The sequence below is a fragment of the Sporosarcina sp. Y1009 genome, from assembly GCF_057669865.1.
The window spans coordinates 1-56,994 of record NZ_JBYHFO010000018.1; the positions used below are offsets into that span (position 1 = coordinate 1).

A 56,994-nucleotide genomic window follows, 5' to 3' on the forward strand; every position below is an offset into this window, starting at 1 on the left:
TCGCCCGGCGGTATTATTTTATGCTCGTTGTGCAGTCGTTTATGCTCGCTGCGAACCTAGTTGTGCTCGTTGCCACCCGTTTGTTCCCATAACGAGTGCTTCAATAATTTTATCCTCGCAACGCCACCACGCTCTATTTCAGTTTCACCCCATATTTCAAAGAACATTTTCTAAAAGCCTATAGTCGCTCGCCCGTCTATCCTCCTTTTAAAAACATGTACTAGAGAGAGGAGGTGATCGTATGATGCATCATGGAAATTGCCATGGCAATCAGGTGGAGCCGATTGTATGTCCGCCGGAATATAGATTTCACGATGAATTTATGCCGCGGGAGGTTCCTGTTATTCACCCAATTGTCAACGTGAATAGACAGCATTACGTTGATATACCAAGACATTATTGCGTAGAAACGACAGAAAATGTTATGGGCGCACCAGTCGTCCCACGTGGTGGTTTTGGACCGGAGTTCGGAGGTGGCTATGGTCCTGAGTTCGGCGGAAGAGGCCGTTCACGCTGGTTCTAAAACCGAGTTATGGTAAACTAAAGTTATTAAAACTTATTGAGGGTGAACAAGTTGAAAGCTTTAGTATATGTGATTCCGATAATGATTATCGTTGCTTGGGGTAGCTGGATTATGTTGAATCGGAGTCATACAGATGTGCCCGAAACATCACGTGTTCTCATCACGGTTGGCGCTGTAATTGTGAGCGGGATCATTTCATACTTTCTGTTTCCGAAAGATGAAGTTAAAAAGAAATAATAAATACCGATGGCCACGTGCTGTCGGTATTTTTTATAGCTAATATTTGAGTTAACCATAAATAAATATAGGTTGACTCATTTCGGTTCATCTTTTATTATAGTAATCAGAACACACTAATTTGAGGTGACTTATGACAACAGCGACGACGAAAACAAGAAGTGGCATGAATGCATTAAGCTTGGTTTATAGTGGAATGTTTGCTGCGCTTATGATGATTGGTGCAAACATTACTGCATTTGCACCGTTTTTAACGGTTGGGGGGGTACCCATCACGCTCCAGACATTTTTCGCGATCCTTGCAGGTTTAATTCTAGGCAGTCGATTAGGTGCAATTTCGATGACCGTTTACATGTTTGTCGGCCTTGCAGGTGCACCAGTGTTCGCAAAATTTGGCGGCGGCGTTGGCTGGGTGATTAGCCCGACTTTTGGATTTATTGTTTCATTTATATTCGTAGCATATGTAGTTGGGAAAATTGTTGAAAGAAATGGCAAGTTGAGCAGTTATATTTTCGCGGCACTTGTTGGGTTTGTGATTAATTATGGGATTGGAACAAACTGGATGTATTTCGCCTATAAACTTTGGGCAGCTGCCCCTGATGCATTTACATACAAGCTTGCGTGGCTGTGGATGGTGCCACCTTTACCAAAAGATATCCTTCTATCTGTGTTGGCAGGAATTTTTGGCCATCGCATGTACAAAGTATTAAAAGTTCGCCGTAATTGAAAGATGAGAAAAGAGACATCTCACCCTGATGAGCATGTCTCTTTTCTTTTTGGAATTAATCACCAACATTTTTTTGCATTAATAATGAAACGCTTTAGCCTCTGAAACGTAACAGTAGATGTAGCAAAAATCTTTTACAAGAAATGAGTGTTTCATATGGTGAATCTATTATTATTTTCAGTCATCGCCGGAATTATCGCGAGTTTACTTATCGTTCCATTTGCAACAACTGTAAAAAAGAATAAGAAAAATAATGATGAACAAGATTTAGTATTTAATAGATGGGCAGCGTTAGGGAGTACTGCTCTCCTAGTAGCAATCGTCGTATTTGCAGTTTATTATTTGTCCAATTTGGATAGAAACTGGACGTCCTTATGGGTGATGCTGATCATTGCAACATTCCTAGGTGTTACCTTTGCTGGCCCTAAAGACCGGAAACCGAAAATTATTCTCTTTATCGGTGCTGCGATTTTTGGCGTCTATCTACTGAGTGCACCACTTTTTAATGCAGACAAGAAATATAAAGCGGTCGAAATGGATGAGAAAGTGGAAATCACCGCATTTGATGAAACGAAAACACCTGCTAGTGTGCCACCGAAATTTGCGCGAAATAAAATGAAGAAAGCCTTCGGTCAAGTACCAAATACGAGTTATTATGAACTTGGTAACTTGCAAATACAGAAGGTCGGTGATGACTTTGTCTATATTGCACCCGTTGAGTTTTCAGGGTTTTTCAAATGGTGGAGTGCGAAATCGACACCAGGATACTTTACAATGAGCGCGACTGATTCATCAGACAATCCGAAATTCATTGATGCCGAAATGGTTTATACACCGTCTTCATTTTTCGGAAAAAATGTGGAACGACATATGAGAATGGCCATGCCAAATCTCATTTATTACGGAGATGTTCAGCTGGAAATAGATGATGAGGGGAAACCGTATTATATTCGTTCATACGGAGAATTTATTTCCGCGCGTAACGGCTTTGACGTGAAAGGGATCGTCATGATGGATCCCGAGTCGGGGGATGTTGAGCAATATCCGACTTCTGAAGTTCCAGAATTCATTAACGGAGCGGTTTCACCTGAGGCTGTAAGCTTGCAAAATAGCTATTTTGGAAACTATATTCACGGTTTTTGGAATTCGGTCGTTGGAAAGAAAGACGTGAAATTACCATCAGATGAAGGAACAGAAGCAAATGTGAGTCCGATATTCGACGAAAATGGACATATGTATTACTTTACAGACTTTACAAGCCCGAAAGAAGGCGTCGATTCAATGCTCGGTTATGCGTTGACGGATGGTCGTACAGGAGAAGCAACATATTACACGGGTAATCTGGAAGAGTCTTATATGGATTCACAGGGTGCGCTGCAAATTATTGAGAAGAAGTTTATCGAAAAGAAATGGTCTGGCGAAATGCCGGTGCTCTATAACTTTTACGGTGAAGCGAGTTGGCTGACACCAGTTTTGGATTCTAATGGATTTTTGCAAAACTACTTTATCGTATCTGCTGCAAATCCAGAGATTTCAGTCCACGGGACAACACCAAATGAAGCGTTGAAATTGTATAAAACCGCAATTCAACGTGGCGGAAGTACGGTTGATGGCACTTCAAATGCTGAAGAAGCAAAAGCTGCGATCACGGTAGCCCGGGTATTTAAAGAGCGGGTGGGTGACTTTACATTAGTGTCGATTTTGGCAGATGACGGTCGAAATTTCCTCGTTTCTTCTGAGGTTGAACCACTTTCGATTTATATTCAAGAAGGTGACAAGCTCGCCATGACCTATTTAGATACAGGTGAACAATTTTTACCGGTAAGAGAATTGACCAATACTAGCGTAAATTAAGAAAAAATGGGGCTTCCTAATCATATTAGGAAGCTCTTTAATTTTTTGCACAATCTCTCCCTCATTCCGACGAACTTGCACGCTGCCCGAATTCCGATATATTTACTACGCCAACAGCCAATTTCCACACAATGTCTAAACTAGCAACCCATTCGCCGATACTGATTGAGATTCTTCCATTCAGGTGCGAATCAATTGCGAATCAGTAAATTCGGCTGTACAATCAAGTCAAAGATAGTCAAAGTCAATGCCTTATCAGACTTCATGAAAGAGGTGAGGACATGCGAAACATTTCTGATATTATTGAAGGATATTTAAAGAGGATTATCGAACAAGAACACAGTGGCATTATTGAGATTAAACGGGGAGAAGTTGCCGAAAAGTTTCAATGCGTGCCATCGCAAATAAATTATGTGATCAATACGCGATTTACAGCTGAACGTGGGTATGCCGTTGAGTCGAAACGAGGCGGTGGTGGGTATATTCGTATTTTTAGAGTTCGTCCGAATAACCGCAAGGACTTAATCGAACATATCCTTGCAGGTCTTGATGGCGGCGCTTCGCATACGATGGCATTAGATATTGTTTATCGGCTTATCGATGAAGAAGTCATCACTGAGCGCGAGTCTAGGCTGATTCTTGCGGCGGTAGATCGAACGACAATCCGCATTCCGCTTCCAGAACGAGACATCATTCGGGCACGTATTTTACGTGCGATGCTCATTACGCTTATTTATGAACAACTTTAGGTTAAACGATAAACCAAACTTTACCTATCGGAGGTGGACATTTTGATTTGTGAAAATTGTAAAGAACGGCCTGCATCCGTCATTATAAAAAAAGGGAATACAGGTGAATCTGTCGAACAACATTTATGTGAGAAGTGTGCTTTCCAATCACAAACATTTCACTTTGATCCTAACCAGGAACCATTATCTATTCAGCAATTTTTGTCACAATGGTTTGGAACAGCGGAGCCATTTAAAACAGAGCAACAAGCCCGTGTCAATCAATTTGATGGAATCGAATGTCCAGGATGTCAGTTAACGTTTTCAAAATTCCTTGACATTGGGAAATTTGGTTGTGCAACATGCTATGACACGTTTCGGCAACATCTTCCAAATGTCTTTGGTAAACTACATAGCGGTCATGCAACCCATACTGGGAAAATACCCGTTTCATTTAATCGAGTATATGCCATTAAGCGGAAAGTGGAAGAAGTCCGTGCGAAAATGCAAGATGCTGTAAAAGAAGAGCGATTTGAAGAAGCCGCTGCTTTACGCGATGAAGCCAATGAACTTCAAAAGCAACTTGCATATGGAGGTGAAGAACCCGATGTCGATTGAAAAATTCATACGGAATGCGGCAACTGGCTGGATGACTGCGCACGGTGAAAATTCGGATATTGTGCTTTCCACACGTATTCGATTGGCTCGAAATTTAAGGGGCTATCGTTTTCCTATCGCTGCAACTGACGAAGAAGCATTAGTGGTAGATAAGATTGTTTCGGGGACACTATTAGATATGAATGAGGAAGACTATACGTACTCGAGAATGTCTGACTTGCCTTCATTAGACCAAGAAGTACTCGTAGAGAAACACTTGGTCAGCCCGAATTTGACGGACCCTAATCGCCACGGTGCGGTCTTGTTGTCTTCTGATGAGTCAGTCAGTGTCATGGTCAATGAAGAAGACCATATTCGAATCCAGTGCATTTATCCAGGGCTACAACTAGAAGAAGCTTTCCGTCATGCCAATGAGGTGGACGATTTGCTTGAGAAAGACTTGCCGTATGCATTTGATGAGGAATTTGGGTACTTAACTAGTTGTCCCTCCAATACAGGAACAGGGATGCGTGCCTCTGTTATGATGCATTTGCCTGCATTGACGATTACAAAGCAAATCGACCGTATTATTCCAGCTATCGGACGTTTAGGTTTAGTTGTTCGGGGAAGTTACGGTGAAGGAAGCAAGGCGCTCGGCAATGTGTATCAAGTGTCCAATCAGGTTACACTTGGAAAAACCGAGCATGATATTTTAGAAGACCTTGGCAATATCACATCGCATCTACTAGCACATGAGCGAAAAGCAAGGCGTTTATTGCTAGAAAAATCTCAAATTGCGCTTGAAAATCGTTTGTTCCGCTCTTTGGGAACGCTTGTCTATTCGCGATTATTGCAAACGGGTGAAGCGGCTCGTTGTCTATCCGATGTACGACTTGGGATCGATTTGGGAATTATCAAAGATGTTGACATGTCAATTCTCAATGAATTAATGATCTTTATGCAACCGGGTTTTCTTCAGCAATTTGCGAATACAGAGTTAAACCAAGAAGAACGTGATATTTTCAGAGCTAAACTGTTTCGTGAACGGCTTGAAATTGTTGGGTCTAGGCACGACAGAGAAGAATAAACTATTATAAAGCTGGAAAATCATTACTGTCTTCAATAAAGAATTAGTGAATTACATTCAACTACCTATAAGGTAGTCGAATAGATTATATATAGTAGAAGGAGAGGACTGAATGATGATGTTTAATCGATTTACACAACGAGCACAAAAAGTGTTACAACTTGCCCAAGAAGAAGCGATTCGCATGAAACACGAGTCTATTGGCACTGAGCATATTTTGCTTGGACTTATTCGTGAGGGTGGGGGGATTGCGGCGAAAGCACTTGAAGCAATCGATGTCAGTTTTGTAACGATTGAAGAAGGTGTCGATAAGCTTGTCGGATCCGGCACAAAAGACGTTGGTCCTATCGTTCACTATACACCTCGTGCAAAAAAAGTTATCGAACTATCAGTCGACGAATCTCGTAAGTTAAACCATTCATATATCGGAACTGAACATATCTTACTTGCACTTATTCGAGAAGGCGAAGGTGTCGCTGCTCGCGTCTTAAGCAATGCCGGCGTGAGTCTCAACAAAGCTCGCCAGCAAGTTTTACAATTGCTTGGAACAACAGAAAGTTCTAGTGGTTCAAATGCCAACGCATCTGCCTCTGCAGCTACGCCAACATTAGACGGCTTGGCGCGTGATTTAACTGAAGTCGCACGTGAAGGGCAACTCGACCCAGTTATTGGTCGAAGCAAAGAAATTACGCGTGTCATCGAGGTACTCGCGCGTCGCACAAAAAACAACCCAGTTCTAATTGGAGAACCAGGTGTTGGTAAAACTGCAATTGCTGAAGGTCTCGCGCAACAAGTTGTGAATAATGAGGTGCCGGAAATCCTTCGTGATAAACGTGTTATGACACTTGATATGGGAACGGTCGTTGCGGGAACAAAATACCGTGGTGAATTTGAAGATCGCATGAAAAAAGTGATGGAAGAAATCCGCCAAGCGGGTAATGTCATTTTATTTATCGACGAACTGCATACGCTTATCGGTGCGGGTGGCGCTGAAGGTGCGATCGACGCATCTAATATTTTAAAACCATCACTTGCAAGAGGAGAACTCCAATGTATTGGTGCAACAACGCTTGATGAATATCGAAAGTACATTGAAAAAGATGCAGCACTTGAAAGACGTTTTCAACCGATACAAGTTGACGAACCGTCTGTTGACGAATCTATTCTAATACTAAAAGGTTTGCGTGATCGCTATGAAGCGCATCACCGTGTCAAAATTACGGATGAGGCAATTGATGCCGCAGCGAAAATGTCTGATCGTTATATCTCCGACAGATTTTTGCCTGATAAGGCCATTGACTTAATCGATGAAGCAGGTTCGAAAGTGCGTTTACGTTCATATACGACACCACCGAACTTAAAAGAACTTGAAACACAATTGGAAGCCATTCGTTCAGAGAAAAATGAGGCTGTTCAAAGCCAAGAGTTTGAAAAAGCTGCTTCGTTCCGAGATAAGGAACAGAAGATGAAAGAAGAACTTGATGTAACAAAGAAAGCTTGGAAAGAAGAACAAGGGAAAACAGAGTCAAAAGTTACTGTGAATGACATCGCCGAAGTTGTCGCGATGTGGACGGGTATCCCCGTTTCAAAAATAGCAGAAACTGAATCACTTAAATTACTGAATATGGAGGAAACCCTTCATGAACGGGTAATTGGTCAAGCAGAAGCAGTTACTGCAATCTCGAAAGCGATTCGACGCGCACGCGCTGGACTTAAAGATCCAAAACGCCCAATAGGTTCCTTTATATTCCTTGGACCAACAGGTGTTGGTAAAACAGAACTTGCACGGGCACTAGCGGAAGCGATGTTTGGTGATGAAGACGCAATGATTCGTGTGGATATGTCCGAATACATGGAGAAACATTCAACTTCACGTCTGGTCGGATCACCTCCAGGTTATGTTGGACATGATGACGGAGGTCAGTTGACCGAGCTCGTACGTCGCAAGCCTTATTCGGTTATTCTATTAGATGAAATTGAGAAAGCGCATCCTGACGTCTTTAACATCCTTCTGCAAGTATTGGAAGATGGTAGACTGACGGATTCTAAAGGGCGCACAGTCGATTTCCGCAATACAGTCGTTATTATGACGTCCAACGTAGGTGCGCAGGCACTTAAGTCGAATCGATATGTAGGATTCAACTTAAATGACTCGGATCATGATTACGAGGGTATGAAATCAACAATGCTCGAGGAGTTGAAGAAAACATTCCGTCCGGAGTTTTTAAACCGTGTTGACGAAATGATCGTCTTCCATTCACTTGAAAAAGAACATCTACGTAAAATCGTTACGCTAATGGCAGATGAATTATCCAAGCGTCTTAAAGAACAAGATATTCTACTTGAATTAACAGATGCTGCAAAATTGAAGATTTCTGAAGTTGGTTACGACCCTGAGTATGGTGCAAGACCATTACGTCGGGCGATTCAGAAACATATTGAGGACCGGTTATCTGAAGAACTATTAAAAGGTACTGTTTTAACAGGTGGAAGCGTCATTGTTGATGTGGAAAATGATGAATTTGTCGTTCGAACTGAAGGTGTCGAGTCAAAAGAAGTCGTCACTGAAAAATAACAAATGGTAGAAACAGGATAGTCCGCCGTCGAAAATTTCGACGGAATAGGACTGTCCTTTCCGTATTTGGAGGTAAATATGTCAAAAAGAAAATCAAAATTCATGTGTAAAGATTGTGGCTATGAATCTGCAAAATGGATGGGGCGTTGTCCGGGATGTGGTGAATGGAACACCATGAACGAAGAAGTTGAAGTTGTTAGTAAAGGCCCGCGTGGCGCTTTTCAACATACAGAAAATGTGCGCCAAAAAGCCATGCCGATTAGTCAGGTTGAAGTGAATGCAGAACCACGTATTAAGACAGATTTAGAGGAATTGAACCGCGTTCTCGGTGGTGGAATTGTCCCCGGTTCCTTACTGTTAACTGCAGGAGATCCAGGGATAGGTAAATCTACACTTCTGCTTCAAGTATCCTCTCTGCTGGCGAATGCAGGTCATCGTGTTTTATACATTTCTGGTGAAGAGTCAATTCGCCAAACGAAACTTCGTGCAGAACGCCTCGGTGTTTTATCAGATGAACTTTATATTTATGCGGAAACGGATTTAGAACAAATCCATCTCACCATTGAAGAGGTAAAACCACGATTTGTGATTGTTGACTCAATCCAAACGATTCATCATCCTGAAGTGAAGTCAGCACCGGGAAGTATTACGCAAGTGCGCGAGTGTACTGCTGAACTAATGAGAATTGCAAAAACACAAAACATCGCAATATTTCTCGTTGGCCATGTGACCAAAGATGGTCAGATTGCAGGTCCGCGTATACTTGAACATATGGTTGACACTGTTTTGTATTTTGAAGGAGAGCGTCATCATACGTATCGTATTTTAAGAAGTGTTAAAAATCGATTTGGATCGACGAATGAAATCGCGATTTTTGAAATGTTGCAATCGGGATTAAAAGAAGTGTTGAACCCTTCTGAATTATTCCTTCGAGAAAGGTCACAAGGCGGTGCTGGTTCCACAGTCGTAGCATCGATGGAAGGAACGAGGCCGATTCTTGTTGAAATCCAAGCGCTCGTCACACCATCTAGTTTTAATTATCCTAAACGAATGGCGACGGGGTTAGACCAAAACCGTGTGTCACTATTAATGGCAGTGTTGGAAAAACGAATGGGTATGCTGTTACAAGCACAAGATGCTTATATTAAGGTTGCCGGTGGGGTAAAACTAGATGAGCCTGCCATTGATCTGGCAGTATTGGTGAGCATCGTCTCGAGTTATCGTGATACCGCCGCAGGACTTTCCGATTGCTATATCGGTGAAGTGGGATTGACGGGAGAAGTTCGACGTGTGTCACGAATTGAACAACGAGTCTCTGAAGCTGCAAAACTAGGATTCGAGCGTGCCATCGTTCCATCATCGAATTTAGGGGGATGGGATTATCCGAAAGGAATTCAGGTGATCGGTGTCGAAACAGTAAGTGATGCACTGAAAATAGGTTTTTCAAAATAACGGGACTACGAGTTAGTCCTCTTCTATTATTTCTGTGGTCAGTTATGATCGTGAATTCGACCCAAGAATGACAGCGAATGTCAATTTGCTACGGTAAATTCGTCACATTTTTCGAGTTTTATTAGGTTATGAAAGGCGAGTAGTAGGGAATAGATGTATAATAACGACAAGTCCTTTGACAAAAGCGCTTTTTGTTTAAGGTGAACTGCAATATGCGAGTTCGAAAGAATCATTTGTACGTATGTAAAAAAAGAGGAGGTGTTTCATATGTTAAGAAGAGTTGTTCAACTGACATTTTTACTTTTGGGTGGTACGTTGGGTGTTATATTTTTGCCGCAATTATTCTCTGTCTTTTCTTTTACTTCAACACCGATCCTGAATAATCCTTATGTAACCGCAATTATCGGTGCAATTATATTCTTCTTATTAAATCTATTTTTAACATCGCCGGTTGTGAATTCCATCAAATGGATGGAAGATCGGTTATTAAAAGCACCCATTTTTGATTTATTATTCGGGACGCTTGGGTTAATTCTCGGGTTAAGTTTGGCATTTCTTCTCAGTTTTTGGCTTGGAAGCATTGAAATTCCGCTTATTAAGTCTGTACTACCGACAGTGCTATTTGTTATTCTTGGTTACTTGGGATTTCAGGTTGGATTTAAGCAGGGTGATGAAATCATTCAAGCATTTCAATCAGCTAAAAGTAATGGTCTGAAGAAGAAAGAAAGTGAAGATGCAAATGCAGCAGTTACGCGTGGAAAAACCTACAAAATTCTTGATACGAGTGTGATTATTGACGGTCGAATCGCGGATATCTCAGCTACAGGATTTTTAGAAGGAATTCTGGTTGTTCCACAATTTGTGTTGACGGAATTGCAACATATTGCTGATTCCTCGGACACTTTGAAGCGGACGAAAGGAAGACGTGGACTAGACGTCTTAAAACGTTTGCAAACAGATGAAGAATCAGGCATTTTAATAACAGACGCAGATTTTGCGGATGTCGGAGAAGTGGATTTGAAGCTTGTTCATCTTGCGAAGGATATGGGCGGACTTGTCGTCACAAACGATTTTAATTTGAATAAAGTGGCGGATTTACATGGTGTGTCTGTCTTAAATATTAATGATTTGGCGAATGCGGTGAAACCAGTCGTTATTCCTGGAGAAGATATGCATGTCGTCGTGATTAAAGACGGGAAAGAACATCAACAGGGAATTGCTTATTTGGATGACGGAACGATGATCGTTGTGGAAGATGGTAAGTTCCATATAGGCAATGCAATTGACGTGACAGTGACAAGTGTTCTGCAAACGTCAGCAGGGCGAATGATTTTTGCGAAACCGAAAAACGGCCGCACTGCCAAAGCCAATTAATCATTAGAGACAAGGAAGATATAAGTGGATTATACAGTCATGTTGCCAGCAGCCGGAAGCGGAAAGCGGATGGGTGCTGGTCAAAATAAACTCTTTTTAGAACTCAATCAAACGCCGATTTTAATCCACACTCTTTTGGTGTTTGAAAAAGATCCTGCCTGCAAAGGGATTATTTTAGCGGTAAAACAAGAGGAACGAAAAGATATAAAAGCGATGCTAGACAAATTTGGCATCTCTAAAACGAAACATATTGTGGATGGTGGATCTGAACGTCAATATAGTGTAGCTGCATGTATTAGCGCGCATGCTGAAAGTGGTATTGTGCTTGTACACGACGCGGCACGTCCATTTTTACGAAGGTCTGTTATTGCGGATCTAGTTCAAAGAGCGAATGACTTCGGGGCTGCGATTGCGGCCGTTCAGCCGAAGGATACCATGAAGTTAGCGAAAGATGGCGTCGTTGAAGAAACGGTTGATCGCGAAAATCTTTGGATTGTACAAACGCCACAAGCATTCCGATATCCTGTGCTAAAAGAGGCGTCAGAGCTCGCAATTCGTGATGGTTTTTTAGGGACGGATGAATCCATGCTCGTGGAAAGGCTTGGACATCCCGTACAAATTGTAGAAAGTACGTATGAAAATGTTAAAATGACAACGCAGGAAGATCTTGCGTTTGGTGAAATAATACTGAAAAGGCAATTGGAGGATATTGTATGATACGGATTGGACAAGGTTTTGATGTGCATAAATTTGAAGAGGGACGCCCGCTCATTCTTGGTGGGATATTAATCCCGCATGATAAGGGGCTTACGGGTCATTCTGATGCGGATGTGCTGCTTCACACGATTACGGATGCGGCACTCGGTGCGATTGGTGAAGGGGATATCGGACGTCATTTTCCGGATACAGATAGTGCATTTAAAGATGCAGACTCAGCGGTGTTATTGGAGAAAATTTGGGCGCTTGTCAATGAACGTGGCTATAAGCTGGGAAACATAGATTGTACGATTATTGCGGAACAACCAAAAATGGCCCCGCATATCGAAGTCATTCAACAGCGTGTAGCCGAACTGTTGAAGGCGGATGCGTCACAAGTCAATATTAAAGCGACGACGACAGAGAAATTAGGCTTTACGGGTCGCGGAGAAGGTATTGCCGCGATGGCAACCATACTTTTGCAAAAAAACTAACATCTTTTTCATTGAAATAAAACCTGTGATAAAGTAAAAAGGGTCTATGCACAAAAACTTAGGAGGATTTACTATGACAAAGGAAGTTCGAGTTCGATACGCACCGAGTCCAACAGGACACTTACATATCGGAAATGCACGTACAGCGTTATTTAACTATTTATATGCACGCAGTAAAGGTGGAAAGTTCATTATTCGAATTGAAGATACTGATGGTGCTCGTAATATTGAGGGCGGCGAAGATTCTCAACTTAAGTATTTGAAGTGGTTGGGGCTTAATTGGGATGAAGGCGTTGATGTTGGCGGAGATTTTGGTCCTTATCGCCAATCTGAACGAAATGATTTATATAAAAAACATTATGATGAACTTTTAGAGAAAGATTTAGCATATAAATGTTATTGTACACCTGAAGAATTAGAAGCTGAACGTGAAGCACAAACTGCCAAACATGAAATGCCGCGTTATGGTGGGAAATGTCGTCATTTATCTGCAGAGGAACGTGCTGCACGTGAGGCAGAAGGCAGAGAGCCAAGCATTCGTTTTGCTGTACCGCGTGGGAAAACTTATACATTCAACGATATTGTCAAAGACAATGTATCGTTTGAATCGGATGGAATTGGCGACTTTGTCATCGTGAAAAAAGATGGTATTCCAACGTATAACTTTGCTGTCGCTGTAGATGATCATTATATGGAAATTACGCATGTATTACGTGGAGATGACCACATTTCAAACACGCCGAGACAACAAATGATTTACGAATCATTTGGATGGGAAATACCAAGTTTTGGCCATATGACATTAATCGTGAATGAAAGTGGTAAGAAGCTAAGTAAACGTGATGAAGCGATTATTCAATTCATCGAACAATATGAAGAACTCGGGTATTTACCAGAAGCTTTATTCAACTTTATCGTTCTACTCGGCTGGTCGCCAGAAGGTGAAGATGAGTTATTTTCAAAAGAAGAACTTGTATCGATATTTGATGAAGCACGCTTGTCGAAATCACCAGCAGCATTCGACAAAAACAAATTGACGTGGATGAACAACCAATACATTAAGCAATTATCACTGGACGCTGTTATTGAATTGGCGTTGCCGCATTTGCAAAAGTCAGGTTCATTACCGGCACAACTGTCTACAGAACAACAAGCTTGGGCGCATGATTTAATCGCTTTATATCAAGGACAACTAAGTTATGGGGCTGAAATTGTTGAACTCACCGCCCAGTTCTTTAAGGATGACATTGAATATAATGAACAATCCCAAGAGGTACTTGCAGGTGAACAAGTTCCAGAAGTGATGGCCTCACTAGCAGGTAAGTTTGGGGAACTTGAAACATTTGACGCAGCGTCCATAAAAGCGGCAATTAAAGCTGTTCAAAAAGAAACAGGTCATAAAGGGCGTAACTTATTCATGCCGATTCGTGTTGTCACTACAGGTGAAACGAGCGGTCCTGAATTACCAGCGGCAATCGCACTGGTCGGAAAAGAAATTGCTACCCGACGCATTGCTAAATACGCAGAACAATAATTTTGACAAACGGTACTTTGCGTGTAAAATTGTAGATAATCGTTTTCGTTTAAATATCGTTAACAAGTTAAATCATTGATAAGGATAAGTACATATTCGTAAACCCTTCAGAGAGGATCGCCACAGGCTGGAAGCGATCTGGGTGATTCGTGTATGGAATGCCCCTTTGAGTGCCGCGCTGAAGTCGTAGTAAGCCGGACGTTTCGCCAACGTTAACAGGCCTTAAGCGGAGAGGTGTATTACCTTTCAAGCGGAGTGGAACCACGCATTCAATGCGTCTCTGTCATTATTGACAGGGGCGTATTTTTTATTTACAAAAAAGTAATTAGGGGGAGAGCCGGTGTTTGGAAAGATGAAAGAGGATATTCAATGCATATTTGATCAAGACCCTGCTGCGCGGAGTGTTTTCGAAGTTATACTGACATATTCCGGCTTACATGCAGTGTGGTCGCACCGTATAGCGCATGCACTATTTAATGCGAGATTGCTCTTTTTAGCCCGCACCGTTTCGCAAATTAGTCGTTTCTTTACGGGCATTGAAATCCATCCAGGAGCAACAATTGGACGTCGATTGTTTATTGATCATGGAATGGGCATAGTGATCGGAGAGACTTGTGAAATCGGCAATGATGTAACCATTTACCAAGGTGTCACCTTAGGTGGAACGGGGAAGGAAAAAGGCAAGAGACATCCAACCCTTGAAAATAATGTACTTGTCGCAACAGGCGCAAAAGTACTGGGATCTATTACAATTGGCGAAAATAGTAAAGTAGGCGCTGGATCTGTTGTGTTGAAAAACGTACCTGCCAACTCGACTGTCGTAGGAATTCCAGGGCGGGTCGTCGTAGCGAACGGCGTTAAAGTCAATCGAAAACTCGATCATCAAGACATGCCTGATCCAATCGCCGATAAATGTGATTCACTAGAGAATGAAATTGCAAAACTTCAGGCCCGTATTAAAGAACTCGAACAATCCTCAAGTAAGGAAGGAGATTTGAAATAATGATTAAAATATATAATACATTAACTCGAAAAAAGGAAGATTTTGTCCCGCAAGTAGAAGGTGAGGTTTCGATGTATGTATGTGGTCCAACGGTTTATAACTACATTCATATCGGAAATGCTCGTCCAGTAATCGTTTTTGATACGGTACGTAAATATTTGGAGTTCCGTGGCTACAATGTGAAATTTGTTTCTAACTTTACAGATGTCGACGATAAAATTATTGCCGCGGCAAACGAACTAGGTGAAGAAGTAAGTGAAGTCACTGAGCGTTTTATAAACGCATATTTTGAAGATGTTTCTGCGCTAGGGTGCAGTGAAGCAGATGTCCACCCACGTGTGACGAATCATATCGAAGACATTGTTGATTTTATTCAAGTGTTAATCGCCAAAGGCTTTGCCTATGAATCCCACGGTGATGTTTACTACCGAACGACAAAATTCGACGGATACGGAAAGTTATCAAAACAATCGACAGATGAATTAGTCATTGGCGCACGTGTTGAACAAGGTGAAAAGAAGGATGACCCATTGGACTTCGTTTTATGGAAAGCTGCAAAAGAAAACGAGATTTCTTGGAACAGTCCTTGGGGAGAAGGACGACCGGGTTGGCATATTGAATGTTCCGTCATGGCGCGTGAGCACCTTGGCGATACGATTGATATTCATGGGGGTGGGCAAGATTTAACCTTCCCGCATCATGAAAACGAAATCGCCCAATCTGAAGCAATGACAGGCAAGCCTTTCGCAAATTATTGGATGCATAATGGCTATATTAATATTGATAATGAAAAAATGTCGAAGTCGTTAAACAACTTTGTGCTCGTTAATGAAATTCTAAAACAAGTGGATCCGAAAGTACTGCGCTTTTTCATGTTATCAGTTCACTACAGACATCCGATTAACTTCTCTGAGGATCTTGTTGCAAACGCATCAAATGGGCTTGATCGAGTTATCACAGCGTATAATAATTTGGAACATAGACTTGAGCATTCAGCTGGTCTTGGAGATCAGCAAGATATATGGCTGCATAAAATTGATGGTGTTAAAAATGAATTTGTGGTCGCAATGGATGATGACTTTAATACCGCAAATGGCATTGCTGCGATATTTGAACTCGTTAAACTTGCGAATGTATATTTATTGGAAAAAAATACAGAAACAGCTGTTTTAACGCATTTTATTGAGACCTTTGATGCGCTATTGACTGTGCTCGGTTTGCCTTTTGATGGTGAAGAAGACCTTTTAGATGAGGCGATTGAAAGTCTAATCGAAGAACGACTTGAGGCTCGTCGAAATCGTGATTTTGGACGTTCAGATGAAATCCGTGACGAATTAGTCGCAAAAGGAATTCTCCTGGAAGATACAGCGCAAGGAACTCGCTGGAGAAGAGGTTGACTCATATGTATGTATTAAGAGATATGGATGTCAAACAGCTGAATGCCTTGGCACTGGCGTATATGGGAGATGCAGTTTATGAGCAGGCGGTTCGCGAACATTTGCTGCGTTCGGGTCGTGTGAAACCGAATGTATTGCATCGTGAGGCGACGAAATATGTTTCTGCCAAATCGCAAGCTACAATATTACAGGAAATGATGGCTGAAGATTATTTAACAGAAGAAGAGGCGGCCATTATGAGGCGCGGTCGCAATGCAAAATCTGGTTCTATTCCAAAGAATACGGATGTTGGAACGTATAAAAATAGTTCTGGGTTTGAAGCTATCCTCGGCTATCTATATTTGCTTGGCAGAACCGAACGAACAGAGGAGATTATTGTCGAATCGATACGAATTATTGAAAATGTTAAGGAGGGTGAAGCTTTATGACTGAAATCGAATCTGAAATGCTCGGAGGTAAAAACCCAATTGTTGAGGCACTTCGTTCAGGTCGTGAACTCAATAAAATTTGGATTGCTGAAGGATTAAACAAAAAGAGCATAGGTGAAATTTTGTCGCTCGCAAGGGAAGCGAAAGTAATTGTTCAATCTGTGCCTAAACAAAAATTGGATAATATGTTAGATATCAATCATCAAGGAATTGTTGCATCTGTTGCAGCTTATCGTTATGCAGAACTCGATGACCTTTTTGCAGTTGCAGCAAAACGCGAGGAAGATCCATTGATTTTCATCTTAGATGAACTAGAAGATCCACACAATCTGGGCTCTATTTTGCGGACAGCTGATGCAGCGGGGGTACACGGGGTCATCATTCCGAGAAGACGCTCCGTCGGTTTAACGGCAGTAGTAGCAAAAGCGTCAACGGGTGCAATTGAACATGTCCCTGTCGTAAGAGTAAACAATCTTTCGCAAACTGTTGATGAACTAAAAAAACGCGGCGTTTGGATTGCTGGGACAGACGCAAAAGGCTCGGTCGATTATCGTAAAATGGATGCGACCCTTCCACTTGCTGTTGTGATTGGTAGCGAAGGGAAAGGGATGTCGCGCATTCTAAAAGAAAAATGTGATTTCCTATACCATATGCCTATGCTTGGACATGTTACATCGCTAAATGCTTCAGTTGCAGCTTCTCTCCTCATGTATGAAGTTTTGCGAAAAAGACAGCCTACCCAGTAGTTTAGATGGAAAAGGAAAATATTCTGCTCGTTGATGGCTACAATATAATTGGTGCATGGGGGGAACTGCAAAAACTGAAAAAATACCAGTTAGCAGATGCACGGGATCTACTTATTGAGCGAATGGCTGAATATAAAGCTTATACGGGATGGCGGGTAATTATCGTTTTTGATGCATACTTGATGCCTGGAATTGAAACAAAGAAACGAAGGCATGCAGTTGAAGTTTTGTTTACGAGAGAAAATGAAACTGCGGACGAACGAATTGAAAAACTAGTATCTGAGCTTAACGGACGACGAGTCCAAGTTCATGTGGCAACATCTGATTTAACAGAGCAGTGGATTATTTTTGCACAAGGGGCACTACGAAAATCAGCGAGAGAACTAGAAATTGAAACAAAAGAAATTATGAGACTAATCACAAAAAGTGTAAAAGATTTTGAAGAGCAGCGACCCGTGTCGAATATTGATTTAACTGACGAAATTAAAGAAATATTTGAAAAGTGGAGACGTGGAATTAAATAAAGAGTTGACGTAAAAATTTTCCATAAGGTATACTAGGTTTATAGCTATGATGAACCGGAGTGATTCTTATAGTGGAAAAAACTTATACTGATGGTAACGTTTTAGACTTTACTGCGTTGACTGATGAGGAAATCATTTCGATTATTCATACAGGAAACTCAGATGCACTAGATTATCTAATTACCAAGTATCGCTCGTTTGTTAGTTTGAAGGGTCGTTCTTATTTTCTAACTGGTGGAGACCGGGAAGATATTATTCAAGAAGGTATGATCGGATTGTATAAAGCAATACGGGATTTTAGACCTGATCGATTAAGTTCATTTAAAGGGTTTGCTGAGCTATGTATTACGAGACAAATTATCACTGCAATTAAAACGGCAACAAGGCAAAAACATATTCCGTTGAATTCATCAATCTCCTTGGACAAGCCTGTTTTCTCGGAAGAGTCAGATCGTACGTTACTCGACATGTTATCTGGTTCAGTCCATGAAAATCCAGAAGATTTAATGATTAATCAAGAAAATTTTAGCCATATGGAAAGTGAAATGAATAAAGTTCTTAGTACACTTGAAAAAGAAGTACTTGCTCTTTACTTAGACGGACAATCGTATCAAGAAATTTCATACGAGTTAAACCGTCAAGTAAAATCTGTAGATAACGCTTTACAGCGCATAAAGAGGAAACTGGAACGCTATATGCAAGTTGGCGCAGTTAGATAGAGACTAATCATATGAGCTGTTGACAGAGTAGAGGCAAGGTGATACTCTTTATCATGACTAAAGGTCCGAGGGTGATTAAATGGCTAAAAAAATAATACTGAGCTGCGATGCATGCGGATCCCGAAATTACTCGGTTCCAGCACGCAATAATAATCCATCGGAGCGTTTGACATTAAAGAAGTTTTGCAAGCACTGTAATTCACATACGGTGCATAGACAGACAGCATAAGCCTTCTAAAGTGGGGCGCAATATTACTGTATTCGGAGGGGCACAATACAAATGGGGAAGATTACTAATTTTCTTAAAGATGTAGTCTCAGAGATGAGAAAAGTAAGTTGGCCAAAGAGAAAACAGCTAACGAAGTACACGATTGTAGTCTTAGCAACGGTCGCATTTATGGCAGTCTATTTTGCTCTAACGGATTTGGGAATTTCAAGTTTAATGGAATGGTACATTAACTTTTAATCGTAACGAACTTTGCGTTATAATATAGTTGAATATATATTCCTGAAAAATAGCCCGTCAGTGAAAATTACGGGTTTTTTTATTTTGTACGGAAAAAGGAGGTAGAAATCATGGAAATAATGGAAATGGAAAAGAATTGGTATGTCGTTCATACGTATTCTGGTTATGAGAACAAAGTAAAAGCCAATCTAGAAGCTCGTGTTGAAACAATGGGTATGCAAGATAAGATTTTCCGGGTTATCGTTCCAGAAGAAGAAGAAACAGATTTTAAAGATGGCAAGAAACGCACTGTGATGAAAAAAACATTCCCAGGTTATGTTTTAGTCGAAATTATCATGACGGATGACTCGTGGTATGTCGTTCGAAATACACCAGGTGTTACAGGCTTTATCGGTTCTTCAGGCGGAGGAGCAAAACCAACGCCGTTACTAGAAGAAGAAGTTGAGTTTATCTTGAAACAAATGGGTGTGAAAGACAACATCGCAGATATGGATATTGAACTTGGCGAAGTTGTACAAGTATTAGAAGGTCCATTCGCGGATTTCCAAGGGAAAGTCGAAGAAATTGATCAGGATAAGCGCAAGGTTAAAGTTGCTGTAGATATGTTCGGTCGCGAAACGAAGATGGAACTCGATTTCGTCCAAGTCAAGAAAATATAATTTTCATTGATACTTGCACAAAAACCGAAAAAATGATATCATTTCAAAGGTCAGGCGGTCATTTGACTGTTTGATTACATTAACTGATTCTACTAACGAAAGTTAGCAGACACATATTGAGTGGGAGGGGCAACCCGATTACCACATCACGGACTTAAGGAGGTATATCACGTGGCTAAAAAAGTTTCTACGATTGTTAAATTACAAATTCCTGCAGCGAAAGCGAACCCGGCTCCACCAGTTGGACCAGCGCTAGGTCAAGCAGGTGTGAATATTATGGGATTCTGTAAAGAGTTCAACGCTCGTACAGCAGATCAAGCAGGTCTTATTATTCCTGTTGAAATCACTGTATTTGAAGACCGTTCATTTACATTCATTACAAAAACTCCACCTGCAGCAGTATTGCTAAAGGTTGCAGCTAATCTTCAAAAAGGTTCAGGTGAACCGAATAAAACGAAGGTAGCAACTGTAAAACGCGACAAAGTACGCGAAATTGCAGAACAAAAGATGCCAGACTTGAATGCTGCATCTGTTGAAGCGGCGATGGCTATGGTTGAAGGTACTGCACGCAGTATGGGAATCACTATCGAAGACTGATATAGAGTTGCATGTAGTAGGAGGTTGCGGAAGTTCCTCGGGACACGCAACCTTTATTCGTGGGAGGTTCAATCCGTTAATACCACAACAAGGAGGAAATTTCAAATGGCTAAAAGAGGTAAGAAATTCACTGAAGCAGTGAAACTTGTGGACAGCACTAAGTTTTATGACGTGCAAGAAGCAATTGACCTTGCGAAAAAGACTAGCACGGCAAACTTCGACGCAACAGTTGAAGTTGCATTCCGTCTAGGAATCAACACAAAGAAAAATGATGAACAAGTTCGTGGCGCAGTAGTACTGCCAAACGGTACTGGTAAAACTCAAAAAGTACTTGTTTTCGCTAAAGGTGAAAAACTTAAAGAAGCAGAAGCTGCTGGTGCAGACTACGCAGGCGATACTGAATATATCAACAAAATTCAACAAGGATGGTTCGATTTCGATGTTATCGTTGCGACACCTGACATGATGGGTGAAGTTGGTAAGATTGGTCGCGTACTTGGACCTAAAGGCCTTATGCCGAATCCAAGAACAGGAACTGTTACGTTTGACGTTGCAAAAGCGATTGAAGAAATTAAAGCTGGTAAAGTTGAATTCCGTGCGGAAAAAGGTGGAATTATCCACGCGCCAATCGGTAAAGTATCATTCGACAACGAAAAACTAGTTGAAAACTTCTTAACAGTTTTTGAAACGATCGAAAAAGCAAAACCTTCTTCATCAAAAGGAACATACATGAAGTCTGTTAATGTAACGACTACAATGGGTCCTGCTGTGAAGATCGATACATCAAACGTTAAAATACAAAACTAAGTATTGACGTGTCGGAAATTTTATGATAAGATTACCGACGTTGTTAATATTAATAAAATATTTGTACCGTAGACAGTAGGAGCGGCTTGCCGCTTAATAATCCTGCCGAGGAACAGACGCTCTTTCTTAAATAAAGAAGACGACTTTTTCTGCCCTCGTGTCTACAATGTAGACTGAGGGCTTTTTATATCGGTATAAGTAAGAAATTTATTTAGGAGGTGTCCAGATGAGCAAGGTATTAGAAGCTAAACAAGCAGTTGTTACTGAAATTGAAGACAAACTAAAGTCTGCAGCTACAGTTGTTGTAGTTGACTACCGTGGTCTTAATGTAAGTCAAGTTACGGAACTTCGTAAAACACTTCGTGATCAAGGTATCGAATTCAAAGTTTACAAAAACTCAATGACTCGCCGTGCTGCTGAAGCAGCTGGACTTGAAGGGTTGAACGAACACCTGACAGGACCAAACGCAATTGCATTCTCAAATGAAGATGTTGTTGCACCTGCAAAAATCTTGAATGATTTTGCAAAACTTAATAAAGAGCTTGAAATTAAAGCTGGTGTGATCGAAGGTGCGCTTGCATCTGCTGAAGAAGTGAAAGCATTAGCTGAACTTCCATCACGCGAAGGTTTACTTTCAATGTTGCTTAGCGTTCTACAAGCACCAATGCGTAACTTTGCTGCAATTACGAAAGCTGTTGCAGACGACAAAGAAGAGCAAGCAGGCGCTTAATAAAGTAGCCTGAACAAACAAAAAAATACGGGAATATCCCGCAAAAACTATTAGGAGGAACTATAAATGACTATTGAACAAATCTTAGATGCTGTTAAAGAAATGACAGTTCTTGAACTAAACGACCTTGTAAAAGCAATTGAAGAAGAATTTGGCGTAACTGCTGCTGCACCTGTTGCTGCTGCTGGAGCTGCTGCCGGAGCTGCTGAAGAAGAGCAATCAGAATTCGACGTAATTCTAACAGCTGCTGGAGACAAAAAAATCCAAGTTATCAAAGCAGTACGTGAAATCACTGGTCTTGGCTTGAAAGAAGCTAAAGCAGTTGTAGACGGAGCACCAGCACCAGTTAAAGAAGGAATTGCTAAAGACGAAGCAGAAGAACTAAAAGCTAAACTTGAAGAAGTAGGCGCATCTGTAGAGGTTAAGTAATTTTATGAATAGTGAAGAAAAGCTCGTCAGCGAAGACGGGCTTTTCTTCGTTATTTTATGTTAAATTATAAACAACTTAAATATTGGCAATCATAATAAATTAGAAGTATATTTTCGAGGTTTCCGATTTATCCTTATCCTAGGGTAAAGAAAGAGTTGTTGACGTGGATATTTCCTTACTTTCAAAAAAAGGAGGATCTTAATGTCTGAACATTATTATTCAAAAGATCCCAAAGTAAAAAGTCAGCCAAAAGAATTAGTTGCCATGCTACGGCAAAAGCAATTTTATTTTCATACGGATGCTGGTGTTTTTAGTAAAGGGGATGTGGATTTCGGTTCCGAAGTTCTTGCTGAAACCTTTGTCATGCCAAGTGTCGATGGGGATGTGTTGGATGTAGGTTGTGGATATGGACCAATTGGTTTATCCATCGCTTCGTCGTATCCAGAACGACAAATTCATATGGTTGATGTGAATGAAAGAGCTTTATCATTAAGCGCTAAGAACGCTGAGCGTAATGGTGTTACGAATGCTAGAATCTATTCGAGCGACGCATTTTCGGACGTTCAGGAGAGTGATTTTTCTGCCATACTGACGAATCCACCAATACGCGCTGGAAAGAAAACAGTATTTAGCTTTTACGATGGTGCATTTTCAAAATTGCGATCCGGTGGAGAATTATGGGTTGTTATTCAGAAGAAGCAAGGGGCACCTTCGACTTTACAACATCTAGAATCGCTTTTTGGCAATGCTGAAACGATTGTCAAGAAAAAAGGGTATTATATTATTAAAGCAATAAAAAATTGACGATGCTCGTTTTATATGGTAGCGTTAAAAGATGGTTAAATTAATATAATGCAATCGTGTGCCCTTTTGCATTAAAGTTAACATTAATTGGCATACTTAGATGGATAGAAATTTGTTAAATCGAAATGAGCTCGTAGTAGAACTCATTTTCTTTTAGTTTTTTACATCTTACACCGTTTTACTGATTTTGAAAAGAATTATTATTGCATATGAGGGGTGAATGAGTTGACAGGTCATCTAGTTCAATATGGTCAACACCGTCAGCGTAGAAGTTTCGCGCGGATTAGCGAAGTATTAGAATTGCCAAACCTAATCGAAATTCAGACGGCATCTTACGAGTGGTTCATGGAAGAAGGATTACGGGAAATGTTCCGTGATATCTCTCCAATCGAAGATTTCACTGGAAATCTTCAGTTAGAATTTGTCGATTATCATCTTGAGGATCCGAAATATCCTGTTGATGAATCGAAAGAGCGGGATGTAACTTACGCAGCACCGCTACGTGTTAAGGTTCGCCTACACAACAAGGAAACTGAAGAAGTGAAAGAACAAGACGTGTTTATGGGTGATTTTCCACTCATGACAGAAAACGGTACATTCATTATTAATGGTGCGGAACGCGTAATTGTTTCTCAGTTAGTCCGTTCACCAAGTGTTTATTATAACGACAAAATTGATAAAAACGGAAAACGTGGTTTTGGTGCAACAGTGATTCCAAATCGTGGTGCTTGGCTCGAGTATGAAATCGATGCAAGAGACGTTGTACACGTAAGAATTGACCGTACACGTAAACTTCCTATTACAGTTCTTGTTCGTGCGCTAGGTTTTTCAACAGATGAAGAAATTATCGAATTGATTGGCGATAACGAATATCTGCGCAATACGCTCGAAAGAGACAATACTGAAACAACAGAAAAAGCATTACTTGAAATATATGAAAGACTTCGCCCCGGCGAACCGCCAACACTCGATAGTGCGAGAAGCTTATTGTATTCAAGATTTTTTGATCCAAAAAGATATGACCTAGCAAATGTAGGTCGCTATAAAATGAACAAAAAACTTGATATACAAAACCGTCTATTCGGTCAAACAGTAGCAGAAACGCTTGTCGATCCTGAAACTGGCGAAATTCTTCTTGAAAAGGACGCGGTGATTGATCGCCGTACCCTAAATGCATTACTACCTCATTTAGAAAAAGGGATAGGATTCCGAGAAATCAATCATGTAGAAGGCGTTATTGATGAGCCGACTATTATCCAATCCATTAAAGTATACGCACCAAATCCAAATAGTGATGAACCTCAAGCAATTAATGTGATTTCGAACGCTTATGTGGACGATTCCATTAAAAATGTAACACCTGCAGATATTTTAGCTTCAGTCAGTTATTTCTTTAACTTATTGCATGGTGTTGGGAACACTGACGACATTGATCATCTTGGAAACCGACGCTTACGTTCAGTGGGTGAACTCCTACAAAACCAATTCCGTATCGGTTTATCCCGTATGGAACGTGTTGTTAAAGAAAGAATGTCAATCAACGATACGTCTTCTATTGTGCCACAACAATTGATAAACATTCGTCCAGTGATTGCATCTATAAAAGAGTTTTTCGGTAGTTCTCAACTTTCGCAGTTCATGGACCAAACGAATCCTTTGGCGGAATTGACACATAAACGTCGTCTGTCAGCACTAGGACCCGGTGGATTAACACGTGAACGCGCTGGAATGGAAGTCCGTGACGTACATTACTCTCACTACGGACGTATGTGTCCGATTGAAACACCAGAGGGACCGAATATCGGATTAATAAACTCCCTATCCACATATGCAAAAGTAAATGAATTTGGTTTCATTGAAACGCCATATAGAAAAGTAGATCCAGATACCGGACGTGTAACTGCTCAAATAGATTACTTAACTGCCGATGTCGAGGATAATTTCGTAGTAGCTCAAGCGAACGCATTGCTTAATGAAGATGGTTCATTCGTGAATGATATTGTTGTTGGACGTTTCCAAGGTGACAACACGGTATTCAAACGCGAACAAATTGACTACATGGATGTCTCGCCTAAGCAAGTAGTATCTGCTGCTACAGCCTGTATTCCATTTTTGGAAAACGATGACTCCAACCGTGCACTAATGGGAGCAAACATGCAACGTCAAGCTGTTCCGCTTCTTAATCCTCAATCACCAGTTGTCGGTACAGGTATGGAACATGTATCTGCACGTGATTCAGGTGCAGCGGTTCTAGCGACTCATACGGGAATTGTTGAACATGTCGAAGCGAAAGAAGTTCGCGTTCGTCGCATTGAGACAATTGACGGCAAAGAAGTTCAAGGTGACTTGACAACCTTCCGTTTGGACAACTTTATTCGTTCAAACCAAGGAACTTGTTATAACCAACGTCCAATTGTAAGTGTCGGAGATCGTGTTGGACCGAATTATATTCTAGCTGATGGTCCATCAATGGAAAGAGGAGAACTTGCGCTAGGTCGTAACGTTCTTACTGCATTCATGACGTGGGACGGATTCAACTACGAGGATGCTATTATTATGAGTGAGCGCCTTGTAAAAGATGATGACTATACTTCGGTTCATATCGAAGAATACGAATCAGAGGCAAGAGACACAAAACTCGGACCGGAAGAAATTACACGAGATATTCCGAACGTCGGTGAGGAAGCTCTTCGTCACCTAGACGACCGAGGAATCATTCGTATTGGTGCAGAAGTACGAGATGGCGACATTCTAGTCGGAAAAGTAACGCCAAAGGGTGTTACAGAATTAACGGCTGAAGAACGCTTACTTCATGCAATATTTGGTGAGAAAGCACGTGAAGTTCGTGATACTTCCCTGCGTGTGCCACACGGAGCTGGTGGAATTGTACTCGACGTGAAAGTGTTCAACCGTGAAGACGGCGATGAGCTTCCACCTGGAGTTAACCAACTTGTACGTGCGTACATTGTTCAAAAACGTAAAATCTCTGTCGGAGATAAAATGGCTGGAAGACACGGAAACAAAGGTGTTATTTCGCGTATTTTACCTGAATCAGATATGCCGTTCTTACCGGATGGTACGCCGATTGATGTCATGCTCAACCCATTAGGTGTTCCGTCTCGTATGAACATTGGGCAAGTGCTTGAAATGCATCTAGGGATGGCATCTAGAAAACTAGGCCTTCATATGGCTACGCCAGTATTTGACGGAGCGAATGAAGAAGATGTTTGGTTAACAATGGAAGAAGCGGGAATGGACCGAGATGGGAAAACAATCCTGTATGATGGTCGTTCAGGTGAACCGTTTGATAACCGTGTTTCTGTTGGGGTTATGTACTTAATCAAGCTTGACCATATGGTCGACGATAAACTACATGCTCGTTCAACAGGTCCATATTCTCTCGTTACACAGCAACCACTTGGCGGTAAAGCACAATTCGGTGGTCAGCGTTTCGGGGAGATGGAAGTTTGGGCACTTGAAGCTTATGGTGCAGCTTATACATTGCAAGAAATTCTAACAGTGAAATCAGATGATGTGGTCGGACGTGTTAAAACGTACGAAGCGATTGTTAAAGGTGAAAGTGTCCCACAACCGGGAATTCCTGAATCGTTTAAAGTACTCATCAAAGAACTTCAAAGTTTAGGACTAGATGTGAAGATGTTGTCAGCAGACTATGAAGAAATTGAACTTCGTAATCTAGATGAAGATGATGACACGCAACCAACAGATGCCCTGAATCTCATGAAGGCAGAACTAAAATAATAAAAAATAGAGGGGAGACAAGTTTTCCCCTTTACTTTCAATAAATTGTTCGACCAGTTACCAAATATTAAAGAAGACTGGAAAAGCAAATCACTTTTCCAACAAAGCCAATTGCCAGCGATAACACTAAAGGGAGGTAGGCTCCTTGGTAGATGTAAACAACTTTGAGTATATGAAAATAGGCCTCGCTTCATCGGATAAAATCCGTTCTTGGTCCTATGGTGAGGTCAAAAAGCCAGAAACAATTAACTACCGTACATTGAGACCAGAAAAAGAGGGTCTGTTCTGTGAACGTATTTTTGGTCCTACAAAAGATTGGGAATGTCATTGTGGTAAGTATAAACGCGTCAGATATAAAGGTGTCGTTTGTGATCGCTGTGGAGTAGAAGTAACGCGTCAAAAAGTACGTCGTGAACGCATGGGCCACATTGAGCTTGCGGCTCAAGTCACGCATATATGGTACTTTAAAGGAATCCCAAGCCGTATGGGTCTTATTCTTGATATGACACCACGCGCATTGGAAGAAATTATTTATTTCGCTTCATATGTTGTCGTTGAACCTGCAGATACACCACTTGAAAGAAAGCAATTGCTTTCTGAGAGAGAATATCGTGCATATAGACAAAAATATGGCAATAAATTCGAAGCACTAATGGGTGCGGAAGCAATTGAACGTCTCCTTAGAGCAATCGATTTAGATCAAGAAACAGAATCCTTAAAAGAAGAGCTTAAAACTGTTCAAGGACAACGCCGTACTCGTGCAATTAGACGTTTGGATGTTGTTGAATCATTCCGTAACTCAGGCAACAAACCAGAGTGGATGGTTCTTGAGGTATTACCAGTTATTCCGCCTGAATTACGACCGATGGTTCAACTTGACGGTGGTCGATTTGCGACTTCTGACTTGAATGATTTGTACCGTCGAGTTATTAACCGGAATAACCGTCTGAAAAGACTTCTTGATCTTGGTGCACCGGGAATTATCGTCCAAAACGAAAAGCGTATGCTTCAAGAAGCAGTTGACGCGCTCGTTGATAACGGTCGCCGTGGTCGTCCAGTTACTGGTCCAGGAAATCGCCCATTGAAATCACTTTCGCATATGTTGAAAGGGAAACAAGGTCGTTTCCGTCAAAACTTACTTGGTAAACGTGTTGACTACTCAGGTCGTTCTGTAATTGTTGTTGGACCGAACTTGAAAATGTATCAGTGTGGTTTGCCGAAAGAAATGGCAATCGAATTGTTTAAGCCTTTTGTTATGAAAGAACTCGTTGAACGTGGTCTAGCTCATAATATTAAGAGTGCAAAACGAAAAATCGAACGCCTGCATTCGGATGTCTGGGACGTTCTCGAAGAAGTTATTAAAGAACACCCAGTATTGTTAAACCGAGCACCAACGCTTCACCGACTTGGAATTCAAGCATTTGAACCGGTACTAGTCGAAGGTCGTGCGATTACCCTTCATCCTCTTGTATGTACTGCATACAACGCGGATTTTGATGGTGACCAAATGGCTGTTCACGTACCTTTGTCAGCAGAAGCACAAGCGGAAGCACGTCTTCTGATGCTTTCGGCTCAAAACATTTTGAACCCGAAAGACGGAAAGCCAGTTGTTACACCTTCACAGGATATGGTTTTAGGAAACTATTACTTAACGCTGGAACGTAAAGGCGCAACAGGTGAGGGGCAAGTATTCCGTGGTACTGATGAAGTAATGATTGCCTACACTAATGGGTATGTTCATCTTCATACACGTATCGCTGTTCAAGCTGGTTCGCTGAATAACCCAACATTTACTGAAGAACAAAATGGGAAACTTTTACTAACGACTGTCGGTAAAGTTATCTTTAATGATATTTTGCCGGAATCGTTCCCTTATATTAATGAGCCAACAGACTTTAACTTGCAGATTCAAACGCCAGATAAGTACTTCCTATCTGGTACAGAAAATGTAAAAGAGCACTATGAAAAAACTGAACTTGTAGAACCGTTTAAGAAGAATATTCTCGGGAACATCATCGCAGAAATCTTCAAACGTTTCCATATTACAGAAACTTCAAGAATGCTCGACCGGATGAAGGATCTTGGCTTTAAATATTCAACACGTGCTGGAATTACTATCGGAATGTCCGATATTATTGTTCTTCCAGATAAAGATATAGTTCTCGATGAAACACAAAAGAAAGTGGATAACGTGTTAAAGCAATTCCGACGTGGTTTAATCACTGACGAAGAGCGATATGACAGAGTTATTGCTTACTGGAGTGCTGCAAAAGATGACATCCAAGAGCGATTGATGGAGTCACTTGATCACTTGAATCCGATCTTCATGATGAGTGATTCAGGTGCACGTGGTAACGTCTCTAACTTCACGCAACTTGCAGGAATGCGTGGTCTGATGGCCAACCCGGCAGGACGTATTATTGAACTCCCGATTAAGTCATCATTCCGTGAAGGTCTTACAGTTCTTGAGTACTTCATATCCACTCACGGTGCGCGTAAAGGACTTGCAGATACGGCGCTTAAGACAGCTGACTCAGGTTACCTAACTCGTCGACTTGTAGACGTTGCGCAAGACGTAATTGTCAGAGAAGACGAATGTGGTACGGATCGTGGATTAGATATTGGCGCACTTATGGAAGGCGCAGAAGTCATCGAAAGACTCGATGAGCGTGTTTTCGGAAGATACACTAAGAAAACAATTTATCATCCTGAAACTGGGGAAGTTATCCTGGGCAGAAACGAACTAATTGATGAAGATACGACACGTATCATTACTGAATTAGGCATTGAAAAGGTTTCGATCCGTTCGGCCTTTACATGTGATACGAAGCACGGCGTATGTAAAAAGTGTTACGGGATTAACTTGGCAACAGGTGAACAAGTCGAAGTTGGGGAAGCAGTTGGAATTATCGCTGCACAATCAATCGGAGAGCCTGGAACACAACTTACAATGCGTACATTCCACACAGGTGGAGTTGCAGGAGACGATATTACTCAAGGTCTTCCACGTATCCAAGAAATTTTCGAGGCGCGTAACCCTAAAGGTAAAGCAGTCATCTCGGAAATCAACGGAAACGTTACGGAAATCGATGAAATTCGTGAAGGTCAGCATGAGATTACGATCGAAGGTAGCGTAGAAACACGTAAATACCTTGGACCATACAACGCGCGCTTCACGGTTAAAGTCGGCGATGAAATCGAACGTGGTCAAACACTTACTGAAGGTTCTATCGATCCTAAAGAGCTGATTGTTGTAAAAGATGTTGCAACAGTTCAAGAGTATCTATTAAAAGAAGTACAAAAAGTCTACCGTATGCAAGGTGTTGAAATCGGTGATAAACACGTCGAAGTAATGGTTCGCCAAATGCTTCGTAAAGTGAATATTATTGAGGCAGGAAACACTGATTTATTACCTGGATCACTTGTCGACATTCATCAGTTTGCAGAAGCAAACAATAAAATGTTCGAACTCGGCAAAGTCCCAGCGACTTGTCGTCCAGTGATTCTTGGAATTACAAAAGCGTCACTTGAAACTGAATCATTCTTATCAGCAGCATCGTTCCAGGAAACTACACGTGTCCTAACAGATGCAGCAATTAGAGGGAAAATGGATGAGTTACTTGGTCTGAAAGAAAACGTCATTATCGGTAAACTAGTGCCAGCAGGAACCGGAATGCAACGTTATCGTCAGATTGAGATGACTCATGGATCAGTAGAAGGCGCCGACGAAAAAATAAAAGCTGAATAAGCTCTTTGAAATTACGGAGAGAGTAAAATTAAATCTCTCCGTAATTTTTTTAATTATCTATTGACATTTTTGGATACAGGTGATAATATACAAAAGGTTGATAGTAATATGTCTGTACTTTGGAGGATATGTAAATGTCTTATGAAAAAGTAACCCAGGCAAAGAAAACAATCATCGGTATAAAGCAAGCAGTAAAAGCAATTCGTGAAGGTGAAGCAAAAGAAATCATCATTGCTCACGATTCAGAGAAACGATTGATTACTCCTGTATTGGAGATTGCTGAACTTCATCGCATTCCAGTATCTTATGTCGATTCAAAGGAAAAACTTGGAAAATCATGTGGTATTGAAGTAAATGCAGCTGTCGTTGCGATTACTGAATAACCGTTTTTATGCTGTATTAGCATAAAGACTTTGTTTTTACCCCAAAAATGAACCACCTGGATGTGTGGTCTTACAAATTTACTTTCGAGAGGAGGACAAAACCGATGCCTACAATTAACCAATTAGTCCGCAAACCACGCAAATCAAAGGTTGCAGGATCAAAAGCTCCGGCACTTGGGAAAACTTATAACAGCTTCAAAAAGTCAATGACAAACGTAAACTCACCACAAAAACGAGGTGTGTGTACGCGTGTTGGAACTATGACACCAAAGAAACCGAACTCGGCACTTCGTAAATATGCACGTGTTCGTTTGACTAACACTTTAGAGGTAAATGCTTATATCCCTGGTGAAGGTCATAACTTACAAGAACACAGCGTTGTACTTATTCGCGGTGGACGTGTAAAAGACTTACCGGGTGTTCGCTACCATATCGTACGTGGTGCACTTGATACAGCTGGTGTAACTGGCCGTATGCAAAGTCGCTCAATGTATGGAGCTAAAAAGCCAAAAGTTAAGAAGTAATCATAAAAAAACTAGAGATTTTGTGAGCTTTTAGATGCTTACATATCCTATCGAAATCGAAAGGAGGAAACAATATGCCTCGTAAAGGTCCAGTAGCTAAACGTGATGTTCTACCAGATCCAATTTACAATTCAAAACTGGTTTCACGTCTTATTAACTCAATGATGGTTGACGGAAAGAAAGGTACTTCACAAAAAATCCTCTATGGTGCGTTCGAACTTGTCAAAGAACGTTCTGGGAAAGATCCATTGGAAGTATTTGAAGCAGCATTAGAAAACGTTATGCCGGTACTAGAAGTTCGTGCACGCCGTGTCGGTGGAGCGAACTACCAAGTTCCAGTTGAAGTACGTCCTGAACGCCGTACAACTTTAGGTTTACGTTATTTCGTAAACTACTCCCGTCAACGCGGTGAGAAAACAATGGAAGAGCGTCTTGCAAATGAAATTCTAGATGCGTCTAACAACACAGGTGCATCCGTCAGAAGACGTGAAGAATTGCACAAAATGGCAGAAGCGAACAAAGCATTCGCTCACTACCGCTGGTAATATCGGACATTATTAAAAGTCTAATCCACGGAAGGAGATAAACAACATGGAAAGAGAGTTCTCCTTAGAGAATACTCGTAACATTGGAATCATGGCTCACATCGACGCTGGTAAAACAACGACAACTGAGCGCATCCTTTATTACACTGGTCGTATTCACAAGCTAGGTGAAACACATGAAGGCGCATCTCAAATGGACTGGATGGAGCAAGAGCAAGAGCGTGGAATTACAATCACCTCTGCCGCTACAACAGCTCAATGGAAAGGTCACCGCGTAAACATCATCGATACACCAGGTCACGTAGACTTCACAGTTGAAGTAGAACGTTCTTTACGTGTACTTGATGGTGCTGTAACGGTTCTTGATGCACAATCAGGAGTTGAACCACAAACTGAAACAGTTTGGCGTCAAGCTACAAACTATAAAGTGCCACGCTTAGTCTTTGTAAACAAAATGGACAAAACAGGTGCAGATTTCCTTTACTCACTTAGTACACTCCATGATCGTCTAGGTGCTAATGCACACCCAATCCAATTACCAATTGGTGCGGAAGATCACTTTGAAGCGATTATTGATTTAGTTGAAATGAACGCAGTTTTCTACGGCGATGACACTGGTATGAATGTTGAAGTCCGTGAAATCCCTGAAGAACATCTTGCACAAGCAGAAGAATACCGTGAAAAGTTAATCGAAGCGGTTACTGAGTTTGATGAAGATTTAATGGAGAGATATTTGAACGGCGAAGAGCTATCTGTAGCTGAAATCAAAGGAGCAATTCGTAAAGCGACACTCGACGTAGATTTTTATCCGGTCGTATGTGGAACTGCGTTCAAAAACAAAGGTGTTCAACTCGTCCTTGACGCAGTTATTGACTACCTTCCTTCACCAGTTGACGTTATTCCGATGACAGGTACTAATCCTGATACGGAAGAAGAAGTTACACGTCCAGCAGACGACAATGGCCCATTCTCAGCACTTGCGTTTAAAGTTATGACGGATCCTTATGTAGGGAAACTTACATTCTTCCGTGTATATTCTGGGTCACTAAAAGCTGGATCATACGTTCAGAACACTTCTAAAGATAAGCGTGAGCGCGTAGGACGTATTCTACAAATGCATGCTGATTCCCGCGAAGAAATTTCTGAAGTACATTCCGGAGATATCGCTGCTGCAGTTGGATTGAAAGATACGGGTACAGGAGATACACTATGTGACGAGAAGTTTCCAGTTATTCTCGAATCTATGGACTTCCCAGAACCAGTTATTTCAGTTGCAATTGAACCTAAAACAAAAGCAGACCAAGATAAGATGGGTCAAGCTTTAGTTAAGTTACAAGAAGAGGATCCAACTTTCCATGCTCATACTGATGAGGAAACTGGCGAAGTTATTATTGCAGGTATGGGTGAACTTCACCTTGACGTACTCGTTGACCGTATGCGTCGTGAGTTTAACGTTGCTGCAAACGTTGGTGCTCCACAAGTATCTTATCGTGAAACATTCCGCCAAGCTGCGGAAGTTGAAGGTAAGTTCGTTCGTCAATCTGGTGGACGTGGACAATATGGACATGTTTGGGTTGAATTCTCACCAAACGAAGTGGGTGCAGGTTTCGAATTTATCGACAATATTGTCGGAGGATCTGTTCCACGCGAATACATCGGTTCTGTTGAAGCGGGTATCCGTGATGCACTCGATAACGGGGTAATCGCAGGATATCCACTAATCGACATTAAAGCACGTCTTTACGACGGTTCTTACCATGATGTTGACTCCAACGAGATGGCGTTTAAAATTGCTGGTTCTATGGCACTTAAAAACGCAGCTTCTAAAGTTAACCCGGTAATTCTTGAGCCAATGATGAAAGTCGACGTCATCATTCCTGAAGAGTACATGGGAGACATCATGGGTGATATTACATCACGCCGTGGACGTGTTGAAGGAATGGAAGCACGTGGTAACGCACAAGTTGTTGCTGCAATGGTTCCACTTGCTGAAATGTTTGGTTATGCAACTTCACTTCGTTCTAACACACAAGGACGTGGAGTTTTCTCAATGGTGTTCGATCACTATGAGGAAGTACCAAAATCAGTTTCAGAAGAAATTATTAAAAAGAATAAAGGCGAATAATTGTAATTCGCTGCGAATTCTAGTATAAGTAATTTATATGTACTAAGCTGTTGGAGCTTTATGCTCCAATAGCTATAAAAACTATTAAATGTTTATATTTTAAGGAGGCTTTCCATAATGGGTAAAGAAAAATTCGATCGTTCCAAGACACATGCTAATATTGGAACAATTGGTCACGTTGACCATGGTAAAACAACACTAACAGCTGCAATCGCAACAGTTCTTGCGAAAAGACTAGGTGGGACAGCTCAGTCATATGACCAAGTTGATAACGCACCTGAAGAAAAAGAGCGTGGAATCACGATTAACACGTCTCACATCGAGTACGAAACTGAAAACCGTCACTACGCGCACGTTGACTGCCCAGGTCACGCGGATTACGTTAAAAACATGATTACTGGTGCAGCACAAATGGACGGTGGGATTCTAGTTGTATCTGCAGCTGATGGCCCAATGCCACAAACTCGTGAACACATTCTACTTTCTAAAAACGTAGGTGTTCCATACCTAGTTGTCTTCATGAACAAATGTGACATGGTTGACGACGAAGAACTACTTGAACTTGTTGAAATGGAGATCCGTGATCTTCTTTCTGAGTATGACTTCCCTGGCGATGACATTCCTGTTATCCAAGGTTCAGCGCTTAAAGCACTAGAAGGCGACGAAGCTTACGAAGATAAAATTATGGAACTAATGGCTGCTGTTGATGACTATATCCCAACACCACCACGTCAAACTGACAAACCATTCATGATGCCTGTTGAGGATGTATTCTCAATCACAGGTCGTGGTACTGTTGCAACAGGACGTGTTGAGCGTGGGCAAGTTAAAGTAGGCGATACTGTTGATATTATCGGTATTGTTGAAGAAGCTAAACAAACAACTGTTACAGGTGTAGAAATGTTCCGTAAACTTCTAGATTACGCAGAAGCTGGAGACAACATCGGTGCACTTCTTCGTGGAGTGTCTCGTGAAGATATCCAACGTGGGCAAGTACTAGCTAAACCAGGTACTATTGTTCCGCACACAAGCTTCACTTCTGAAGTTTATGTTCTATCAAAAGAAGAGGGTGGCCGTCATACGCCATTCTTCTCAAACTACCGTCCTCAGTTCTACTTCCGTACAACTGACGTAACGGGTGTTATTGCACTTCCAGAAGGCGTAGAAATGGTTATGCCTGGCGACAACATTGAAATGAAGATCGAACTCATTTCTCCAATCGCTCTTGAAGAGGGTACGCGTTTCTCTATCCGTGAGGGTGGACGTACTGTTGGATCTGGCGTAGTTGCTTCAATCCAAAAATAATCGAAACTAATACGAAAACTCCTACCAGACGTGGTGGGAGTTTTTTTATTGTTTAGTTGTATGACTTTCCTGAAGAAGTTCAATCTAACTTTGGTGAGAAAATCCCTCAATCTACGATCACCTATTAAATTTACAATAAACTAGAATGAATTCAAGATTCCTCGCGCTCATTTTCATTGTTAAATTATGTTTGTTGACAGACATTGTGGATTTTGTTAACTTAGTAAAGTACACTTTAGTGCTTTAGCGTGATGAAATATTTAGGAGTGAAATATATTGAATGCTGTTCTGATTGCAGTTGTAGTTATGTTATTCTTGAGTCTAATTCGTGTGAATGTCGTATTGGCATTGGTTGTAGGCGCAATAGCGGGTGGTTTAACGGGTGGCCTTTCAATTGAAGCGACTATTGATGCATTTTCAAAAGGGCTTGGAGATGGTGCGAACATAGCGTTAAGCTATGCATTGTTGGGTGGATTCGCAGTCGCGATTTCCCAAACAGGAATTCCGCAATTGCTTGTTAATGGGATGTTAAAAGTCATCAAAAAAGATGGTGGTTCAGATCGTGCAGCACTTGGAAAAGTTTTAATCATTTTATTGATACTTCTGATGTCGATATTTTCTCAAAATCTAATACCCATTCATATTGCATTCATTCCATTATTGGTACCACCAATTCTACATGTATTAAACATGTTGAAAATAGATCGACGTTTGATTGCGTCTGTACTGACATTTGGCTTGACTGTGCCTTATATGCTTTTACCATATGGTTTTGGTTTTATTTTTCATGACTTATTAGCAAAGCAAATGAAACTTGCTGGCCTCACGATAGATATGGCGGATATTCCAAAAGCGATGATTATTCCTATACTAGGAATGGTTGTTGGTTTGTTAATAGCCGTTTTCATTTCGTATCGTAAACCAAGAGTTTATGAAGATAAGCAAATTGTGGTAACGGAAAATGTTATTGAAGTTAAAACACGTAATCTAGTATTTACTGTCATTGCATTAATTGGAACGTTAGCTGTGCAAATACCAACAGAGTCCATGATTGCGGGTGCGGTAACAGGAATACTCATTCTATATGTTACGGGCGCATTAAAATGGAAAGAAGCAGACGATCTAATTAACGATGGCATGAAAATGATGGCTTTCGTAGGATTTGTTATGATTGCGGCTAATGGGTTTGCGTCTGTTCTTAATGAAACTGGTCATGTGCTATTGTTAGTAGAAGGGTCAAGCGAATTGTTAGGGGATAATAAGGGACTGGCTGCATTATTAATGTTAGTCGTTGGTTTAATCGTGACGATGGGAATAGGATCTTCGTTTGCTACGATTCCAATCATTGCCTCGATCTTTGTTCCATTGAGTATGGCACTCGGGTTTAGTACGATTTCAATCATTGCGCTAGTCGGTACAGCTGCAGCGCTCGGAGATGCCGGATCACCTGCTTCTGATTCGACGTTAGGGCCAACAGCAGGGTTGAATGCGGATGGGCAACACAATCACATATGGGATTCCTGTGTGCCGACATTTATTCACTTTAGCATTCCGCTCCTCATCTTTGGTTGGATTGGAGTTATGTTACTAGCTTAAGCAAAGTAATTTTTCCGACTAATCGTTTCTATGTTGCATATCTACGAAACACCGATTATAATAAACAAAGCATCGAAACATCGGAAGCATCGAAAAGAATTTCGCCAAAAGACTTGCGGAATTCTTTTTCCTTGTGTATAATGTTGAATGTTGCTCTTTGACTGCGATGAAGCGAGAGGTTGCCGACACACCCGGCCGCATTGCCATGGCGAGTATGTGGGAAATTTTCGTGGAGAATGTCTATTAATTAGGCGAAAGGGAGGGAAAGTAATGGCAAAACAAAAGATTCGTATTCGTTTAAAAGCATATGATCACAGTATCCTTGATCAGTCTGCTGAAAAGATTGTAGAAACTGCAAAACGTTCTGGAGCAAGTGTATCGGGTCCGATACCACTACCGACAGAAAGATCTGTTTATACTATTCTACGTTCAGTGCACGTTAACAAGGATTCACGTGAACAGTTCGAAATGCGCACACATAAACGTCTTATCGATATTGTTAACCCGACACCACAAACTGTCGATGCGTTAATGAAACTCGATTTACCATCAGGCGTAGACATTGAAATCAAATTATAATTGAAACAAAGAAAGTTATTTTCAAAACCAAATGTGTTTTGGAAAAAGACTTTTTATAAATTACAGGAGGTGTGACAAATGACCAAAGGAATCTTAGGGAAAAAAATCGGTATGACGCAAGTGTTTGCTGAAAACGGTGATCTAATCCCAGTAACAGTGATTGAAGCTACTCCAAACGTTGTTCTTCAAAAGAAGACACAAGAAACGGACGGCTATGAAGCAATCCAACTAGGATTTAATGATAAAAGAGACAAGCTATCTAACAAACCTGAAAAAGGACACGTTGCGAAAGCTGGAACAACGCCTAAGCGCTTCATCCGCGAATTCCGTGGATTGGACGTTAACGCACACGAGGTTGGTCAAGAAGTCAAAGTTGATACATTCGCAGAGGGCGATGTTGTCGACGTTGTAGGTACATCAAAAGGTAAAGGTTTCCAAGGTGTTATTAAACGTTATGGCTATTCAATGGGACCTATGAGTCACGGATCACGTTTTCACCGTTCACCAGGTTCAAATGGATCTGTTGATGCACAACGTGTGTTCAAAGGACATAGACTACCAGGCCGTATGGGTAATCAAACAACAACGATTCAAAACCTTGAAATTGTAAGAGTTGACATTGAGCGCAACTTATTACTTATCAAAGGTAACGTTCCAGGATCACGTAAATCACTTATTCAAGTGAAAAGCGCGATTAAAGGGAACTAATTAATAAAGGAAGGAGGAAGTTGGAATGACAAAAGTATCCGTTCTAAGTCAAACTGGTTCTTCAGTTGGCGAAATTGAATTAAACGATGCTGTTTTTGGAATTGAGCCAAATGAAGCGATTTTGTTTGAAGCATTGGTCCAACAGCGCGCATCACTACGCCAAGGTAACCACAAAGTAAAAAACCGTTCTGAAGTTGCTGGCGGCGGACGTAAACCATGGCGTCAAAAAGGTACAGGTCGTGCACGTCAAGGTTCAATCCGTTCACCACAATGGCGCGGCGGTGGAGTTGTATTTGGTCCAACACCAAGAAGTTATGCATACAAACTACCGAAAAAAGTTCGCAGAATCGCTCTTTTATCTGCACTTTCATCAAAAGTACGTGAAGAGAACATTATCGTTCTTGACGCACTAACATTTGATGCACCGAAAACAAAAGAGTTCGTACAAGTATTAAAAGATCTTTCAGTTAACAAAAAAGCATTGATTGTTACTGCAGACCTCGATGAAACGGTGGCATTGTCCGCTCGTAACATTCCTGGAATCAGTGTAGTTGCTGCAAGCAGCCTTAATGTCTTAGACATCGTTGCACATGAGAAATTTGTAGTAACTAAAGCAGCAATAGAAAAAATAGAGGAGGTGCTTGGTTAATGGAAGCACGTGATATTTTAAAACGTCCGGTCATTACCGAGCGTACTTCTGATCAAATGGAATTCAAAAAATATACTTTCGATGTTGACACGCGCGCAAACAAAACACAAGTTAAGCACGCTGTTGAAGAAATCTTCGGAGTAAAAGTTGAAAAAGTAAATGTGCAAAACTACAAAGGCAAGTTCAAGCGTATGGGTAAACACGCTGGTTACACAAACAAACGCCGTAAAGCGATTGTTACACTAACTAACGACTCAAACGACATTGAACTATTCGAACTATAAGTTTCTATTAGTTTAGAAACATGATTATATGAAGGAGGGAAAACAAGGTGATTAAAAAATACAAACCTACCTCTAATGGACGTCGTAATATGACTTCTTCTGATTTCGCCGAAATTACTACGGATAAACCAGAAAAATCATTGCTAGCACCGGTTAAACGGTCAGGCGGACGTAACAATACAGGTCGGACTACTGTTCGTCACCAAGGTGGAGGCCATAAACGCCAATACCGTGTCATCGATTTCCAACGTCGGAAAGATGGCATTCCAGGACGCGTTGCTACGATCGAATACGATCCAAACCGTTCTGCGAATATCGCATTAATAAATTATGTGGATGGAGAAAAACGTTACATCCTTGCTCCAAAGGGTCTTCAAGTTGGAATGACAGTTTTGTCAGGTCCAGATGTTGATGCTAAAGTAGGTAACGCACTTCCTCTTGAAAACATTCCAATGGGTTCAACGATTCATAACATTGAATTGAAACCAGGAAAAGGTGGGCAACTTGTACGTTCAGCTGGTACATCTGCTCAACTTCTAGGTCGTGAAGGTAAATATGTTATTATTCGTCTTCAATCTGGTGAAGTACGTATGGTCCTTTCTGCTTGTCGTGCAACAATCGGTCAAGTTGGAAACGAACAACACGAACTTATTAACATCGGTAAAGCAGGTCGTTCACGTTGGTTGGGTAAACGCCCGGCAGTACGTGGATCAGCAATGAACCCGAACGATCACCCGCACGGTGGGGGAGAAGGACGTACTGGAATCGGTATGCCATCACCACTTACACCATGGGGCAAGCCAACACTTGGTTACAAAACACGCAAGAAAAACAATGCATCTGACAAACATATTGTTCGTCGTCGCAAGAAGTAAGTTAGAATCACTGCGGTTCAATACCTGGGCCGTAGTAAAATCAAGGAGGGAGGTTCTGACATGGGCCGAAGCTTGAAAAAAGGACCTTTTGCAGACGATCATCTTTTAAAGAAAGTCGATGCACAAAAAGGTTCAGAGAAAAAACAAGTAATTAGAACATGGTCAAGACGTTCAACAATTTTCCCGTCTTTCATCGGAATGACGATTGCAGTATATGATGGTCGCAAACACGTACCAGTCTATGTAACTGAAGATATGGTAGGTCACAAACTAGGTGAATTTGCTCCAACACGTACTTTTAGAAATCACGGTGGAGACGATAAGAAAACAGGTCGTTAATTGAGAGGAGGTAAATCTGATGCAACAAGCTAAAGCTACTGCCCGCACAGTCCGTATTGCTCCTCGTAAAGTTCGTCTTGTGGTTGATCTTATCAGAGGTAAGAAAATCGGTGAAGCTGTGGCAATTCTACGCCTGACGCCTAGAGCGGCATCTCCAGTTGTAGAAAAAGCATTAAATTCAGCCGTCGCAAACGCTGAACATAACTATGAAATGAATGTCGAAGACCTAATTGTTAGCGAAATCTTCGTTGATGAAGGACCGACATTGAAACGTTTCCGCCCACGTGCACAGGGACGCGCGAGTGCTATCAACAAACGCACAAGCCACATCACTGTCGTGGTAGCAGAGAAGAAGGAGGGATAATTCGTGGGTCAAAAAATACATCCTAACGGTTTACGGGTCGGTATCATCCGTGACTGGGAGTCAAAATGGTATGCAGAAAAAGATTATGCAACATTATTGCATGAAGACATAAAGATTCGTGAGTATATTGACAAGAAATTAGTTGATGCATCTATTTCTAAAGTAGAAATCGAACGTGCTGCAAAGCGTGTAAACATTTCTATTCACACTGCGAAACCTGGAATGGTAATTGGTAAAGGTGGCTCCGAAGTTGAAGCTCTCCGTAAACAATTAAATTCAATTACAGGCAAACGTGTTCACATCAACATTATCGAAATCAAACGTGCAGATCTTGACGCGAAATTAGTAGCAGAAGGTATCGCACGTCAATTAGAAGGCCGTGTTTCATTCCGTCGTGTGCAAAAACAAGCAATTCAACGTACACTTCGCGCTGGTGCGAAAGGAATTAAAACACAAGTTTCTGGACGTCTTGGCGGTGCAGACATCGCTCGTGCAGAACACTATAGTGAAGGTACTGTTCCTCTTCATACTTTACGTGCAGATATTGATTATGCACATGCAGAAGCTGATACTACATTTGGTAAGCTTGGCGTAAAAGTATGGATTTACAGAGGAGAAGTCCTTCCAGCGAGAAAGAAGAACTCTGAGGAAGGAGGCAACTAATATGTTAATGCCTAAACGAGTTAAATATCGTAGTGTATTCCGCGGTAACATGCGTGGAACAACAAAAGGTGGAGCAACAGTTGAATTTGGTGAGTACGGTCTACAGGCTCTTGAAGCATCATGGATCACAAACCGTCAAATTGAAGCAGCACGTATCGCAATGACACGTTACATGAAACGTGGCGGGAAAGTTTGGATCAATATTTTCCCACACAAACCATATACAAAAAAGCCTCTTGAAGTTCGGATGGGTTCCGGTAAGGGTGCTGTTGAGGGCTGGGTAGCAGTTGTTAAACCTGGTAGAATCATGTTTGAAATTGCAGGTGTCGAAGAAGAGGTAGCTCGTGAAGCACTTCGTCTTGCATCTCACAAGCTTCCTATTAAAAGTAAGTTTGTAAAACGTGAAGAAATTGGTGGTGAATCTAATGAAAGCTAAAGAAATCCGTGACTTAACAACTGCAGAGATTGAGCAACAAGTGAAATCACTGAAAGAAGAGCTTTTCAACCTTCGCTTCCAATTGGCGACTGGTCAATTAGAAAACACTGCACGCATCGGTCAAGTTCGTAAATCGATCGCGCGCATGAAAACAGTAATACGTCAAAGAGAAATCAGTGCAAATAACTGATGAAGGAGGTTCCAACTATGACTGAGCGTAATGAGCGCAAAGTGTATACGGGGCGCGTTGTTTCTGACAAGATGGATAAAACAATTACAGTACTTGTCGAAACGCAAAAGAAGCATTCCTTATACGGTAAACGCATGAAGTATTCTAAGAAGCATAAAGTTCATGACGAGTTGAACGAAGCTAAAATGGGAGATATCGTTCGCATTACAGAAACGCGTCCGCTATCAAAATCAAAACGTTTCCGCCTAACTGAAATCGTCAAAAAAGCAATCGTTATTTAATAGATATCGGATCCTTAAATCCGAGGGGAGGTAGCCTCAATGATTCAACAAGAAAGTCGTATGAAAGTCGCCGATAACTCTGGCGCTCGTGAAGTTCTTACAATTAAAGTACTTGGTGGTACTGGACGCAAAGTAGCCAATATTGGTGATGTAGTTGTCTGTACAGTGAAAAAAGCAACACCAGGTGGCGTTGTTAAGAAGGGTGAAGTCGTCAAGGCTGTTATCGTGCGTACAAAAACTGGTGTTCGTCGTAACGACGGATCATATATTACATTTGATGAGAACGCATGCGTAATCATCCGGGACGATAAGAGCCCACGTGGAACACGTATTTTTGGACCTGTTGCTCGCGAACTACGCGACAACAATTTCATGAGAATTATTTCTCTGGCTCCAGAAGTACTTTAATTAACATGACAGTGCAAACAGGAGGTGCGACAGAATGCATGTAAAAAAAGGCGATAAAGTTATGGTCATTTCCGGGAAAGACAAAGGCAAGACCGGCGTGATCCTAGCAGCTATTCCTAAAAAGGAACGTGTGATTGTTGAAGGTGCAAACATCGTTAAGAAACACACAAAACCAAATCAGGAAAACCCTCAAGGCGGAATTATGAGCGTAGAGGCAGCGATCCATGTTTCAAACGTCATGCTAATCGACCCTAAGACTAACGAGCCAACTCGTGTAGGGTACAAGATTGAAGATGGCAAAAAAGTTCGTGTTGCTAAAAAATCCGGTGTAGTACTGGATAAATAAGTAGCCGTTGAAAGGAGGTCCAATAGATGAGCCGTTTTAAAGAGAAGTTTGTAAACGAAGTTACACCTGCTCTCATGAGCAAGTTTGAATATACATCAGTGATGCAAGTTCCTAAAGTGGACAAAATCGTAATCAACATGGGTGTTGGTGACGCTGTTCAAAATACGAAAGCACTCGATGCTGCTGTAGAAGATTTGACAATCATTTCTGGTCAAAAACCAGTCGTCACAAAAGCGAAGAAATCAATCGCTGGATTCCGTCTTCGTGAAGGAATGCCAATTGGAACTAAAGTTACATTACGCGGTGAGCGTATGTATGAATTCCTAGATAAACTGATTTCTATTTCATTACCACGCGTTCGTGACTTCCGCGGTGTTTCAAAAAGAGCATTCGACGGTCGTGGAAACTATACGCTTGGTGTTAAAGAGCAATTAATCTTCCCTGAAATCGACTATGACAAAGTATCTAAAATTCGTGGTATGGACATCAACATCGTAACTACTGCTAATTCAGATGAAGAAGCACACGAATTGCTTAAGCAGTTCGGCATGCCATTCCAGAAGTAAATAAGAGGGAGGCGAAATCATGGCTAAAAAATCAATGATTGCAAAACAAAAACGTACACATAAATTTAAAGTGCAAGAGTACACGCGTTGTGAACGTTGTGGACGACCGCATTCTGTATATCGTAAATTCATGCTTTGCCGTATTTGTTTCCGCGAACTAGCGTACAAAGGACAAATTCCTGGCGTTAAAAAAGCAAGCTGGTAATCCCCTAATATGGGAAGGAGGTCAATGAAATGACAATGAGTGATCCGGTCGCAGACATGCTTACTCGCATCCGTAACGCGAACATGGTTCGTCACGAGAAGCTAGAAGTACCTGCTTCAAACATGAAAAGAGAAATTGCTGAAATTCTAAAGCGTGAAGGTTTCGTCCGTGATGTTGAATTTGTTAAAGACAACAAACAAGGCATCATCCGAATCTTCCTTAAATATGGTCAAAATGAAGAACGAGTTATTACTGGTCTTAAACGTATTTCAAAACCTGGTCTTCGTGTTTATGCAAAATCCGAGGAAGTTCCAAAAGTATTGAATGGTTTAGGTATCGCACTCGTTTCTACATCTAACGGCATCCTTACTGACAAGGAAGCACGTGCTAAACAAGTAGGCGGCGAAGTCGTAGCTTACGTCTGGTAATTTGTAACAATTGAATGGAGGTGCAATTGAATGTCCCGTATAGGAAAAAAGCCGATTGAAGTACCTGAACAAGTTACAGTTACTCTTTTAGAAGATAACGTGGTAACTGTTAAAGGACCAAAAGGCGAACTTACAAATAAATTTAACCAAGATATTAAGATCGAAAAAGAAGATAACGTTATTACGTTAATTCGACCATCAGAATCAAAACAACACCGTTCTATCCATGGAACAACACGTTCACTTTTAGATAATATGGTGACAGGCGTTTCTAAAGGATTTGAACGTTCACTTGAACTTGTTGGGGTAGGTTACCGTGCACAACTTCAAGGAAACAAACTAATTCTTAGCGTCGGTTATTCTCATCCGGTTGAATTTATACCGGAAGATGGTGTTCAGATCGAAGTTCCTGAAAATACTAAAATTAAAATAACTGGTATTGATAAAGAACGCGTTGGTGCTCTTGCATCTAAGATTCGTCAAGTACGTCCACCTGAGCCATATAAAGGTAAAGGAATTCGTTATCAAGGCGAAAAAGTACGTAGTAAAGAAGGTAAAACAGGTAAATAATACCGCATAGGTATTTGGAAGGAGTGACCACGATGATTACGAAAAATGATAGAAACGCTGTCCGTAAAAAGCGTCATTCACGCGTACGTCGAAAAATTAGCGGTACTGCAGCACGTCCTCGCTTAAACGTTTATCGTTCAAACAAGCATATCTATGCTCAATTGATTGATGATGTTAGTGGAGTAACGATTGCAAGCGCATCGACAATGGATAAAGACTTTGGTCTAGAGTCTAAAGCGGACACTGAAGCTGCTGCTAAAGTTGGCGAGTTAATCGCGAGTAAAGCCGGAGAGAAAAACGTCAAGTCGGTTGTATTCGACCGTGGCGGTTACCTATTTCACGGCCGTGTAAAAGCTCTAGCTGACTCAGCACGTGAAAATGGTCTGGAATTTTAATTAAAAGGAGGGACATATTTAATGCGTCGTAATGATCAGAATAAAAGTGAATTTGAAGAACGCGTAGTTACGATTAACCGTGTTGCTAAAGTTGTAAAAGGTGGACGTCGTTTCCGTTTTACTGCTCTCGTTGTAGTCGGCGACAAAAACGGTAGAGTCGGTTTTGGAACTGGGAAAGCACAAGAAGTTCCAGAGGCTATCCGCAAAGCAATTGAAGATGCTAAGAAAAACCTAATTACCGTGCCAATGGTTAGAGGAACAACACCACACGAAATTCTTGGACGCTTTGGTGCAGGTCAAGTTCTAATTAAACCTGCTGCACCTGGTACTGGAGTTATCGCAGGCGGACCTGTCCGTGCTGTACTCGAACTAGCTGGTATTACAGATATTCTTTCAAAATCCCTTGGTTCAAGCACACCAATTAACATGGTACGTGCAACGATTTCAGGACTAGAGAATTTGAAACGTGCAGAAGATGTTGCAAAATTGCGCGGAAAAACTGTAGAAGAACTGCTAGGTTAAGGGGGGAAAGACAATGGCGAACAAACTCGAAATTACCCTTACAAAAAGTGTGATCGGTTCAAAACCGGCACAACGTAAAACAGTCCAAGCTTTAGGGCTAAACAAGATTAACCAGACGGTTGAACATCAAGACAATGTTGCAATTCGTGGCATGGTCAATGTAGTATCCCACCTGGTTACTGTAAAAGAGTCATAATTCTGTTTTTCTTATTAAGGAGGTGCCAATGAAATGAACTTACATGAAATGAAACCAGCAGTAGGTGCTCGTAAAACACGGAAACGTATTGGACGTGGTATCGGTTCTGGCTTTGGAAAAACTTCTGGTAAAGGGCATAAAGGTCAAAATGCTCGTTCCGGCGGTGGTACTCGTCTAGGATTTGAGGGTGGTCAAACACCATTATTCCAAAGACTTCCTAAACGTGGATTTACAAACATCAACCGTAAAGAATATACAGTTGTAAATATCGATAAATTAAACCTTTTTGAAGAAGGCACAGTAGTAACACCCGAATTGTTAATCGAAACGGGTATTGTTAGCAAAACTAAATCAGGTATCAAGATTCTAGGTAATGGAACACTTGAGAAAAAGATTACAGTTAAGGCCCACAAATTCTCTGCTGCTGCTAAAGAAGCTATTGAAAAAGCCGGCGGACAAACCGAGGTGATTTAATGTTTAAGACGATCTCTAACTTTATGCGCGTTAAAAATATAAGAGATAAAATTCTTTTTACGTTGTTAGTCTTACTTGCATTTAGATTAGGTGCGTTTATTCCCGTACCCAATGTCGATGCAACAGCACTACAGCAAACAGATCACAGTTTAATCGGGTTTCTTAATATTTTCGGCGGTGGTGCTTTGGCAAACTTCTCCATTCTAGCAATGGGAATTATGCCATACATCACAGCGTCCATCATCATGCAATTACTACAGATGGATGTTGTACCTAAATTTACTGAGTGGGCGAAAGAAGGAGACGTTGGAAGACGTAAACTAGCACAATTTACAAGATACTTCACAATTGTGTTAGCCTTTATTCAAGCAATCGCAATGTCATTCGGCTTTAATAGAATGTACGGCGGAACACTTATACAAGATGAAGGTATTGCAACCTATGTAGTTATTGCAATTGTTCTTACAGCTGGAACTGCATTCCTGTTATGGCTCGGTGAAAAGATTACAGAAAGAGGCGTTGGAAATGGTATTTCCATCATCATCTTCGCTGGAATCGTCGCTGGGATCCCAACTGCAGCCAACGAGTTGTATGCAACTCAAATTCAAGATGCGGGTGACGCATTATTTATAAAGTTAGCGATTATGGCACTGTTACTTCTAGTTGTCGTTGCTGTAACTGTCGGCGTTATTTACGTACAAGAAGCACTTCGTAAAATTCCGGTTCAATATGCTAAGCGGGCAACTGGCCGTGGTCAATCGACGTCAGGTCAACAAACGCATATGCCATTGAAACTTAACGCAGCAGGTGTTATCCCAGTAATCTTTGCAGTGGCGTTTTTCATCACACCACAATCAATTGCATCGTTTTTCGGGGAAAGTAATGTAACGGCGACAATAATTAACATATTTGATTATACAAACCCGGTAGGAATGGTTATTTATGTAGCGCTCATTATTGCTTTCACTTATTTCTACGCATTTATTCAGGTTAATCCTGAAAACATTGCGGATAATTTGAAAAAGCAAGGCGCATATATTCCAGGTATTCGTCCAGGTCATGATACAGAGAGTTATTTAACAAGCACTTTGTATAGATTAACGTTTGTTGGGTCAATCTTCCTTTCAATCGTTGCGGTGATGCCGATTATATTCATTAATTTAGCCAATCTGCCACAGTCATTACAAATTGGAGGAACAAGTTTACTAATTGTAGTCGGTGTTGCACTGGAGACGATGAAACAACTTGAATCACAACTTGTAAAAAGGCATTATAAAGGATTCATGAAATAAACTTCTTAAAGGAAGAATGGAAGTACATTCTTTAAGGTAAAATTGAAGTACATTCTTCTTCCCTATTGAAGAAAAGTGTGGAGGTTAAACCGTATGAACATCATACTTATGGGTTTGCCGGGTGCTGGAAAAGGCACACAGGCAGACAATATTGTTGAAAAGTACGATACTCCTCATATTTCTACAGGCGATATGTTCCGAACAGCTATTTCTGAAGGTACAGAACTTGGTGTTAAAGCAAAATCGTATATGGATCAAGGAGCATTAGTTCCTGATGAAGTAACGATTGGTATCGTACGTGAACGTTTGAGTAAACCGGATTGCGATAAAGGATTCCTGTTAGACGGATTCCCGCGCACTGTTCCTCAAGCGGAAGCACTGGATGCACTTTTATCGGACATGGGCCGAAAAATCGAGTACGTTCTAAATATTGAAGTAGATTCGAAAGAACTTGTTAAACGCTTAACAGGTCGCCGGATTTGTAAAGTATGCGGAACGTCTTATCATTTACTATTCAATCCGCCAAGGGTTGAAGGTGTTTGTGATAAAGATAACGGCGAACTTTATCAGCGTGAGGATGACAATCCTGAAACTGTTAAAAATCGTCTGGAAGTAAATATGACACAAACTGCACCACTTCTAGCATTTTATGATGCGAAAAGTGTGCTCACAAATATCGATGGTCAACAGGACATCGGTGACGTTTTCAAAGAGCTGGACGTAATCCTTCAGGGGAACGGACAGTAATCCTTTCCGGGCTCATGCTAATTGCTAGTCGGGAAGGTTATTTCACACAAAGAGCTGCAAAAGCATATGATGCCCGGGATAAGAACTGCAAGAGTTCTCTGAGGCGTAAAGGTTTTAGGTCGAAAAAGTATTACACTTAATTCTGTACCTAAATCTGGAATAACGTAGCTTAGGAACTCATCCAAGGCAATCTGGACGGTCGTGTCCATTCCTAAAAGCATATTAACCACAACGCTTGTGGGCAAAGATTTGTTTAAGGGAAACCAAATGTGACTGACGTCTTTCAAACATCACTCTTGCGTTCCAGACATATGTTGAAGGAAGCTTTAAAGGCGACTGATGCCGATTGATGGTGAGAACCTTTATTGATAGAGAAGGGAGACAGGATTGATGACGAAAGACGATGTAATCGAAGTTGAAGGTACTGTAGTCGAAACGTTGCCAAACGCGATGTTTAAAGTTGAGCTTGAAAACGGCCATACGATTCTTGCGCATGTTTCAGGAAAAATCCGTATGCACTTTATCCGTATCCTGCCTGGCGACAAAGTAACTATGGAACTTTCTCCTTATGATTTGACGCGCGGTCGTATCACGTACCGTTTCAAATAAACTTTTGTACTCCGGAATATGAAGGAGGTTGGGTAAGATGAAAGTTAGAGCATCTGTAAAACCGATCTGTGAAAAATGTAAAGTTATTCGCAGACGTGGGCGAGTAATGGTTATCTGTGAAAATCCAAAACACAAACAAAGACAAGGCTAAATTGAAGGAGGTGCACAATCAATATGGCACGTATTGCTGGAGTAGATATTCCGCGTGATAAGCGCATTGTTATTTCTTTGACATATGTATTCGGAATTGGTAAGACAACTGCACAACAAGTATTGGCAGCAGCCGGCGTTTCAGAAGAAACTCGCGTTCGCGACCTTACTGATGCAGAACTCGATAAAATCCGTACAGAAATTGACAGTTTGAAAGTAGAAGGTGACCTTCGTCGTGAATCTTCCCTTAACATCAAACGTTTGATGGAAATTGGAAGCTTCCGTGGAATGCGTCATCGTCGTGGACTTCCAGTTCGCGGACAAAACACGAAAAACAACGCCCGTACTCGTAAAGGCGCTAAAAAAGCAATTAGAAGATAAATATACGTAAAGGAGGTTTCTTCTTAACATGGCTAAAGGTAAAAAACAAACAACACGTCGTCGTACGAAAAAGAATATCGAATCCGGTATTGCACATATCCGTTCGACGTTTAACAATACAATTGTTACAATTACTGACATGCAAGGTAACGCACTTTCATGGTCAAGTGCTGGTGCACTAGGATTTAGAGGATCCCGTAAATCAACACCATTTGCTGCACAGATGGCTGCAGAAACTGCTGCAAAAACATCTATGGAGCATGGCTTGAAAACTCTAGAAGTTACTGTAAAAGGTCCGGGTGCTGGACGTGAAGCTGCAATTCGTTCACTACAAGCTGCAGGTCTTGAAGTAACTGCAATTAGAGACGTAACTCCGGTTCCACATAACGGATGCCGTCCACCAAAACGCCGCCGTGTATAATGGCTTTATCTCCATTTGATTGAGAAACACATTTTTTGGTAAAAATGAATGGTAAGACTGCAATTTGCCGTCTGTGAATATCGATTTCAATATGGAACGGCCATTTAATACGACGTTTTGAAGGAGGGTAAACGAATGATCGAAATTGAGAAACCAAAGATTGAAACAGTAAAAATCAGCGATGATTCCAAATTCGGGAAGTTTATCATTGAACCACTTGAGCGTGGCTACGGGAATACTTTAGGGAATTCCCTTCGTCGAATTCTTTTGTCTTCACTACCAGGAGCAGCTGTAACTTCTATTCAAATTGATGGTGTTCTTCATGAATTCTCTACTGTTGAGGGTGTCGTTGAAGATGTAGCATCTATCATTTTGAATGTGAAAAGAATTGCCCTGAAAATCTATTCAGATGAAGAGAAGGTAATTGAAATTGATGTTAAAGGTGAAGGTGTCGTTACTGCTGCGGATATTACCCATGACAGTGATGTAGAGATCCTGAATCCTGAATTGCCGATTGCAACGCTTGGGAAAAATGGTCACTTACGCATGCGCATGTATGCAGTTCGTGGTCGTGGCTATGTTTTAGCTGAAACAAACAAACGGGAGGATCTTGCAATTGGTGTCATTCCGATTGACTCGATTTATACACCTGTATCACGTGTTAATTTCCAAGTTGAAAATACTCGGGTTGGACAATTGTCAAACTTTGACAAGTTAACATTGGATGTTTCAACAAATGGTAGCATTGGTCCAAAAGAAGCTGTAGCACTCGGAGCAAAAATTCTTACTGAGCATTTGAATATATTTGTCAACATGACGGATGAAGCACAAACAGCGGAAATTATGGTAGAAAAAGAAGAAGATCAAATCGAAAAAGTTCTGGAAATGACTATTGAAGAACTTGATTTGTCAGTTCGATCTTATAACTGCCTAAAACGCGCGGGCATTAATACTGTCCTTGAGCTTTCAAATAAATCAGAAGAAGAAATGATGAAAGTACGTAATCTAGGCCGCAAATCACTTGAAGAAGTGAAAGCAAAACTAGATGACCTTAATCTTGATTTAAGAACAGAAGATTAATTGAATTTATAGGTTGAAGGAGGGAAACTCTTATGGCATACAGAAAACTTGGACGTACAAGTTCACAACGTAAAGCGTTGCTTCGCGACCTTACAACTGATCTTATCGTACATGAAAGCATTCAAACGACAGAAGCACGCGCAAAAGAATTGCGTTCAGTCGTTGAAAAAATGATTACACTTGGTAAACGTGGAGATTTACATGCACGTCGTCAAGCTGCACAATATATGCGTCGTGAGCTAGTTGAAATTACAAATGCGGAAGGTGAAGACGTTGAAGTCTTTGCAATCCAGAAATTATTTGATGATGTAGCACCACGCTATGCAGAACGTCAAGGTGGATATACACGTATCATGAAAATGGGTCCCCGTCGCGGTGACGGTGCACCTGTAGTAGTAATTGAACTAGTCTAATTTTGACGGGGTGTGTATGGCGAACGCTTGTCCACACCCCTTTTTTAAAACGATTTATACGACAATTTAAAGCTGAGTGTTACGATCAGCAGGTTACTTACTGCCTGGTCTAGCTCTACGCACCTCATCCGCGATACTGGACATGAGCACTCCAGTATTCGTTATAGATTTGAGCGCATTTCTTCGGATGAGGTGCGCGCTTTTTTTTATTTAAAAATAATGAATTCCTTGGCATTTGGCAAGGGATTTTTATCTCTATACATAGAAAGAATGCTGGAGGTGATGGCGATGAAGGAAATCTTATCAATGGAAAATGTCTCATATTCGTATCCGACTGATGATGAAGAAGAGGTGCAAAAGGCAATAGATGGTGTGACTTTTTCAGTTCATGATGGTGAATGGATTGCAATTGTTGGGCATAATGGTTCGGGTAAATCCACTTTGGCTAAACTAATGATTGGTTTGTTATTCCCAGAAGATGGTGTCGTTCGTGTTTTTGGTGAGGAATTGACCAATGAAAACATATGGCATATTAGGTCACGGTTGGGCATCGTATTTCAAAATCCAGATAATCAATTTGTCGGTTCTACGGTACAAGATGACGTTGCATTTGCACTTGAAAATAACGGGATCCCATTTGAAGAAATGGTTAAGCGCGTTCATGAATCGTTACAACAAGTTAAGATGGGTGACTTCCTTGACCATGAACCTCACCATTTATCAGGCGGTCAGAAACAACGTGTCGCAATTGCAGGTGCGCTTGCACTACGACCGAACTTATTAATAATGGATGAAGCCACTTCTATGCTCGATCCACAGGGGCGAGATGAAGTGATTCACATTGTGCAACAATTAAAAGAAAAAACAAATCTCACAGTGATTTCAATTACACACGACTTGGAAGAAGCCCTTCTTGCAGACCGAATAATTGTGATGAATCAAGGAACAGTACTACAAACAGGTACGCCAGCGGAAATATTTAAAAGAGGCGAAGAATTAGAATCAATTGGTCTTGACTTGCCATTTGCAATGAGGGTGTCGACACTCTTACGTAAAAGTGGATTAAATTTAAATGGTGAACATATGACTGAAGAAGAGTTGGTGAATGAATTATGGACATCTCACTTCAAAAAGTAGGGTATTTATATAGTAAAGATACGCCTTTTGAAAAGAGAGCATTGTACGATGTAGATGCAAGCATCCAATCAGGCGCCTACACTGCGATTATTGGTCATACTGGTTCAGGCAAGTCAACACTGCTGATGCATCTGAACGGGCTTCTGAAGCCTTCTGAGGGTATCGTGAAGATTGGTGATACCACAATTTCAGCTGGTACGAAGACGAAAGGTTTAAAAGATGTCAGACGTCATGTGGGTATTGTCTTTCAATTTCCGGAACATCAATTATTTGAAGAGACAGTTGTCAAAGATATTATATTTGGCCCCATGAATTTTGGTGTCTCTGAAGAAGAGGCAAAACAACGTGCCTACGAATTGATTACACTGTTAGGGCTCCCAGAAGACGTTGCTGACAAGTCACCTTTTGATTTGTCAGGCGGTCAAATGCGACGTGTTGCGATTGCAGGCGTTCTTGCATTTAAACCTTCCGTCCTCATTCTAGATGAGCCGACAGCAGGACTGGATCCTCGTGGACGAAAAGAGATTATGGAATTATTTAGCCAACTTCATAAAAAAGAAAATTTAACAACAATTCTTGTTACACATAGTATGGAAGATGCGGCAAGATATGCAGATCAAGTAATCGTTATGAGCGATGGAACATCTGTTATGACGGGAACACCAGAAGAAGTTTTTTCGGATGAAGAGAAGTTATCTTCTTACAGATTAGGTTTACCGCGTTCAGTACAGTTTCAGCGGAATTTAGAGCGGAAACTTGGTCGGAAGTTATCGACCATTGCCCTCACTGAAGAACAGCTGGCTAGTCTCATAACGGAATCGGCATTAGAAGAAGGTGCTGATTCATGTTAGAAAAGATGATTTTTGGACGGTATATACCGGGTGATTCATTTGTCCATAAACTGGATCCGCGTTCAAAATTATTATTCGTTCTCTTTTTCGTCATTGCTGTTTTCTTTGCAAATAATGTCGTTACTTATGCATTATTAATTGCATTTACTTTTTTCGTCATTTTTATCTCAAGAATTCGTCTTTACTTTTTATTGAACGGCTTAAAACCGATACTAATTTTAATTATATTCACCTTTTTCATGCATATTTTCTTTACAAAAGAAGGAATTCTCCTTGTCGATTTAAAGATTGTTAAAATTTATGAAGAAGGACTTCGTCAAGGGATTTTCATTTCCATCAGGTTTCTTGTTCTTGTTTTAATGACCTCGATTTTAACGTTGACTACTTCTCCTATTTCGATAACAGATGGAATGGAAGATTTGTTAAATCCCTTAAAACGAATTAAATTACCTGTTCACGAACTTGCCCTCATGATGTCGATTTCGCTTAGGTTCATCCCAACATTAATGGACGAGACCGACAAAATATTGAAAGCGCAACTTGCACGTGGCTCAGACATTAGTACAGGTAACATTAAACAACGAATTCGGGCAGTAATTCCATTGCTTGTGCCACTTTTCGTCAGTGCCTTCAAACGAGCTGAGGAGCTTGCCATCGCAATGGAAGTTCGGGGATATCGAGGTGGCGAAGGACGCACGCGCTATAGACAATTGAAATGGGGCGGCGGCGATACATTCTCTATGGTATTACTGATGTTACTAGTTGCTGCCCTTTATACTTTGAAAGCGTAGGGGGTTGAAAAGATGAATCGTGTTAAAGCGACTGTCGCTTATGATGGGACAAGTTTTGCGGGCTATCAGTCGCAACCCGGTGGCCTACGAACTGTCCAATCAGAAATTGATAAAGCATTGGTGAAAATCCATAAAGACAAAGGAATTCACTCGGTTGCAAGTGGTAGAACGGATGCGGGTGTACATGCAAATGGGCAAGTCATTCACTTCGATACTCCGCTAACCTTGCCGACTGATCGCTGGCAAATGGCATTGAATGTCTTGCTACCAAAGGATATTCGTATTGTCGAGGCAGAATATGTAGATGAAAACTTTCACGCACGCTATTCTGCAACCGGAAAAACTTATGTCTATAAATGGTCGTCTGCAAAAGTTCATAGTCCGTTTGAGCGGAATTTGTCCGTCCATCTCGAGAGATGGAATCCCGATGTGGAAGAGATGAAAAAAGCAGCGGCTTATTTAATAGGGAAACATGACTTCACTAGTTTTTGTTCATCGAAAACTGCTACATCAAATCGGGTACGAACGATTCGATTATTAACGCTTGAAAAAAGTGATGATGAATTAATCATGACAATTGAAGGCGATGGTTTTTTGTATAATATGGTGCGAACAATTGCAGGCATGTTGCTTGCGGTAGGTATAGGTTGGCATACTCCTGAAAACGTCAAGGAAATCCTTGAATTAAAGGATCGAAAAGAAGCCAGCAAAACAGCTCCAGCACACGGTTTGTACTTGGAGAATGTAACTTATTAAAATTAAAGCAACTTCACCACGTGTTTTTTTATAAAACGCTTGACTTAATTGCATATTCGGTATAAGATAAGTAGTGGTATTTCTAAAACCCCACAAAAAAGCCCCGGAAGGTTATTTGTGTTTAGGGATATAGATAAAAAACGGGAAATTTATAGGTATATTAGGAGGATTTAAACATGCGTACAACATTCATGGCTAAAGGTCACGAAGTAGAGCGTAAATGGCTCGTTATCGACGCTGAAGGACAGACTTTAGGTCGTCTTGCATCAGAAGTTGCAGCACTTTTACGCGGTAAACATAAACCAACATTCACACCTCACATTGACAACGGTGATCATGTCATCATCATCAATGCTGAGAAAATTCATCTTACAGGTAATAAACTAAAAGATAAAAAATACTACCGTCACTCAGGATATACAGGTAGCTTGAAAGAGCGTACAGCGCTTGAAATGCGTACAAACTACCCAACTAAAATGCTAGAACTTGCAATCAAAGGAATGCTTCCAAGAGGTCCTTTAGGTAGCCAAGTTTATAGAAAACTAAATGTATATGCTGGTCCGGATCATCCACATGCAGCACAAAATCCAGAAGCTTACGAGCTTATCGGATAAATTAGAGGAGGAAAATAGCTTTGGCACAAGTACAATATCTCGGCACTGGCCGTCGTAAAAGTTCAGTAGCTCGTGTGCGTCTCGTACCTGGTGATGGTAAAATTATCATCAACAACCGTGATGCAGAAGACTACGTACCATTTGAAACACTTCGTGAAATTATTAAACAACCACTTAACACTACAGAAACTCTAGGAAGCTACGATATTCTTGTAAATGTTCACGGTGGAGGATATACAGGACAAGCTGGAGCAATTCGTCATGGTGTTGCACGTGCGCTTTTACACGTTGACCCTGATTTCCGCCCAGCACTTAAAAAAGCAGGATTCTTAACACGTGATCCACGTATGAAAGAACGTAAAAAACCAGGTCTTCGCGGCGCTCGTCGTGCACCTCAGTTCTCAAAACGTTAATATCATTTTCATATCAACGTTTACAACCTCTTCCCGAGAATCGGGAAGAGGTTTTTTCATGCGAATAAATTGAATTGAATAGCTATCAAGATCCTTGAATATGCGAGCGGTTTTTCTTTCAGGGCATTAGAGACAAGTGTGTAGCTATTCATAGCGTATTTAATTCGCTATAAATAAAGCTTGATTTAATAGCCTTTAACCAAATCCCTGCTTCGTAATTACTAAACATTTTTTATTGAACGGTTAAAAAGAAGAGATGACTTTTGTTCTGGTCAAAAGTCATCCCAAGAATTTGAAACGATTATCCTCTATTTCTTTCGATCTCAGCACCGGTAAATGTGAGCGGACCAATAACAGTTGGTCCAGCAACAGATGCTTGGGCTGTGAGGATATAAGTTACAGGATTGTTTCCTGAAATAGGAGTATTTCCTGTCGTCTGAGGATTATCTACATGAGAAAAGTGGTTGATCAAGTTATTTTCGAAGTTACCGCCTTCAACTTCTTCTACTGCAGAAAATATCTCAGTTCCGGCTACAACAGCATTACGAAAAATTCTGTATGTGATAACCGAAGTAACAGGTGAGAAATATCCTACAGTAGCATTTAACCAAACACGGTCAAAAGCATCATCGAGATTTAGTGTAATTCTACCGAGTTCAGTCGGTGCAGCTGTTGAAATAGGAAT

General features: G+C 41.1%; 71 protein-coding genes and 2 other annotated features (1 of these 73 only partly in view). Of the genes, 70 read left to right on the top strand and 1 reads right to left on the bottom strand.

Annotated features, from left to right (window positions below):
• Nucleotides 1-241 precede the first annotated feature (241 nt).
• The 70 genes from AC25Y1_RS16520 (at nt 242) to rpsI (ending at nt 56,309) form a co-directional block, all read left to right on the top strand.
• Nucleotides 242-523, top strand: a complete 282-nt coding sequence (locus AC25Y1_RS16520) for a hypothetical protein (protein ID WP_488149106.1) — start codon at nt 242-244, stop codon at nt 521-523.
• Nucleotides 524-574: 51 nt separating this feature from the next.
• Nucleotides 575-760, top strand: coding sequence for a histidine kinase (locus tag AC25Y1_RS16525; RefSeq protein ID WP_488149107.1), 186 nt, complete (start codon nt 575-577; stop codon nt 758-760).
• Nucleotides 761-893: 133 nt separating this feature from the next.
• Nucleotides 894-1,487, top strand: coding sequence for a biotin transporter BioY (locus AC25Y1_RS16530; protein WP_488149108.1), 594 nt, complete (start codon nt 894-896; stop codon nt 1,485-1,487).
• Nucleotides 1,488-1,643: 156 nt separating this feature from the next.
• Entirely contained in the window at nt 1,644-3,341 is a 1,698-nt protein-coding gene (locus AC25Y1_RS16535; RefSeq protein ID WP_488149109.1) for a hypothetical protein, read from the top strand.
• A gap of 281 nt (nt 3,342-3,622) precedes the next feature.
• Complete coding sequence (locus tag AC25Y1_RS16540; protein WP_488149110.1) at nt 3,623-4,090, top strand: CtsR family transcriptional regulator; 468 nt, start codon at nt 3,623-3,625, stop codon at nt 4,088-4,090.
• Between the two features lie 42 nt (nt 4,091-4,132).
• Nucleotides 4,133-4,687 (top strand): UvrB/UvrC motif-containing protein, encoded by a 555-nt coding sequence (locus tag AC25Y1_RS16545; protein ID WP_488149111.1) that lies wholly within the window; start codon nt 4,133-4,135, stop codon nt 4,685-4,687.
• A complete protein-coding gene (mcsB, locus tag AC25Y1_RS16550; protein ID WP_488149112.1) occupies nt 4,677-5,753 on the top strand; it encodes a protein-arginine kinase McsB in 1,077 nt (358 codons plus the stop codon). The genes AC25Y1_RS16545 and mcsB overlap by 11 nt, the downstream gene beginning before the upstream one ends.
• A gap of 115 nt (nt 5,754-5,868) precedes the next feature.
• Nucleotides 5,869-8,328, top strand: coding sequence for an ATP-dependent Clp protease ATP-binding subunit (locus AC25Y1_RS16555; protein ID WP_488149177.1), 2,460 nt, complete (start codon nt 5,869-5,871; stop codon nt 8,326-8,328).
• A 78-nt stretch (nt 8,329-8,406) separates the two neighbouring features.
• A complete protein-coding gene (gene radA, locus AC25Y1_RS16560; protein WP_488149113.1) occupies nt 8,407-9,780 on the top strand; it encodes a DNA repair protein RadA in 1,374 nt (457 codons plus the stop codon).
• A 267-nt stretch (nt 9,781-10,047) separates the two neighbouring features.
• On the top strand, nt 10,048-11,154 hold the full coding sequence (locus AC25Y1_RS16565) for a PIN/TRAM domain-containing protein (protein WP_488149114.1): 1,107 nt from the start codon (nt 10,048-10,050) through the stop codon (nt 11,152-11,154).
• Between the two features lie 24 nt (nt 11,155-11,178).
• On the top strand, nt 11,179-11,871 hold the full coding sequence (gene ispD, locus AC25Y1_RS16570; protein WP_488149115.1) for a 2-C-methyl-D-erythritol 4-phosphate cytidylyltransferase: 693 nt from the start codon (nt 11,179-11,181) through the stop codon (nt 11,869-11,871).
• Nucleotides 11,868-12,344, top strand: a complete 477-nt coding sequence (gene ispF / locus AC25Y1_RS16575) for a 2-C-methyl-D-erythritol 2,4-cyclodiphosphate synthase (RefSeq protein WP_488149116.1) — start codon at nt 11,868-11,870, stop codon at nt 12,342-12,344. Before ispD ends, ispF begins: the two co-directional genes overlap by 4 nt.
• 73 nt (nt 12,345-12,417) lie before the next feature.
• Entirely contained in the window at nt 12,418-13,878 is a 1,461-nt protein-coding gene (gene gltX, locus AC25Y1_RS16580) for a glutamate--tRNA ligase (protein ID WP_488149117.1), read from the top strand.
• A gap of 66 nt (nt 13,879-13,944) precedes the next feature.
• Nucleotides 13,945-14,163: a binding site (T-box leader), on the top strand.
• Between the two features lie 55 nt (nt 14,164-14,218).
• On the top strand, nt 14,219-14,881 hold the full coding sequence (gene cysE / locus AC25Y1_RS16585; RefSeq protein ID WP_488149118.1) for a serine O-acetyltransferase: 663 nt from the start codon (nt 14,219-14,221) through the stop codon (nt 14,879-14,881).
• The gene (cysS, locus tag AC25Y1_RS16590) at nt 14,878-16,278 is read left to right on the top strand and encodes a cysteine--tRNA ligase (protein ID WP_488149178.1); all 1,401 of its coding nucleotides are present in this window, start codon (nt 14,878-14,880) and stop codon (nt 16,276-16,278) included. The genes cysE and cysS overlap by 4 nt, the downstream gene beginning before the upstream one ends.
• 5 nt (nt 16,279-16,283) lie before the next feature.
• Nucleotides 16,284-16,706 (top strand): Mini-ribonuclease 3, encoded by a 423-nt coding sequence (locus AC25Y1_RS16595; RefSeq protein WP_488149119.1) that lies wholly within the window; start codon nt 16,284-16,286, stop codon nt 16,704-16,706.
• A complete protein-coding gene (rlmB, locus tag AC25Y1_RS16600) occupies nt 16,703-17,452 on the top strand; it encodes a 23S rRNA (guanosine(2251)-2'-O)-methyltransferase RlmB (RefSeq protein ID WP_488149120.1) in 750 nt (249 codons plus the stop codon). The genes AC25Y1_RS16595 and rlmB overlap by 4 nt, the downstream gene beginning before the upstream one ends.
• A 5-nt stretch (nt 17,453-17,457) precedes the next feature.
• On the top strand, nt 17,458-17,976 hold the full coding sequence (locus tag AC25Y1_RS16605) for an NYN domain-containing protein (protein WP_488149121.1): 519 nt from the start codon (nt 17,458-17,460) through the stop codon (nt 17,974-17,976).
• Nucleotides 17,977-18,047: 71 nt separating this feature from the next.
• The gene (gene sigH / locus AC25Y1_RS16610; RefSeq protein ID WP_488149122.1) at nt 18,048-18,695 is read left to right on the top strand and encodes an RNA polymerase sporulation sigma factor SigH; all 648 of its coding nucleotides are present in this window, start codon (nt 18,048-18,050) and stop codon (nt 18,693-18,695) included.
• Between the two features lie 79 nt (nt 18,696-18,774).
• Nucleotides 18,775-18,924 carry a 50S ribosomal protein L33 gene (gene rpmG, locus AC25Y1_RS16615; RefSeq protein WP_172370511.1) on the top strand — a complete coding sequence of 50 codons (150 nt, stop codon included), beginning with the start codon at nt 18,775-18,777 and terminating at the stop codon, nt 18,922-18,924.
• 51 nt (nt 18,925-18,975) lie between these two features.
• Nucleotides 18,976-19,161: a preprotein translocase subunit SecE gene (gene secE, locus AC25Y1_RS16620; RefSeq protein WP_488149123.1), complete on the top strand. Its 186-nt coding sequence runs from the start codon at nt 18,976-18,978 to the stop codon at nt 19,159-19,161.
• Nucleotides 19,162-19,286: 125 nt separating this feature from the next.
• Nucleotides 19,287-19,820 (top strand): transcription termination/antitermination protein NusG, encoded by a 534-nt coding sequence (gene nusG / locus AC25Y1_RS16625; RefSeq protein WP_488149179.1) that lies wholly within the window; start codon nt 19,287-19,289, stop codon nt 19,818-19,820.
• A gap of 171 nt (nt 19,821-19,991) precedes the next feature.
• Nucleotides 19,992-20,417 (top strand): 50S ribosomal protein L11, encoded by a 426-nt coding sequence (gene rplK, locus AC25Y1_RS16630; RefSeq protein ID WP_210471067.1) that lies wholly within the window; start codon nt 19,992-19,994, stop codon nt 20,415-20,417.
• 105 nt (nt 20,418-20,522) lie between these two features.
• A complete protein-coding gene (gene rplA / locus AC25Y1_RS16635; RefSeq protein WP_488149124.1) occupies nt 20,523-21,224 on the top strand; it encodes a 50S ribosomal protein L1 in 702 nt (233 codons plus the stop codon).
• Between the two features lie 48 nt (nt 21,225-21,272).
• Nucleotides 21,273-21,420: a sequence feature (ribosomal protein L10 leader region), on the top strand.
• Nucleotides 21,421-21,450: 30 nt separating this feature from the next.
• Nucleotides 21,451-21,954, top strand: a complete 504-nt coding sequence (gene rplJ, locus AC25Y1_RS16640) for a 50S ribosomal protein L10 (RefSeq protein ID WP_488149125.1) — start codon at nt 21,451-21,453, stop codon at nt 21,952-21,954.
• A 66-nt stretch (nt 21,955-22,020) separates the two neighbouring features.
• On the top strand, nt 22,021-22,383 hold the full coding sequence (gene rplL, locus AC25Y1_RS16645; RefSeq protein ID WP_488149126.1) for a 50S ribosomal protein L7/L12: 363 nt from the start codon (nt 22,021-22,023) through the stop codon (nt 22,381-22,383).
• Between the two features lie 202 nt (nt 22,384-22,585).
• Nucleotides 22,586-23,188 carry a class I SAM-dependent methyltransferase gene (locus AC25Y1_RS16650; protein ID WP_488149127.1) on the top strand — a complete coding sequence of 201 codons (603 nt, stop codon included), beginning with the start codon at nt 22,586-22,588 and terminating at the stop codon, nt 23,186-23,188.
• Between the two features lie 216 nt (nt 23,189-23,404).
• A complete protein-coding gene (rpoB, locus tag AC25Y1_RS16655; RefSeq protein WP_488149128.1) occupies nt 23,405-26,950 on the top strand; it encodes a DNA-directed RNA polymerase subunit beta in 3,546 nt (1,181 codons plus the stop codon).
• Between the two features lie 145 nt (nt 26,951-27,095).
• Entirely contained in the window at nt 27,096-30,698 is a 3,603-nt protein-coding gene (rpoC, locus tag AC25Y1_RS16660; protein ID WP_488149129.1) for a DNA-directed RNA polymerase subunit beta', read from the top strand.
• 134 nt (nt 30,699-30,832) lie between these two features.
• The gene (locus AC25Y1_RS16665) at nt 30,833-31,081 is read left to right on the top strand and encodes a ribosomal L7Ae/L30e/S12e/Gadd45 family protein (protein WP_488149130.1); all 249 of its coding nucleotides are present in this window, start codon (nt 30,833-30,835) and stop codon (nt 31,079-31,081) included.
• Nucleotides 31,082-31,185: 104 nt separating this feature from the next.
• Nucleotides 31,186-31,605, top strand: coding sequence for a 30S ribosomal protein S12 (gene rpsL, locus AC25Y1_RS16670; RefSeq protein WP_488149131.1), 420 nt, complete (start codon nt 31,186-31,188; stop codon nt 31,603-31,605).
• Nucleotides 31,606-31,679: 74 nt separating this feature from the next.
• Nucleotides 31,680-32,150, top strand: coding sequence for a 30S ribosomal protein S7 (rpsG, locus tag AC25Y1_RS16675; protein ID WP_488149132.1), 471 nt, complete (start codon nt 31,680-31,682; stop codon nt 32,148-32,150).
• A gap of 46 nt (nt 32,151-32,196) precedes the next feature.
• A complete protein-coding gene (gene fusA / locus AC25Y1_RS16680; protein WP_488149133.1) occupies nt 32,197-34,275 on the top strand; it encodes an elongation factor G in 2,079 nt (692 codons plus the stop codon).
• A gap of 117 nt (nt 34,276-34,392) precedes the next feature.
• On the top strand, nt 34,393-35,580 hold the full coding sequence (tuf, locus tag AC25Y1_RS16685) for an elongation factor Tu (protein WP_488149134.1): 1,188 nt from the start codon (nt 34,393-34,395) through the stop codon (nt 35,578-35,580).
• A 276-nt stretch (nt 35,581-35,856) separates the two neighbouring features.
• A complete protein-coding gene (locus AC25Y1_RS16690; protein ID WP_488149135.1) occupies nt 35,857-37,176 on the top strand; it encodes a Na+/H+ antiporter family protein in 1,320 nt (439 codons plus the stop codon).
• Nucleotides 37,177-37,446: 270 nt separating this feature from the next.
• Complete coding sequence (gene rpsJ, locus AC25Y1_RS16695; protein WP_172370526.1) at nt 37,447-37,755, top strand: 30S ribosomal protein S10; 309 nt, start codon at nt 37,447-37,449, stop codon at nt 37,753-37,755.
• A gap of 78 nt (nt 37,756-37,833) precedes the next feature.
• Nucleotides 37,834-38,463: a 50S ribosomal protein L3 gene (gene rplC / locus AC25Y1_RS16700; RefSeq protein ID WP_488149136.1), complete on the top strand. Its 630-nt coding sequence runs from the start codon at nt 37,834-37,836 to the stop codon at nt 38,461-38,463.
• A gap of 25 nt (nt 38,464-38,488) precedes the next feature.
• Complete coding sequence (gene rplD, locus AC25Y1_RS16705; protein ID WP_488149137.1) at nt 38,489-39,112, top strand: 50S ribosomal protein L4; 624 nt, start codon at nt 38,489-38,491, stop codon at nt 39,110-39,112.
• A complete protein-coding gene (gene rplW, locus AC25Y1_RS16710) occupies nt 39,112-39,396 on the top strand; it encodes a 50S ribosomal protein L23 (RefSeq protein WP_488149138.1) in 285 nt (94 codons plus the stop codon). The genes rplD and rplW overlap by 1 nt, the downstream gene beginning before the upstream one ends.
• A gap of 47 nt (nt 39,397-39,443) precedes the next feature.
• On the top strand, nt 39,444-40,271 hold the full coding sequence (rplB, locus tag AC25Y1_RS16715; protein WP_488149139.1) for a 50S ribosomal protein L2: 828 nt from the start codon (nt 39,444-39,446) through the stop codon (nt 40,269-40,271).
• Between the two features lie 60 nt (nt 40,272-40,331).
• Nucleotides 40,332-40,610: a 30S ribosomal protein S19 gene (gene rpsS / locus AC25Y1_RS16720; RefSeq protein WP_210471053.1), complete on the top strand. Its 279-nt coding sequence runs from the start codon at nt 40,332-40,334 to the stop codon at nt 40,608-40,610.
• A gap of 19 nt (nt 40,611-40,629) precedes the next feature.
• Nucleotides 40,630-40,974 carry a 50S ribosomal protein L22 gene (gene rplV / locus AC25Y1_RS16725; protein WP_488149140.1) on the top strand — a complete coding sequence of 115 codons (345 nt, stop codon included), beginning with the start codon at nt 40,630-40,632 and terminating at the stop codon, nt 40,972-40,974.
• 3 nt (nt 40,975-40,977) lie between these two features.
• Nucleotides 40,978-41,637, top strand: coding sequence for a 30S ribosomal protein S3 (gene rpsC, locus AC25Y1_RS16730; protein ID WP_488149141.1), 660 nt, complete (start codon nt 40,978-40,980; stop codon nt 41,635-41,637).
• Between the two features lies 1 nt (nt 41,638).
• Nucleotides 41,639-42,073 (top strand): 50S ribosomal protein L16, encoded by a 435-nt coding sequence (gene rplP, locus AC25Y1_RS16735; protein WP_488149142.1) that lies wholly within the window; start codon nt 41,639-41,641, stop codon nt 42,071-42,073.
• Nucleotides 42,063-42,263 (top strand): 50S ribosomal protein L29, encoded by a 201-nt coding sequence (rpmC, locus tag AC25Y1_RS16740; protein ID WP_172370534.1) that lies wholly within the window; start codon nt 42,063-42,065, stop codon nt 42,261-42,263. Before rplP ends, rpmC begins: the two co-directional genes overlap by 11 nt.
• Nucleotides 42,264-42,280: 17 nt before the next feature.
• Nucleotides 42,281-42,544: a 30S ribosomal protein S17 gene (gene rpsQ / locus AC25Y1_RS16745; protein ID WP_488149143.1), complete on the top strand. Its 264-nt coding sequence runs from the start codon at nt 42,281-42,283 to the stop codon at nt 42,542-42,544.
• 39 nt (nt 42,545-42,583) lie between these two features.
• Nucleotides 42,584-42,952 carry a 50S ribosomal protein L14 gene (gene rplN / locus AC25Y1_RS16750; RefSeq protein WP_488149144.1) on the top strand — a complete coding sequence of 123 codons (369 nt, stop codon included), beginning with the start codon at nt 42,584-42,586 and terminating at the stop codon, nt 42,950-42,952.
• A 34-nt stretch (nt 42,953-42,986) separates the two neighbouring features.
• Nucleotides 42,987-43,298, top strand: coding sequence for a 50S ribosomal protein L24 (gene rplX / locus AC25Y1_RS16755; protein WP_488149145.1), 312 nt, complete (start codon nt 42,987-42,989; stop codon nt 43,296-43,298).
• 26 nt (nt 43,299-43,324) lie between these two features.
• Nucleotides 43,325-43,864, top strand: a complete 540-nt coding sequence (gene rplE / locus AC25Y1_RS16760) for a 50S ribosomal protein L5 (protein WP_488149146.1) — start codon at nt 43,325-43,327, stop codon at nt 43,862-43,864.
• Between the two features lie 19 nt (nt 43,865-43,883).
• Nucleotides 43,884-44,069, top strand: a complete 186-nt coding sequence (locus AC25Y1_RS16765; protein ID WP_488149147.1) for a type Z 30S ribosomal protein S14 — start codon at nt 43,884-43,886, stop codon at nt 44,067-44,069.
• Between the two features lie 29 nt (nt 44,070-44,098).
• Nucleotides 44,099-44,497 carry a 30S ribosomal protein S8 gene (rpsH, locus tag AC25Y1_RS16770; protein WP_488149148.1) on the top strand — a complete coding sequence of 133 codons (399 nt, stop codon included), beginning with the start codon at nt 44,099-44,101 and terminating at the stop codon, nt 44,495-44,497.
• 30 nt (nt 44,498-44,527) lie between these two features.
• The gene (rplF, locus tag AC25Y1_RS16775) at nt 44,528-45,067 is read left to right on the top strand and encodes a 50S ribosomal protein L6 (RefSeq protein ID WP_488149149.1); all 540 of its coding nucleotides are present in this window, start codon (nt 44,528-44,530) and stop codon (nt 45,065-45,067) included.
• 32 nt (nt 45,068-45,099) lie between these two features.
• Nucleotides 45,100-45,462, top strand: coding sequence for a 50S ribosomal protein L18 (rplR, locus tag AC25Y1_RS16780; protein ID WP_488149150.1), 363 nt, complete (start codon nt 45,100-45,102; stop codon nt 45,460-45,462).
• A gap of 21 nt (nt 45,463-45,483) precedes the next feature.
• The gene (rpsE, locus tag AC25Y1_RS16785) at nt 45,484-45,984 is read left to right on the top strand and encodes a 30S ribosomal protein S5 (protein ID WP_488149151.1); all 501 of its coding nucleotides are present in this window, start codon (nt 45,484-45,486) and stop codon (nt 45,982-45,984) included.
• A 13-nt stretch (nt 45,985-45,997) separates the two neighbouring features.
• Entirely contained in the window at nt 45,998-46,180 is a 183-nt protein-coding gene (gene rpmD / locus AC25Y1_RS16790; RefSeq protein ID WP_488149152.1) for a 50S ribosomal protein L30, read from the top strand.
• A gap of 33 nt (nt 46,181-46,213) precedes the next feature.
• The gene (gene rplO / locus AC25Y1_RS16795; protein WP_488149153.1) at nt 46,214-46,654 is read left to right on the top strand and encodes a 50S ribosomal protein L15; all 441 of its coding nucleotides are present in this window, start codon (nt 46,214-46,216) and stop codon (nt 46,652-46,654) included.
• Complete coding sequence (gene secY, locus AC25Y1_RS16800; protein ID WP_488149154.1) at nt 46,654-47,946, top strand: preprotein translocase subunit SecY; 1,293 nt, start codon at nt 46,654-46,656, stop codon at nt 47,944-47,946. Before rplO ends, secY begins: the two co-directional genes overlap by 1 nt.
• A 93-nt stretch (nt 47,947-48,039) precedes the next feature.
• A complete protein-coding gene (locus AC25Y1_RS16805) occupies nt 48,040-48,693 on the top strand; it encodes an adenylate kinase (protein WP_488149155.1) in 654 nt (217 codons plus the stop codon).
• A gap of 390 nt (nt 48,694-49,083) precedes the next feature.
• Nucleotides 49,084-49,302, top strand: a complete 219-nt coding sequence (gene infA / locus AC25Y1_RS16810) for a translation initiation factor IF-1 (protein ID WP_172370548.1) — start codon at nt 49,084-49,086, stop codon at nt 49,300-49,302.
• Nucleotides 49,303-49,339: 37 nt separating this feature from the next.
• Nucleotides 49,340-49,453 (top strand): 50S ribosomal protein L36, encoded by a 114-nt coding sequence (gene rpmJ / locus AC25Y1_RS16815; RefSeq protein WP_075526647.1) that lies wholly within the window; start codon nt 49,340-49,342, stop codon nt 49,451-49,453.
• A 23-nt stretch (nt 49,454-49,476) separates the two neighbouring features.
• Complete coding sequence (gene rpsM, locus AC25Y1_RS16820) at nt 49,477-49,833, top strand: 30S ribosomal protein S13 (RefSeq protein WP_488149156.1); 357 nt, start codon at nt 49,477-49,479, stop codon at nt 49,831-49,833.
• A gap of 28 nt (nt 49,834-49,861) precedes the next feature.
• Entirely contained in the window at nt 49,862-50,254 is a 393-nt protein-coding gene (gene rpsK, locus AC25Y1_RS16825; protein ID WP_172370550.1) for a 30S ribosomal protein S11, read from the top strand.
• A gap of 135 nt (nt 50,255-50,389) precedes the next feature.
• Nucleotides 50,390-51,334 (top strand): DNA-directed RNA polymerase subunit alpha, encoded by a 945-nt coding sequence (locus tag AC25Y1_RS16830; protein ID WP_488149157.1) that lies wholly within the window; start codon nt 50,390-50,392, stop codon nt 51,332-51,334.
• 32 nt (nt 51,335-51,366) lie between these two features.
• A complete protein-coding gene (gene rplQ / locus AC25Y1_RS16835) occupies nt 51,367-51,747 on the top strand; it encodes a 50S ribosomal protein L17 (RefSeq protein WP_488149158.1) in 381 nt (126 codons plus the stop codon).
• 288 nt (nt 51,748-52,035) lie between these two features.
• Nucleotides 52,036-52,884: an energy-coupling factor ABC transporter ATP-binding protein gene (locus AC25Y1_RS16840; protein WP_488149159.1), complete on the top strand. Its 849-nt coding sequence runs from the start codon at nt 52,036-52,038 to the stop codon at nt 52,882-52,884.
• The gene (locus tag AC25Y1_RS16845) at nt 52,860-53,735 is read left to right on the top strand and encodes an energy-coupling factor ABC transporter ATP-binding protein (protein ID WP_488149160.1); all 876 of its coding nucleotides are present in this window, start codon (nt 52,860-52,862) and stop codon (nt 53,733-53,735) included. Before AC25Y1_RS16840 ends, AC25Y1_RS16845 begins: the two co-directional genes overlap by 25 nt.
• Nucleotides 53,729-54,526, top strand: a complete 798-nt coding sequence (locus tag AC25Y1_RS16850; RefSeq protein ID WP_488149161.1) for an energy-coupling factor transporter transmembrane component T family protein — start codon at nt 53,729-53,731, stop codon at nt 54,524-54,526. Before AC25Y1_RS16845 ends, AC25Y1_RS16850 begins: the two co-directional genes overlap by 7 nt.
• A gap of 12 nt (nt 54,527-54,538) precedes the next feature.
• On the top strand, nt 54,539-55,282 hold the full coding sequence (truA, locus tag AC25Y1_RS16855; RefSeq protein WP_488149162.1) for a tRNA pseudouridine(38-40) synthase TruA: 744 nt from the start codon (nt 54,539-54,541) through the stop codon (nt 55,280-55,282).
• A 176-nt stretch (nt 55,283-55,458) separates the two neighbouring features.
• Nucleotides 55,459-55,896, top strand: coding sequence for a 50S ribosomal protein L13 (gene rplM / locus AC25Y1_RS16860; RefSeq protein ID WP_488149163.1), 438 nt, complete (start codon nt 55,459-55,461; stop codon nt 55,894-55,896).
• 20 nt (nt 55,897-55,916) lie between these two features.
• On the top strand, nt 55,917-56,309 hold the full coding sequence (gene rpsI / locus AC25Y1_RS16865) for a 30S ribosomal protein S9 (protein WP_488149164.1): 393 nt from the start codon (nt 55,917-55,919) through the stop codon (nt 56,307-56,309).
• Between the two features lie 301 nt (nt 56,310-56,610).
• Here the strand turns inward: rpsI and AC25Y1_RS16870 are convergent, their stop codons facing one another.
• Nucleotides 56,611-56,994, bottom strand: partial view of a hypothetical protein gene (locus AC25Y1_RS16870; protein WP_488149165.1) — the 3' portion only. It continues 165 nt past the right edge of the window; the window shows 384 of its 549 coding nt (coding positions 166-549); its start codon lies off the right edge, out of view; its stop codon occupies nt 56,611-56,613.

Coding starts and splice junctions, on each gene's coding strand:
- AC25Y1_RS16530 (WP_488149108.1), top strand. CDS start 894: ATGACAACAGCGACGACGAAAACAAGAAGTGGCATGAATGCATTAAGC.
- rplO (WP_488149153.1), top strand. CDS start 46,214: ATGAACTTACATGAAATGAAACCAGCAGTAGGTGCTCGTAAAACACGG.
- rplA (WP_488149124.1), top strand. CDS start 20,523: ATGGCTAAAAGAGGTAAGAAATTCACTGAAGCAGTGAAACTTGTGGAC.
- rplE (WP_488149146.1), top strand. CDS start 43,325: ATGAGCCGTTTTAAAGAGAAGTTTGTAAACGAAGTTACACCTGCTCTC.
- AC25Y1_RS16765 (WP_488149147.1), top strand. CDS start 43,884: ATGGCTAAAAAATCAATGATTGCAAAACAAAAACGTACACATAAATTT.
- rpmD (WP_488149152.1), top strand. CDS start 45,998: ATGGCGAACAAACTCGAAATTACCCTTACAAAAAGTGTGATCGGTTCA.
- rplL (WP_488149126.1), top strand. CDS start 22,021: ATGACTATTGAACAAATCTTAGATGCTGTTAAAGAAATGACAGTTCTT.
- rplN (WP_488149144.1), top strand. CDS start 42,584: ATGATTCAACAAGAAAGTCGTATGAAAGTCGCCGATAACTCTGGCGCT.
- AC25Y1_RS16665 (WP_488149130.1), top strand. CDS start 30,833: ATGTCTTATGAAAAAGTAACCCAGGCAAAGAAAACAATCATCGGTATA.
- rlmB (WP_488149120.1), top strand. CDS start 16,703: ATGACTGAAATCGAATCTGAAATGCTCGGAGGTAAAAACCCAATTGTT.
- rplR (WP_488149150.1), top strand. CDS start 45,100: ATGATTACGAAAAATGATAGAAACGCTGTCCGTAAAAAGCGTCATTCA.
- rpmC (WP_172370534.1), top strand. CDS start 42,063: ATGAAAGCTAAAGAAATCCGTGACTTAACAACTGCAGAGATTGAGCAA.
- gltX (WP_488149117.1), top strand. CDS start 12,418: ATGACAAAGGAAGTTCGAGTTCGATACGCACCGAGTCCAACAGGACAC.
- rpsJ (WP_172370526.1), top strand. CDS start 37,447: ATGGCAAAACAAAAGATTCGTATTCGTTTAAAAGCATATGATCACAGT.
- rplX (WP_488149145.1), top strand. CDS start 42,987: ATGCATGTAAAAAAAGGCGATAAAGTTATGGTCATTTCCGGGAAAGAC.
- radA (WP_488149113.1), top strand. CDS start 8,407: ATGTCAAAAAGAAAATCAAAATTCATGTGTAAAGATTGTGGCTATGAA.
- AC25Y1_RS16520 (WP_488149106.1), top strand. CDS start 242: ATGATGCATCATGGAAATTGCCATGGCAATCAGGTGGAGCCGATTGTA.
- rplJ (WP_488149125.1), top strand. CDS start 21,451: ATGAGCAAGGTATTAGAAGCTAAACAAGCAGTTGTTACTGAAATTGAA.
- tuf (WP_488149134.1), top strand. CDS start 34,393: ATGGGTAAAGAAAAATTCGATCGTTCCAAGACACATGCTAATATTGGA.
- rpsL (WP_488149131.1), top strand. CDS start 31,186: ATGCCTACAATTAACCAATTAGTCCGCAAACCACGCAAATCAAAGGTT.
- fusA (WP_488149133.1), top strand. CDS start 32,197: ATGGAAAGAGAGTTCTCCTTAGAGAATACTCGTAACATTGGAATCATG.
- rpsG (WP_488149132.1), top strand. CDS start 31,680: ATGCCTCGTAAAGGTCCAGTAGCTAAACGTGATGTTCTACCAGATCCA.
- rplC (WP_488149136.1), top strand. CDS start 37,834: ATGACCAAAGGAATCTTAGGGAAAAAAATCGGTATGACGCAAGTGTTT.
- mcsB (WP_488149112.1), top strand. CDS start 4,677: ATGTCGATTGAAAAATTCATACGGAATGCGGCAACTGGCTGGATGACT.
- AC25Y1_RS16605 (WP_488149121.1), top strand. CDS start 17,458: ATGGAAAAGGAAAATATTCTGCTCGTTGATGGCTACAATATAATTGGT.
- rpmJ (WP_075526647.1), top strand. CDS start 49,340: ATGAAAGTTAGAGCATCTGTAAAACCGATCTGTGAAAAATGTAAAGTT.
- AC25Y1_RS16565 (WP_488149114.1), top strand. CDS start 10,048: ATGTTAAGAAGAGTTGTTCAACTGACATTTTTACTTTTGGGTGGTACG.
- nusG (WP_488149179.1), top strand. CDS start 19,287: ATGGAAAAGAATTGGTATGTCGTTCATACGTATTCTGGTTATGAGAAC.
- AC25Y1_RS16650 (WP_488149127.1), top strand. CDS start 22,586: ATGTCTGAACATTATTATTCAAAAGATCCCAAAGTAAAAAGTCAGCCA.
- rplV (WP_488149140.1), top strand. CDS start 40,630: ATGCAACAAGCTAAAGCTACTGCCCGCACAGTCCGTATTGCTCCTCGT.
- rplQ (WP_488149158.1), top strand. CDS start 51,367: ATGGCATACAGAAAACTTGGACGTACAAGTTCACAACGTAAAGCGTTG.
- rpsH (WP_488149148.1), top strand. CDS start 44,099: ATGACAATGAGTGATCCGGTCGCAGACATGCTTACTCGCATCCGTAAC.
- rpsS (WP_210471053.1), top strand. CDS start 40,332: ATGGGCCGAAGCTTGAAAAAAGGACCTTTTGCAGACGATCATCTTTTA.
- AC25Y1_RS16845 (WP_488149160.1), top strand. CDS start 52,860: ATGGACATCTCACTTCAAAAAGTAGGGTATTTATATAGTAAAGATACG.
- AC25Y1_RS16535 (WP_488149109.1), top strand. CDS start 1,644: ATGGTGAATCTATTATTATTTTCAGTCATCGCCGGAATTATCGCGAGT.
- AC25Y1_RS16840 (WP_488149159.1), top strand. CDS start 52,036: ATGAAGGAAATCTTATCAATGGAAAATGTCTCATATTCGTATCCGACT.
- secE (WP_488149123.1), top strand. CDS start 18,976: ATGGGGAAGATTACTAATTTTCTTAAAGATGTAGTCTCAGAGATGAGA.
- rplW (WP_488149138.1), top strand. CDS start 39,112: ATGGAAGCACGTGATATTTTAAAACGTCCGGTCATTACCGAGCGTACT.
- AC25Y1_RS16830 (WP_488149157.1), top strand. CDS start 50,390: ATGATCGAAATTGAGAAACCAAAGATTGAAACAGTAAAAATCAGCGAT.
- truA (WP_488149162.1), top strand. CDS start 54,539: ATGAATCGTGTTAAAGCGACTGTCGCTTATGATGGGACAAGTTTTGCG.
- rplD (WP_488149137.1), top strand. CDS start 38,489: ATGACAAAAGTATCCGTTCTAAGTCAAACTGGTTCTTCAGTTGGCGAA.
- AC25Y1_RS16555 (WP_488149177.1), top strand. CDS start 5,869: ATGATGTTTAATCGATTTACACAACGAGCACAAAAAGTGTTACAACTT.
- AC25Y1_RS16850 (WP_488149161.1), top strand. CDS start 53,729: ATGTTAGAAAAGATGATTTTTGGACGGTATATACCGGGTGATTCATTT.
- rplP (WP_488149142.1), top strand. CDS start 41,639: ATGTTAATGCCTAAACGAGTTAAATATCGTAGTGTATTCCGCGGTAAC.
- rpsE (WP_488149151.1), top strand. CDS start 45,484: ATGCGTCGTAATGATCAGAATAAAAGTGAATTTGAAGAACGCGTAGTT.
- rpsQ (WP_488149143.1), top strand. CDS start 42,281: ATGACTGAGCGTAATGAGCGCAAAGTGTATACGGGGCGCGTTGTTTCT.
- rpsM (WP_488149156.1), top strand. CDS start 49,477: ATGGCACGTATTGCTGGAGTAGATATTCCGCGTGATAAGCGCATTGTT.
- rplF (WP_488149149.1), top strand. CDS start 44,528: ATGTCCCGTATAGGAAAAAAGCCGATTGAAGTACCTGAACAAGTTACA.
- AC25Y1_RS16540 (WP_488149110.1), top strand. CDS start 3,623: ATGCGAAACATTTCTGATATTATTGAAGGATATTTAAAGAGGATTATC.
- AC25Y1_RS16595 (WP_488149119.1), top strand. CDS start 16,284: ATGTATGTATTAAGAGATATGGATGTCAAACAGCTGAATGCCTTGGCA.
- secY (WP_488149154.1), top strand. CDS start 46,654: ATGTTTAAGACGATCTCTAACTTTATGCGCGTTAAAAATATAAGAGAT.
- AC25Y1_RS16805 (WP_488149155.1), top strand. CDS start 48,040: ATGAACATCATACTTATGGGTTTGCCGGGTGCTGGAAAAGGCACACAG.
- ispF (WP_488149116.1), top strand. CDS start 11,868: ATGATACGGATTGGACAAGGTTTTGATGTGCATAAATTTGAAGAGGGA.
- rpmG (WP_172370511.1), top strand. CDS start 18,775: ATGGCTAAAAAAATAATACTGAGCTGCGATGCATGCGGATCCCGAAAT.
- infA (WP_172370548.1), top strand. CDS start 49,084: ATGACGAAAGACGATGTAATCGAAGTTGAAGGTACTGTAGTCGAAACG.
- rplM (WP_488149163.1), top strand. CDS start 55,459: ATGCGTACAACATTCATGGCTAAAGGTCACGAAGTAGAGCGTAAATGG.
- rpsK (WP_172370550.1), top strand. CDS start 49,862: ATGGCTAAAGGTAAAAAACAAACAACACGTCGTCGTACGAAAAAGAAT.